Origin of the sequence: Brevibacillus sp. FSL L8-0520 (genome assembly GCF_037963895.1) — a bacterium.
GTDB classification, from domain to species: Bacteria; Bacillota; Bacilli; order Brevibacillales; family Brevibacillaceae; genus Brevibacillus; species Brevibacillus borstelensis.
This window is the reverse complement of the sequence record NZ_CP150171.1, coordinates 302,501-357,598: the sequence shown is the minus strand read 5'-3', so window position 1 is coordinate 357,598 and position 55,098 is coordinate 302,501. Positions and strand designations below refer to the sequence as shown.

At 50.8% G+C, this 55,098-nt stretch carries 68 protein-coding genes and 1 other annotated feature (2 of these 69 only partly in view); of the genes, 2 read left to right on the top strand and 66 right to left on the bottom strand.

What is annotated here, in order from left to right; translation table 11 throughout:
• The 29 genes from NSQ24_RS02075 to rpsJ all read right to left on the bottom strand — a co-directional run.
• Positions 1-865: the 5' portion of a DNA-directed RNA polymerase subunit alpha gene (locus tag NSQ24_RS02075; RefSeq protein WP_003391931.1), read on the bottom strand. The gene continues 80 nt to the left of window position 1, outside the view; only the first 865 of its 945 coding nucleotides appear in the window; it begins with the start codon at positions 863-865; its stop codon lies off the left edge, out of view.
• 155 nt (positions 866-1,020) lie between these two features.
• On the bottom strand, positions 1,021-1,422 hold the full coding sequence (gene rpsK, locus NSQ24_RS02070; protein ID WP_003391933.1) for a 30S ribosomal protein S11: 402 nt from the start codon (positions 1,420-1,422) through the stop codon (positions 1,021-1,023).
• Between the two features lie 16 nt (positions 1,423-1,438).
• Positions 1,439-1,807 (bottom strand): 30S ribosomal protein S13, encoded by a 369-nt coding sequence (gene rpsM / locus NSQ24_RS02065; RefSeq protein WP_003391935.1) that lies wholly within the window; start codon positions 1,805-1,807, stop codon positions 1,439-1,441.
• A 25-nt stretch (positions 1,808-1,832) separates the two neighbouring features.
• Entirely contained in the window at positions 1,833-1,946 is a 114-nt protein-coding gene (gene rpmJ / locus NSQ24_RS02060) for a 50S ribosomal protein L36 (RefSeq protein WP_003333770.1), read from the bottom strand.
• Positions 1,947-2,048: 102 nt separating this feature from the next.
• Entirely contained in the window at positions 2,049-2,267 is a 219-nt protein-coding gene (gene infA, locus NSQ24_RS02055; protein WP_003333772.1) for a translation initiation factor IF-1, read from the bottom strand.
• 120 nt (positions 2,268-2,387) lie between these two features.
• A complete protein-coding gene (gene map, locus NSQ24_RS02050) occupies positions 2,388-3,134 on the bottom strand; it encodes a type I methionyl aminopeptidase (RefSeq protein WP_003391937.1) in 747 nt (248 codons plus the stop codon).
• A 4-nt stretch (positions 3,135-3,138) separates the two neighbouring features.
• Positions 3,139-3,783 (bottom strand): adenylate kinase, encoded by a 645-nt coding sequence (locus NSQ24_RS02045; RefSeq protein ID WP_003391939.1) that lies wholly within the window; start codon positions 3,781-3,783, stop codon positions 3,139-3,141.
• 88 nt (positions 3,784-3,871) lie between these two features.
• A complete protein-coding gene (gene secY / locus NSQ24_RS02040; RefSeq protein ID WP_003391941.1) occupies positions 3,872-5,167 on the bottom strand; it encodes a preprotein translocase subunit SecY in 1,296 nt (431 codons plus the stop codon).
• Positions 5,167-5,607 (bottom strand): 50S ribosomal protein L15, encoded by a 441-nt coding sequence (gene rplO, locus NSQ24_RS02035; RefSeq protein ID WP_003391943.1) that lies wholly within the window; start codon positions 5,605-5,607, stop codon positions 5,167-5,169. The genes secY and rplO overlap by 1 nt, the downstream gene beginning before the upstream one ends.
• 33 nt (positions 5,608-5,640) lie before the next feature.
• Positions 5,641-5,826: a 50S ribosomal protein L30 gene (rpmD, locus tag NSQ24_RS02030; RefSeq protein ID WP_003391945.1), complete on the bottom strand. Its 186-nt coding sequence runs from the start codon at positions 5,824-5,826 to the stop codon at positions 5,641-5,643.
• A 16-nt stretch (positions 5,827-5,842) separates the two neighbouring features.
• Entirely contained in the window at positions 5,843-6,340 is a 498-nt protein-coding gene (gene rpsE, locus NSQ24_RS02025) for a 30S ribosomal protein S5 (protein ID WP_003391947.1), read from the bottom strand.
• Positions 6,341-6,358: 18 nt separating this feature from the next.
• Entirely contained in the window at positions 6,359-6,721 is a 363-nt protein-coding gene (gene rplR, locus NSQ24_RS02020; protein WP_003391949.1) for a 50S ribosomal protein L18, read from the bottom strand.
• Positions 6,722-6,754: 33 nt separating this feature from the next.
• On the bottom strand, positions 6,755-7,291 hold the full coding sequence (gene rplF, locus NSQ24_RS02015; protein WP_003391950.1) for a 50S ribosomal protein L6: 537 nt from the start codon (positions 7,289-7,291) through the stop codon (positions 6,755-6,757).
• Positions 7,292-7,324: 33 nt separating this feature from the next.
• Positions 7,325-7,723 carry a 30S ribosomal protein S8 gene (gene rpsH / locus NSQ24_RS02010; protein ID WP_003391953.1) on the bottom strand — a complete coding sequence of 133 codons (399 nt, stop codon included), beginning with the start codon at positions 7,721-7,723 and terminating at the stop codon, positions 7,325-7,327.
• A 27-nt stretch (positions 7,724-7,750) separates the two neighbouring features.
• The gene (locus NSQ24_RS02005) at positions 7,751-7,936 is read right to left on the bottom strand and encodes a type Z 30S ribosomal protein S14 (RefSeq protein WP_003391955.1); all 186 of its coding nucleotides are present in this window, start codon (positions 7,934-7,936) and stop codon (positions 7,751-7,753) included.
• A gap of 30 nt (positions 7,937-7,966) precedes the next feature.
• On the bottom strand, positions 7,967-8,509 hold the full coding sequence (gene rplE / locus NSQ24_RS02000; RefSeq protein ID WP_003391957.1) for a 50S ribosomal protein L5: 543 nt from the start codon (positions 8,507-8,509) through the stop codon (positions 7,967-7,969).
• Between the two features lie 26 nt (positions 8,510-8,535).
• Positions 8,536-8,850 (bottom strand): 50S ribosomal protein L24, encoded by a 315-nt coding sequence (gene rplX / locus NSQ24_RS01995; protein ID WP_003391959.1) that lies wholly within the window; start codon positions 8,848-8,850, stop codon positions 8,536-8,538.
• A 49-nt stretch (positions 8,851-8,899) separates the two neighbouring features.
• Positions 8,900-9,268, bottom strand: a complete 369-nt coding sequence (rplN, locus tag NSQ24_RS01990) for a 50S ribosomal protein L14 (protein WP_003391962.1) — start codon at positions 9,266-9,268, stop codon at positions 8,900-8,902.
• 42 nt (positions 9,269-9,310) lie between these two features.
• A complete protein-coding gene (rpsQ, locus tag NSQ24_RS01985) occupies positions 9,311-9,577 on the bottom strand; it encodes a 30S ribosomal protein S17 (RefSeq protein ID WP_003391964.1) in 267 nt (88 codons plus the stop codon).
• A 21-nt stretch (positions 9,578-9,598) separates the two neighbouring features.
• The gene (gene rpmC, locus NSQ24_RS01980) at positions 9,599-9,796 is read right to left on the bottom strand and encodes a 50S ribosomal protein L29 (RefSeq protein ID WP_003391966.1); all 198 of its coding nucleotides are present in this window, start codon (positions 9,794-9,796) and stop codon (positions 9,599-9,601) included.
• Positions 9,786-10,220: a 50S ribosomal protein L16 gene (gene rplP, locus NSQ24_RS01975; protein ID WP_003391969.1), complete on the bottom strand. Its 435-nt coding sequence runs from the start codon at positions 10,218-10,220 to the stop codon at positions 9,786-9,788. Before rplP ends, rpmC begins: the two co-directional genes overlap by 11 nt.
• A 2-nt stretch (positions 10,221-10,222) precedes the next feature.
• Positions 10,223-10,885 (bottom strand): 30S ribosomal protein S3, encoded by a 663-nt coding sequence (rpsC, locus tag NSQ24_RS01970; protein ID WP_003391972.1) that lies wholly within the window; start codon positions 10,883-10,885, stop codon positions 10,223-10,225.
• Between the two features lie 13 nt (positions 10,886-10,898).
• On the bottom strand, positions 10,899-11,231 hold the full coding sequence (gene rplV / locus NSQ24_RS01965; RefSeq protein WP_003391974.1) for a 50S ribosomal protein L22: 333 nt from the start codon (positions 11,229-11,231) through the stop codon (positions 10,899-10,901).
• A 29-nt stretch (positions 11,232-11,260) separates the two neighbouring features.
• Positions 11,261-11,542, bottom strand: coding sequence for a 30S ribosomal protein S19 (gene rpsS, locus NSQ24_RS01960; protein WP_003391977.1), 282 nt, complete (start codon positions 11,540-11,542; stop codon positions 11,261-11,263).
• A gap of 49 nt (positions 11,543-11,591) precedes the next feature.
• Positions 11,592-12,422, bottom strand: coding sequence for a 50S ribosomal protein L2 (gene rplB, locus NSQ24_RS01955; RefSeq protein WP_003391979.1), 831 nt, complete (start codon positions 12,420-12,422; stop codon positions 11,592-11,594).
• A gap of 33 nt (positions 12,423-12,455) precedes the next feature.
• Positions 12,456-12,746: a 50S ribosomal protein L23 gene (rplW, locus tag NSQ24_RS01950; RefSeq protein WP_003391980.1), complete on the bottom strand. Its 291-nt coding sequence runs from the start codon at positions 12,744-12,746 to the stop codon at positions 12,456-12,458.
• Positions 12,746-13,369: a 50S ribosomal protein L4 gene (gene rplD, locus NSQ24_RS01945; protein WP_003391982.1), complete on the bottom strand. Its 624-nt coding sequence runs from the start codon at positions 13,367-13,369 to the stop codon at positions 12,746-12,748. The genes rplW and rplD overlap by 1 nt, the downstream gene beginning before the upstream one ends.
• A 21-nt stretch (positions 13,370-13,390) precedes the next feature.
• Positions 13,391-14,020 carry a 50S ribosomal protein L3 gene (gene rplC / locus NSQ24_RS01940; RefSeq protein WP_003391984.1) on the bottom strand — a complete coding sequence of 210 codons (630 nt, stop codon included), beginning with the start codon at positions 14,018-14,020 and terminating at the stop codon, positions 13,391-13,393.
• A gap of 146 nt (positions 14,021-14,166) precedes the next feature.
• A complete protein-coding gene (gene rpsJ / locus NSQ24_RS01935; RefSeq protein ID WP_003333796.1) occupies positions 14,167-14,475 on the bottom strand; it encodes a 30S ribosomal protein S10 in 309 nt (102 codons plus the stop codon).
• 414 nt (positions 14,476-14,889) lie between these two features.
• Between rpsJ and NSQ24_RS01930 the strand changes: the two genes are divergently transcribed.
• Positions 14,890-15,285 (top strand): hemoglobin-like protein, encoded by a 396-nt coding sequence (locus NSQ24_RS01930; RefSeq protein WP_003391986.1) that lies wholly within the window; start codon positions 14,890-14,892, stop codon positions 15,283-15,285.
• Between the two features lie 9 nt (positions 15,286-15,294).
• Here NSQ24_RS01930 and NSQ24_RS01925 read toward each other — a convergent pair whose 3' ends face one another.
• The 28 genes from NSQ24_RS01925 to NSQ24_RS01790 form a co-directional block, all read right to left on the bottom strand.
• Complete coding sequence (locus tag NSQ24_RS01925) at positions 15,295-16,221, bottom strand: DMT family transporter (protein WP_024984055.1); 927 nt, start codon at positions 16,219-16,221, stop codon at positions 15,295-15,297.
• Between the two features lie 141 nt (positions 16,222-16,362).
• A complete protein-coding gene (locus NSQ24_RS01920) occupies positions 16,363-17,226 on the bottom strand; it encodes an RNA polymerase sigma-70 factor (protein ID WP_122958192.1) in 864 nt (287 codons plus the stop codon).
• Between the two features lie 9 nt (positions 17,227-17,235).
• Positions 17,236-18,522 (bottom strand): FAD-dependent oxidoreductase, encoded by a 1,287-nt coding sequence (locus NSQ24_RS01915; protein ID WP_003391990.1) that lies wholly within the window; start codon positions 18,520-18,522, stop codon positions 17,236-17,238.
• A gap of 138 nt (positions 18,523-18,660) precedes the next feature.
• Positions 18,661-19,851 (bottom strand): elongation factor Tu, encoded by a 1,191-nt coding sequence (gene tuf / locus NSQ24_RS01910; protein WP_003391992.1) that lies wholly within the window; start codon positions 19,849-19,851, stop codon positions 18,661-18,663.
• A 119-nt stretch (positions 19,852-19,970) separates the two neighbouring features.
• Positions 19,971-22,049, bottom strand: a complete 2,079-nt coding sequence (gene fusA, locus NSQ24_RS01905) for an elongation factor G (protein WP_003391995.1) — start codon at positions 22,047-22,049, stop codon at positions 19,971-19,973.
• 69 nt (positions 22,050-22,118) lie between these two features.
• Positions 22,119-22,589, bottom strand: a complete 471-nt coding sequence (gene rpsG, locus NSQ24_RS01900) for a 30S ribosomal protein S7 (protein WP_003391996.1) — start codon at positions 22,587-22,589, stop codon at positions 22,119-22,121.
• Between the two features lie 52 nt (positions 22,590-22,641).
• Positions 22,642-23,076: a 30S ribosomal protein S12 gene (gene rpsL / locus NSQ24_RS01895; RefSeq protein ID WP_003391998.1), complete on the bottom strand. Its 435-nt coding sequence runs from the start codon at positions 23,074-23,076 to the stop codon at positions 22,642-22,644.
• Between the two features lie 122 nt (positions 23,077-23,198).
• On the bottom strand, positions 23,199-23,453 hold the full coding sequence (locus NSQ24_RS01890; protein ID WP_003391999.1) for a 50S ribosomal protein L7ae-like protein: 255 nt from the start codon (positions 23,451-23,453) through the stop codon (positions 23,199-23,201).
• 182 nt (positions 23,454-23,635) lie between these two features.
• Positions 23,636-27,262 (bottom strand): DNA-directed RNA polymerase subunit beta', encoded by a 3,627-nt coding sequence (gene rpoC / locus NSQ24_RS01885; protein ID WP_339167149.1) that lies wholly within the window; start codon positions 27,260-27,262, stop codon positions 23,636-23,638.
• A 29-nt stretch (positions 27,263-27,291) separates the two neighbouring features.
• Complete coding sequence (gene rpoB / locus NSQ24_RS01880) at positions 27,292-30,831, bottom strand: DNA-directed RNA polymerase subunit beta (RefSeq protein ID WP_003392002.1); 3,540 nt, start codon at positions 30,829-30,831, stop codon at positions 27,292-27,294.
• Between the two features lie 337 nt (positions 30,832-31,168).
• A complete protein-coding gene (locus NSQ24_RS01875; RefSeq protein ID WP_003392004.1) occupies positions 31,169-31,765 on the bottom strand; it encodes a class I SAM-dependent methyltransferase in 597 nt (198 codons plus the stop codon).
• A gap of 98 nt (positions 31,766-31,863) precedes the next feature.
• On the bottom strand, positions 31,864-32,226 hold the full coding sequence (gene rplL, locus NSQ24_RS01870) for a 50S ribosomal protein L7/L12 (protein ID WP_003392006.1): 363 nt from the start codon (positions 32,224-32,226) through the stop codon (positions 31,864-31,866).
• Positions 32,227-32,307: 81 nt separating this feature from the next.
• Positions 32,308-32,823, bottom strand: a complete 516-nt coding sequence (gene rplJ, locus NSQ24_RS01865) for a 50S ribosomal protein L10 (RefSeq protein ID WP_003392008.1) — start codon at positions 32,821-32,823, stop codon at positions 32,308-32,310.
• 22 nt (positions 32,824-32,845) lie between these two features.
• Positions 32,846-33,009: a sequence feature (ribosomal protein L10 leader region), on the bottom strand.
• A gap of 47 nt (positions 33,010-33,056) precedes the next feature.
• A complete protein-coding gene (rplA, locus tag NSQ24_RS01860) occupies positions 33,057-33,740 on the bottom strand; it encodes a 50S ribosomal protein L1 (protein WP_003392009.1) in 684 nt (227 codons plus the stop codon).
• Positions 33,741-33,833: 93 nt separating this feature from the next.
• Positions 33,834-34,259 carry a 50S ribosomal protein L11 gene (gene rplK, locus NSQ24_RS01855; RefSeq protein ID WP_003392012.1) on the bottom strand — a complete coding sequence of 142 codons (426 nt, stop codon included), beginning with the start codon at positions 34,257-34,259 and terminating at the stop codon, positions 33,834-33,836.
• A gap of 180 nt (positions 34,260-34,439) precedes the next feature.
• On the bottom strand, positions 34,440-34,976 hold the full coding sequence (nusG, locus tag NSQ24_RS01850) for a transcription termination/antitermination protein NusG (protein WP_003392014.1): 537 nt from the start codon (positions 34,974-34,976) through the stop codon (positions 34,440-34,442).
• A gap of 44 nt (positions 34,977-35,020) precedes the next feature.
• A complete protein-coding gene (secE, locus tag NSQ24_RS01845; protein WP_003392016.1) occupies positions 35,021-35,236 on the bottom strand; it encodes a preprotein translocase subunit SecE in 216 nt (71 codons plus the stop codon).
• Between the two features lie 33 nt (positions 35,237-35,269).
• Positions 35,270-35,419, bottom strand: a complete 150-nt coding sequence (rpmG, locus tag NSQ24_RS01840) for a 50S ribosomal protein L33 (RefSeq protein WP_003392018.1) — start codon at positions 35,417-35,419, stop codon at positions 35,270-35,272.
• Between the two features lie 232 nt (positions 35,420-35,651).
• Positions 35,652-36,302 (bottom strand): RNA polymerase sporulation sigma factor SigH, encoded by a 651-nt coding sequence (gene sigH, locus NSQ24_RS01835; protein ID WP_003392020.1) that lies wholly within the window; start codon positions 36,300-36,302, stop codon positions 35,652-35,654.
• An 80-nt stretch (positions 36,303-36,382) separates the two neighbouring features.
• Positions 36,383-36,907 (bottom strand): NYN domain-containing protein, encoded by a 525-nt coding sequence (locus tag NSQ24_RS01830; RefSeq protein WP_003392022.1) that lies wholly within the window; start codon positions 36,905-36,907, stop codon positions 36,383-36,385.
• Between the two features lies 1 nt (position 36,908).
• Positions 36,909-37,664: a 23S rRNA (guanosine(2251)-2'-O)-methyltransferase RlmB gene (rlmB, locus tag NSQ24_RS01825; RefSeq protein WP_003392024.1), complete on the bottom strand. Its 756-nt coding sequence runs from the start codon at positions 37,662-37,664 to the stop codon at positions 36,909-36,911.
• The gene (locus NSQ24_RS01820) at positions 37,657-38,070 is read right to left on the bottom strand and encodes a Mini-ribonuclease 3 (protein WP_339167144.1); all 414 of its coding nucleotides are present in this window, start codon (positions 38,068-38,070) and stop codon (positions 37,657-37,659) included. The genes rlmB and NSQ24_RS01820 overlap by 8 nt, the downstream gene beginning before the upstream one ends.
• 16 nt (positions 38,071-38,086) lie before the next feature.
• Positions 38,087-39,493, bottom strand: a complete 1,407-nt coding sequence (cysS, locus tag NSQ24_RS01815; protein WP_024984060.1) for a cysteine--tRNA ligase — start codon at positions 39,491-39,493, stop codon at positions 38,087-38,089.
• Positions 39,474-40,139, bottom strand: a complete 666-nt coding sequence (gene cysE / locus NSQ24_RS01810; protein ID WP_003392031.1) for a serine O-acetyltransferase — start codon at positions 40,137-40,139, stop codon at positions 39,474-39,476. The genes cysS and cysE overlap by 20 nt, the downstream gene beginning before the upstream one ends.
• Positions 40,140-40,550: 411 nt before the next feature.
• The gene (gene gltX / locus NSQ24_RS01805) at positions 40,551-42,017 is read right to left on the bottom strand and encodes a glutamate--tRNA ligase (RefSeq protein WP_003392032.1); all 1,467 of its coding nucleotides are present in this window, start codon (positions 42,015-42,017) and stop codon (positions 40,551-40,553) included.
• 82 nt (positions 42,018-42,099) lie between these two features.
• Entirely contained in the window at positions 42,100-42,573 is a 474-nt protein-coding gene (ispF, locus tag NSQ24_RS01800) for a 2-C-methyl-D-erythritol 2,4-cyclodiphosphate synthase (protein WP_003392034.1), read from the bottom strand.
• Positions 42,570-43,262: a 2-C-methyl-D-erythritol 4-phosphate cytidylyltransferase gene (ispD, locus tag NSQ24_RS01795; protein WP_339167141.1), complete on the bottom strand. Its 693-nt coding sequence runs from the start codon at positions 43,260-43,262 to the stop codon at positions 42,570-42,572. The genes ispF and ispD overlap by 4 nt, the downstream gene beginning before the upstream one ends.
• Positions 43,263-43,336: 74 nt before the next feature.
• A complete protein-coding gene (locus NSQ24_RS01790; protein WP_003392038.1) occupies positions 43,337-44,428 on the bottom strand; it encodes a PIN/TRAM domain-containing protein in 1,092 nt (363 codons plus the stop codon).
• Between the two features lie 291 nt (positions 44,429-44,719).
• On the opposite strand from NSQ24_RS01790, the gene NSQ24_RS01785 reads away from it, so the two are divergent.
• Complete coding sequence (locus NSQ24_RS01785; RefSeq protein ID WP_339167139.1) at positions 44,720-45,115, top strand: DUF1573 domain-containing protein; 396 nt, start codon at positions 44,720-44,722, stop codon at positions 45,113-45,115.
• Between the two features lie 91 nt (positions 45,116-45,206).
• Here the strand turns inward: NSQ24_RS01785 and pssA are convergent, their stop codons facing one another.
• From pssA to NSQ24_RS01740, 9 genes are all read right to left on the bottom strand, one after another.
• A complete protein-coding gene (pssA, locus tag NSQ24_RS01780; protein WP_003392042.1) occupies positions 45,207-45,935 on the bottom strand; it encodes a CDP-diacylglycerol--serine O-phosphatidyltransferase in 729 nt (242 codons plus the stop codon).
• Between the two features lie 114 nt (positions 45,936-46,049).
• Positions 46,050-47,126 (bottom strand): DNA integrity scanning diadenylate cyclase DisA, encoded by a 1,077-nt coding sequence (gene disA, locus NSQ24_RS01775; protein ID WP_003392045.1) that lies wholly within the window; start codon positions 47,124-47,126, stop codon positions 46,050-46,052.
• 10 nt (positions 47,127-47,136) lie between these two features.
• A complete protein-coding gene (gene radA / locus NSQ24_RS01770) occupies positions 47,137-48,507 on the bottom strand; it encodes a DNA repair protein RadA (RefSeq protein WP_003392047.1) in 1,371 nt (456 codons plus the stop codon).
• 120 nt (positions 48,508-48,627) lie between these two features.
• A complete protein-coding gene (locus NSQ24_RS01765; RefSeq protein WP_003392048.1) occupies positions 48,628-51,081 on the bottom strand; it encodes an ATP-dependent Clp protease ATP-binding subunit in 2,454 nt (817 codons plus the stop codon).
• Between the two features lie 95 nt (positions 51,082-51,176).
• On the bottom strand, positions 51,177-52,241 hold the full coding sequence (locus NSQ24_RS01760) for a protein arginine kinase (protein ID WP_003392050.1): 1,065 nt from the start codon (positions 52,239-52,241) through the stop codon (positions 51,177-51,179).
• An 18-nt stretch (positions 52,242-52,259) separates the two neighbouring features.
• On the bottom strand, positions 52,260-52,778 hold the full coding sequence (locus NSQ24_RS01755) for a UvrB/UvrC motif-containing protein (RefSeq protein WP_003392052.1): 519 nt from the start codon (positions 52,776-52,778) through the stop codon (positions 52,260-52,262).
• A 28-nt stretch (positions 52,779-52,806) separates the two neighbouring features.
• Positions 52,807-53,271 (bottom strand): CtsR family transcriptional regulator, encoded by a 465-nt coding sequence (locus NSQ24_RS01750; protein ID WP_003392054.1) that lies wholly within the window; start codon positions 53,269-53,271, stop codon positions 52,807-52,809.
• Between the two features lie 212 nt (positions 53,272-53,483).
• Positions 53,484-54,155 (bottom strand): HAD-IA family hydrolase, encoded by a 672-nt coding sequence (locus NSQ24_RS01745; protein WP_243014647.1) that lies wholly within the window; start codon positions 54,153-54,155, stop codon positions 53,484-53,486.
• 9 nt (positions 54,156-54,164) lie between these two features.
• On the bottom strand, positions 54,165-55,098 hold the 3' portion of the coding sequence (locus NSQ24_RS01740) for a glycosyltransferase (protein WP_003392058.1). 188 nt of this gene lie beyond the right edge of the window; 934 of the gene's 1,122 nt are visible here — the last part of the coding sequence; the start codon falls outside the window, past its right edge; the stop codon is at positions 54,165-54,167.

The following is a 55,098-nucleotide window of genomic DNA, read 5'->3' as shown; positions in this document are numbered from 1 at the left end:
GCACTTTCATCATGTCCTCTTCGGTCTTCTGCGTCAGCTCTTGCACGGTGTTGATACCGGCACGCTTCAAGCAGTTGTAGGAACGGACAGAGAGATCGAGCTCTTCGATTGTCATCTCGAGCACTTTCTCTTTCTTGTCCTCTTCCTTCTCTACCATGATCTCGGCATCCTTCGCCTCGTCAGTCAAGCCAACGAACAGGTTGAGGTGCTCGGTCATGATTTTTGCGCCTAGACTAACGGCTTCTTCCGGACTAATACTGCCGTTCGTCCACACTTCAAGAGTCAACTTGTCATAGTTGGTCATTTGACCAACGCGGGTATTCTCCACTTGATAGTTGACACGCTTGATGGGCGTATAGATCGAATCAATCGGAATCACGCCAATCGGCAGATCCTCCGACTTGTTTCCATCTGCTTGTACGTATCCACGTCCACGTCCAGCTGTCATACGAATGTGCAGACGACCGCCGTTTGCCAACGTTGCAATATGAAGATCAGGGTTCAAGATCTCCACATCACTGTCTGCGCGGATATCTCCCGCCTTGACTACGCCTTCGCCCTCAGCGTCAATCTCGATGACTTTTTCTTCATCGGAATGGATCTTAAGTGCCAGGCCTTTGATGTTGAGAATAATCTCTGTTACATCTTCCACGACGCCTTCAATCGTAGAGAACTCGTGAAGGACCCCGTCAATCTGAACGGTGCGTACCGCCGCGCCTGGCAAGGACGAGAGGAGAATCCGTCTCAATGAGTTGCCAAGAGTGGTGCCGTATCCGCGCTCAAGAGGTTCTACAACGAACTTCCCGTACGAGTTGTCGTCGCTTACTTCCACAACCTCGATTTTCGGTTTTTCTATTTCTATCATTAAACAAACCCTCCTTCAAAACGTCGAAATTCTTGGGTGGGCAAGCGTTCCGCCCACTCATGAATTTCCCCGGCGGTTTACCGTTTGCGTGCATGACAAGCTAAAATCAGAATTTACCATTCTAGTATGGACATGTTCTGAACGTTATAAACCCGTTACACGCGGCGACGTTTTGGTGGACGGCAACCGTTGTGCGGAATCGGCGTCACGTCTTTAATCATGTTAACTTCCAGACCTGCTGCTTGCAGGGAACGGATCGCTGCTTCACGACCTGCACCCGGACCTTTTACCAGCACTTCCAGAGAGCGCATGCCGTGTTCCATTGCTACGCGGGCAGCAGATTCTGCAGCCATTTGCGCAGCAAACGGTGTGCTCTTGCGGGAGCCTCTGAAGCCGAGGGCACCGGCACTGGACCAAGAGATCGCGTTGCCGTGCGGATCAGTGATAGTCACGATCGTGTTGTTAAACGTAGAACGGATATGTGCTACGCCGACTTCAACGTTTTTACGGTCACGACGACGGGTACGAGTAGCCGTCGCTTGTTTTCTTTTCGCCATGTCCCATTACCCTCCTTTACTTCTTCTTGTTTGCTACAGTACGGCGAGGACCTTTGCGCGTACGTGCATTTGTTTTCGAACGTTGGCCGCGAACAGGCAGGCCACGACGATGACGGATTCCGCGGAAGCAACCGATTTCCATCAGGCGCTTGATGTTCAGGGAGATCTCACGACGAAGATCGCCTTCCACCTTGATGTTCTTATCGATGAACTCACGCAGTTTTGCCACTTCTTCTTCTGTCAGATCACGAACGCGAGTATCCGCGTTAACACCGGTAGCGGACAGGATTTTTTGGGACGTGGGACGGCCGATACCGAAAATGTAGGTAAGAGCGATTTCCACGCGTTTTTCGCGAGGCAAGTCAACGCCTGCAATACGTGCCATGTGTCAAAAGCACCTCCTTGTTTACTTATCCTTGTTTTTGCTTATGCTTTGGGTTTTCACAAATAACCATTACGTTACCTTTGCGACGGATAACCTTGCATTTTTCGCAAATCGGTTTAACCGACGGTCTCACTTTCATGGTTCTTGCCTCCCTCTTTAGGGTAGTGAAAAACGTCGAGACGTTTTTCATAAAACTATAATCAGACCGCGCTGCGGTTACAAAACGCTGGGAAGCATTTTGTTATTTATAGCGGTACGTAATGCGTCCGCGAGTCAAATCGTAAGGCGACAGTTCAACGGTTACCTTGTCCCCTGGCAGAATGCGGATAAAATGCATGCGGATTTTTCCCGAAACGTGAGCGAGCACTTTGTGCCCATTCTCTAATTCTACCCGAAACATCGCGTTGGGCAAAGGTTCGATTACCGTACCCTCCACTTCAATTACATCGTCTTTCGCCATCGTACACTCTCCTTTCTTCTGCAGCTTCAGTCAGACCATGAGTTTTTGGTATATGAAATACGGAACGAACTTATCGTCGACACGTTGGACGACAATCCTGAAGCGACCGTTGTGCCTCAGCTACGCTCTTGTAAAAATCTCATAGCCATCTTCCGTAATCGCGATGGTGTGTTCAAAGTGAGCACATCTTTTTCGATCCACTGTTACAACCGTCCAATTGTCCTCCAAAGTGCGGACATAACGTTCGCCGGCATTGACCATTGGTTCGATTGCCAACACCATTCCCGGTTTCAACCGAGGACCTCGATCAGGCGGCCCGTAGTTGGGAACCTGAGGATCTTCGTGCAGGTTTTGCCCGATCCCATGCCCCACATACTCGCGAACGAGAGTGAAGCCAGCAGCTTCTGCGTGGATCTGAATCGCGTGGGAAATATCGGACAGCCGCGCACCAGGTAGTGCCTTTTCCAGGCCCTTGTACAACGACTCTTCCGTCACTCGCAGCAAACGTTGATCTTCTTCTGCAATATTGCCGACCGGGTACGTCCAAGCAGAGTCACCATGAAAGCCCTGATACTGAGCTCCAATATCGATGCTGATGATGTCCCCTTCTTGCAGCACCCGTTTTCCTGGGATCCCGTGTACGAGTTCTTCATTGACTGAAGCACAGATACTTCCTGGAAAGCCTCCGTAGCCTTTAAACGATGGAATCGCTCCCTTGCTGCGGATAAAGGTTTCGGCGAGTTCGTCCAGTTGCTTTGTCGTTACGCCAGGCTTGATCGCCTTAGCCAGTTCTTGATGGGTGAGTGCGACGATCCGACCAGCTTCGCGCATAACCTCAAGTTCTGCTTTCGACTTTAGGATGATCATTCACTTACCCTCGCAACAAAGACTTAATCTCCTCAAACACAACCTGGATATCCTGCTCTCCATCAATACTACGCAGAAGGCCTTGCTCCGTGTAGTAATCGATCAGCAGCTGTGTTTGGGCAATATTGACATCGAGGCGTTGAGAAACAACTTCCAGCTTATCGTCATCGCGTTGATAGAGCTTGCCGCCATCCTTGTCGCAAATTCCTGCCTCTTTCGGAGGATTGAACATGGTGTGGTAGCTCGCCCCGCACACTGGACAAATCCAGCGGCCGGTCAGACGATCAATCAGAAGCTCACGGCGAACATTGATGTTGATGACGTGATCAATCTCACGTCCCAGCTCCTTCACTGTCGCCGTCAATGCCTCAGCCTGAGGAACAGTACGCGGGAATCCATCGAGGAGGAAACCCTTCTCGCAATCTTCCATTGCCAGGCGTTCCCGCACAATTCCGATGACGACCTCATCAGGAACAAGCTGCCCCTGGTCCATATAGGACTTGGCTTTCAGTCCGAGCGGCGTTTCGTTTTTGACCGCTGCCCGGAACATGTCACCGGTTGAAATATGCGGGATGTCAAACTCTTTTACGATTCGTTCTGCCTGTGTGCCTTTACCGGCACCAGGCAGTCCCATCAAGATTATATTCACGTTCATTCCTCCGTCCCATCCGAAAAGCTTCTCACGCACCCTGAATCGGAGCCGTATCCCCGACCAGAAAGCTTTTCAACTACCTCGGTTACTTAATGAACCCTTGGTAATGGCGCTTGATCATCTGGCTTTCGATCTGCTTCATCGTGTCGAGAGCGACACCGATCACGATCAGCAGAGAAGTTCCGCCGATGTAGATCTGTTGAGGCAGGTTGGCCAGCTTACTGAAGAAGAATGGCAATATGGAAATTGTCATCAGGAACAAGGCGCCAGCCAATGTAAGACGGTTCAACGTACGGGTAATGTACACCTCGGTGTTTTTACCGGGTCGGATACCAGGAATGTAACCGCCATTTTTCCTCATATTCTCCGCCAGTTGTACAGGGTTTATCTGTACAAAAGTGTAGAAATACGTGAAACCGATAATCAAGATTGCGTATAGCGTCATCCCAAGCGCTGCGCTAGGTTGGAAATGTGTGTAGATCCAGTTGGCGATACCCGTTCCGGAACCATCTACCCAGAACTGCGCGATTGTTGAAGGGAAGATTACGAGCGAGATTGCAAAGATAACGGGAATTACACCAGCAGAGTTGATTTTGAGCGGAATGTGGGTGGATTGACCACCGTACATTTTGCGACCAACTACACGCTTTGCATATTGCACCGGAATCTTGCGCACACCTTGCTGCATAAAGATGACCCCAACAATAATAGCGATGATCACCAAAAGGACAATCAGCAATTTTACGATTGAAAAGAACAGATTCTGAGAAGCGTCGCCAAATTGCGTCGTGTAAATTGTCGTAATCCCACTAGGAATATTGGCAACGATACCAGCAACGATGATAATCGAAATCCCGTTTCCGATACCCTTCTCTGTAATTTGTTCACCCATCCACATCAGAAACGAGGTTCCTGCTGTCAGAGTGAGTGCGATCAATGCGTAACTGCCAATCGACGTATCGTTAAGCAGTCCTGGAGCCATGTTGTTAAACCCGATCGTCATCCCCACAGACTGGATCAAAGCAAGCACAATGGTGAAGTAGCGCGTGACGGTCGCGATTTTGCGGCGTCCCACTTCTCCTTCACGAGCCCATTGCGTAAACTTAGGCACAACATCCATGGACAGAAGCTGCATGATAATCGATGCCGTAATGTACGGCATGATTCCCATTGCAAAAATCGAGTAGTTTTGCAGTGCGCCACCGGAGAAGGTATTCAACAATCCCAGCAAGTGGTTCGTATTCTGCTGAAACAACTCGACATTCACGTTAGGGGCAGGGACGAAACTCCCGATTCGGAAGACGACCAGCATCATCAGCGTAAAGAATATCTTACGACGCAGGTCGCCTATCTTAAAAATGTTAGTTAATGAGCCTAACATTAGATCACCTCGGTTGTTCCACCGACTTGAGCGATCTTCTCAGCAGCTGCATTGGAGAACTTGTGAGCTTTCACAGTCAGCTTCACAGTCAGTTCACCGTTTGCAAGAACTTTTACACCGTCGCGCATAGCGCTGATTACACCAGTTTCTTTCAACAGTTCAGGTGTAACCACAGTGCCTTCTTCAAAACGATTCAGCGCATCCAAGCTAACAACCGCGTATTCCTTACGGTTAATGTTAGTGAAACCGCGCTTAGGCAGTCGACGGAACAGTGGGTTTTGACCACCCTCGAATCCAGGACGAACACCGCCGCCGGAACGAGCGTTTTGACCTTTATGACCTTTACCAGCTGTTTTACCAGTACCGCTACCGATACCGCGACCAAGGCGCTTGCGAGTATGGCGGGACCCTTCTGCAGGTTTCAGTTCATGCAATTTCATTCCTTGCACCTCCTAACCGTGTAAAATCAACGTTTACGCTTCTACTTCTTTCACTTCTACCAGATGCTTCACTTTGAAGATCATGCCGCGGATTGCAGCGTTATCTTCTTTCACCACAGTGTGGTTGATTTTGCGAAGACCCAGAGCTTTTACTGTATCTTTTTGATCGACTGTGCGGCCGATCACGCTGCGCTTGAGGGTAATTTGCAATTTTGCCATGTCCATTCCCTCCTTATTAACCCAACAACTCGTCAACAGTCTTACCGCGCAGTTTCGCGACGTCTTCCGCTGTTTTCAGACGGCCGAGGCCTTCCAGCGTAGCGTTGACCATGTTGATGGGGTTGTTGGAACCGAGAGACTTGCTCAAAACGTCACCTACACCAGCAAGCTCCAGAACCGCGCGGACAGGTCCGCCAGCAATAACACCGGTACCTTCGGAAGCAGGTTTAATCAGCACTTTACCGGAACCGAAGTGGCACAGTACTTCGTGCGGAATGGTCGTTCCTTTCATCGGTACACGGATCAATTTTTTCTTTGCATCGTCAATCGCTTTACGAATCGCGTCCGGCACTTCTTGGGCTTTACCCATACCAGCGCCTACGTGACCGTTGCGGTCGCCGACTACCACAAGAGCGCTGAAGCTCATGCGACGTCCACCTTTAACCGTTTTCGCAACACGGTTAACGGCGACTACTTTTTCTTCCAGCTCCAATTTGCTAGAGTCGATACGCATTCCTTTCCCTCCTTGTTGTTAGAATTGCAGGCCAGCTTCACGAGCTGCTTCTGCGAGTGCTTTAATGCGTCCATGATAAATATATCCACCACGGTCGAAAATTACGTCATTCAGACCTTTTTCTTGTGCACGCTTAGCAATCAGTGTACCCACAGCAGTCGCTGCTTCTACATTCGCACCGTTTTTCAGGCCAAGCTCTTTATCCAGAGAGGATGCTTGTGCCAAAGTAGTGCCTGTAGCATCATCGATCAGTTGAGCATAGATGTGCTTGGAAGAACGGAATACGTTCAGACGCGGACGTACAGCAGAGCCGACCAGACGCTTGCGAATGCGCAGATGGCGTTTTTTCCGAGCTTTGTTTTTATCAGCTTTCGTAAACATTACGCGGCCTCCCTTCTCATAAAACTACGAAGCTTATTTACCTTTTTTACCCTCTTTGCGGCGAACAACTTCGTCGCTGTACTTAATCCCTTTGCCTTTGTATGGCTCAGGCTTACGGAGGGAGCGAATTTCAGACGCGATTTGGCCTACGCGCTCTTTGTCGATACCTTTAACCACCAGAGTGGTTTGGTTTGGTACATCGATTTCAATACCCTCTTCAGGAGTTACCTCAACTGGGTGAGAGAAACCGAGAGAAAGAGTTACGCCTTTTCCTGCTTTCGCAGCGCGGTAACCTACACCTACAAGCTCCAGTGTACGAGTAAAGCCTTCGGATACGCCTTTTACCATGTTGGCAACCAGCGCACGAGTCGTACCATGGAGAGAGCGGTGAAGCTTGTTATCGCTAGGACGCTCAACGACTACTTCGTTATCGTTGATATTGATTTTGATATCCGGATGGAAGTTACGAACGAGTTGACCCTTAGGGCCCTTTACCGTCAGCTCAGTACCGTTCAGAGTGAGGGTAACGCCTGCAGGGACCACGATCGGTTTTCTACCGACACGAGACATGTGGTGCACCTCCTGTGCTTTTCAAATCTGTGATTACCAAACGTAAGCGAGAACTTCTCCACCTACATGAGCTTGGCGAGCTTGCTTGTCGGTCATTACGCCAGCAGACGTAGAGATCAGGGCTACACCCAGACCGCCAAGAACTTTAGGGATCTCTGTGTTTTTCGCATATACGCGCAGACCTGGCTTGGAGATACGCTTCAGTCCGGTGATTACGCGCTCGTTGTTCGCACCGTATTTCAGGAAAACACGGATGATCCCTTGCTTGTTATCTTCAACGAACTCAGCATCGCGAATGAAACCTTCTTCCTTCAGGATGCGAGCAATTTCTTTCTTGATAGTGGACGCCGGGATCTCCACTTTCTCGTGGCGAACCATGTTGGCGTTACGAATGCGCGTAAGCATGTCAGCGATTGGATCAGTCATAACCATGAGAGAGAACCTCCTTCCCGTTTCAAATTACCAGCTTGCTTTTTTCACGCCAGGGATTTGGCCTTTATAAGCAAGTTCACGGAAGCAAATACGGCAGAGTTTAAATTTGCGCAAAACGGAATGAGGACGTCCGCAGCGCTCACAACGGGTGTAAGCACGAACCGCAAACTTCGGTTTCCGTTGTTGCTTGATAACCATCGATTTCTTTGCCACATTCTTCCCTCCTTACTTTGTTTGTGGGGTTTATTTACGGAATGGCATACCCATTTGAGTCAGCAATTCACGAGCTTCTTCGTCTGTTTTCGCGGAAGTGACGATTACGATGTCCATACCGCGAACTTTGTCGATTTTATCGTACTCGATCTCAGGGAAGATCAGCTGTTCCTTCAGACCGAGCGTGTAGTTGCCGCGACCATCGAAAGCTTTCGAAGATACACCGCGGAAGTCACGTACACGTGGGAGAGATACGTTCATCAGTTTGTCGAGGAAGTGGTACATACGCTCACCGCGCAGTGTCACTTTCGCACCGATTGCCATACCTTCACGCAGTTTGAAACCAGCGATGGAGTTCTTTGCACGAGTTACAACCGGCTTTTGACCAGCGATAATTTGCAAATCTTCAACCGCGGAATCCAGAGCCTTGGCGTTGCCTACCGCTTCACCAACACCCATGTTGATCACGATTTTTTCTACTTTCGGAACCTGCATGATGGAAGAGTAACCAAACTTGCTCATCAGGCTAGGCACGATTTCGCTAGTATATTTTTCTTTCAATCTTGCTGCCATCTAGGACATCCTCCTTTCCGATCTGACTACTTGTCGAGAACTTCGCCAGATTTTTTCGCGTACCGAACTTTTTTACCGTTATCCAGTACCTTGTAACCGATACGTGTTGCTTTGCCGGACTTCGGATCGATCAAAGATACGTTGGATACATGAATCGGTGCTTCTTGAGTTACAATGCCGCCTTGCGGATTGGATTGGGACGGACGAGAGTGTTTTTTCACCAGGTTGATTCCTTCAACCAGGACGCGATCTTTCTTCGGGTAAGCAGCGAGAACGCGACCTTTTTTACCCTTGTCTTTACCCGTTATTACGATAACAGTGTCGCCTTTCTTAACGTGCATCGCTTGGTGCACCTCCTATCGAGCAAACTACCAGAGTATTTCCGTTCAATTAGATTACCTCAGGAGCCAGGGAGATGATCTTCATGAAGTCTTTTTCACGAAGTTCACGTGCTACCGGTCCAAAAATACGGGTACCACGAGGTGATTTATCCTCTTTAATGATTACTGCTGCGTTTTCATCAAAACGGATGTAAGAACCATCCTGACGGCGAACGCCGCGCACGCTGCGTACTACAACCGCTTTAACTACTTGACCTTTCTTGACAACGCCGCCGGGTGTAGCGGATTTAACGGAGCACACGATAACATCACCGATGTTCGCCGTTTTGCGACCGGAACCGCCCAGAACCTTGATGCACATGAGTTCTTTTGCACCGGAGTTGTCAGCAACAGCCAATCTCGTCTGAGTTTGGATCATTTACTGTTCCTCCTTTCGGATGTAATTACCCGAAAATCTGAGTTATACGATTACTGCCTCTTCGACGATACGAACCAAGCGGAAGCACTTGTCTTTAGACAGCGGGCGAGTTTCCATGATTTCCACGATATCGCCTGTTTTCGCAGAGTTGTTTTCGTCGTGAGCCTTGAACTTCTTGGAATACTTCACACGTTTACCGTACAGCGGATGCTTTTTGTAGGTCTCTACCAGAACAACGATGGTTTTATCCATTTTGTCGGATACAACGCGACCTACCATGGTTCTACGCATTTTGCGTTCTGCGGTCATGTTCGAACCTCCTTCCTGTAATTAGCCGATCCCTAATTCTCTTTGGCGCAGGACGGTTTTCGCACGAGCAATATCCTTACGCACTTGTTTAATGCGAGATGTGATTTCGAGCTGACCGGTAGCCAACTGGAAGCGAAGGTTGAACAGCTCTTCTTTCAAGGAGTTAACGTTTTGTTCGATCTCGGCAGTGGTCAAATTGCGAAAATCATTAGCCTTCATGTGCGTCACCACCCACTTCTTCCCGCTTCACGAACTTGCACTTAATAGGCAGTTTGTGCATTGCCAGGCGCATAGCCTCGCGAGCGACTTCTTCGGATACGCCAGCAAGTTCAAACATGATCTTGCCAGGTTTCACTACAGCTACCCAGTACTCAGGAGAACCTTTACCGGAACCCATCCGTACTTCAAGCGGCTTTTGTGTAATTGGTTTGTCAGGGAAAATCTTGATCCATACTTTACCGCCACGGCGGATGTAACGAGTCATCGCAATACGGGCAGCCTCGATTTGACGGTTGGTAATCCAAGCCGGTTCGAGAGCTTGCAGACCGAATTCACCGAAAGCAACAGTAGTACCGCCTTTTGCGTTACCAGCCATTTTTCCGCGGTGCTGTTTGCGGTGTTTCACGCGTTTTGGCGTCAACATGTTTATTTGCCTCCTTCCTCAGTCGCTACGTTCTTCTTCGTAGGAAGGACTTCTCCACGGTAGATCCACACTTTTACGCCGATGCGGCCATAAGTGGTGTGTGCTTCGGCTGTACCATAGTCGATGTCAGCACGGAGCGTATGAAGCGGAACAGTACCTTCGCTGTAACCTTCGGAACGTGCAATGTCAGCTCCGCCAAGACGACCGCTGACCAGAGTTTTGATTCCTTTTGCACCTGCGCGCAGCGAACGAGTAATCGATTGCTTTTGAGCACGGCGGAAAGAAATACGGTTTTCCAGTTGACGAGCGATATTTTCAGCTACCAAAGTAGCATCCAAATCAGGCTTCTTCACTTCGTTGATGTTGATGTGTACGCGCTTGCCAGTCAGTTCGGTCAAGGATTTGCGCAGAACTTCTACTTCCGAGCCACCTTTACCAATTACCATACCAGGCTTAGCGGTGTGAATCGTAACGTTTACGCGGTTCGCTGCACGTTCGATTTCAATGGTAGAAACAGCAGCATCTTTCAGACGCCCTTTTACAAATTTGCGGATTCTCAGGTCTTCGTGCAACAGAGCTGCGAAGTCCTTGTCAGCGTACCATTTGGACTCCCAGTCGCGGATAATGCCGATACGAAGACCAACCGGGCTTACCTTTTGACCCACACGTAATCCCTCCTTATTTCTCGTTTAGTACCACTGTGATGTGGCTGGTGCGCTTATGGATGCGGCTTGCGCGACCCATAGCACGCGGGCGGAAACGCTTCAGTGTTGGACCTTGGTCCACGAAGATTTTTCCAACAACGAGTCCGTTCGGATCCATTTCATAGTTGTGTTCAGCGTTAGCGATCGCCGATTTCAGAAGTTTCTCCACTACCGGAGAAGCCGCTTTCGGCGTGTGTTTCAGGATCGCCAGCGCCTCACCCACTTGCTTGCCTCGAATCAAGTCAACCACCAGGCGAACTTTGCGAGGGGCAATGCGAATATAGCGAGCAACTGCTTTAGCTTCCATCTTTGTACCTCCTCTCTGTCAAGAGAAAATTAGCGCTTCTTGGATTTCTTGTCGTTATCGACGTGACCCTTGAAGGTACGAGTTGGTGCAAATTCACCCAGTTTGTGACCTACCATATCTTCTGTAACGTATACCGGTACATGTTTGCGGCCGTCATATACAGCAAACGTGTGTCCTACGAAATCAGGGAAGATTGTGGAGCGACGAGACCAGGTTTTCACCACGCGTTTTTCGTTCTTTTCGTTCAGTTCAACTACTTTTTTCATCAGGTGATCATCTACGAAAGGACCCTTTTTCAAACTGCGACCCATGTGTGAACCTCCCTTCGCCAAAGGCGTTCGGTTATTGTCTCACCCTGCCTTACTTCTTGCGACGGCGGATGATATATTGATCGGATTTGTTTTTCTTCTTGCGGGTTTTGAGACCGAGAGTCGGTTTACCCCAAGGAGTAACTGGTGCTTTACGTCCGATCGGAGCGCGACCTTCACCACCACCGTGTGGGTGATCGTTCGGGTTCATTACGCTACCACGTACAGTTGGACGAATACCCAACCAACGGGAACGACCAGCTTTACCAATGTTCAACAGCTCGTGGTCGATGTTGCCTACTTGACCGATGGTAGCGCGGCAAACGTTATGGATGCGGCGAGTTTCACCGGAGGACAGGCGCACGATTACGAAATCGCCATCGCGACCGAGCAATTGAGCGGAAGTACCTGCTGCACGAACCAATTGTCCGCCTTTGCCAGGTTTCAGCTCGATGTTGTGAATGGTAGTACCAACTGGAATGTTAGCCAGTGGCAGTGCATTACCGGTTTTGATGTCAGCATCTGCGCCGGAAATGATTTCATCGCCAACTTTCAGGCCGTGTGGAGCGATAATGTAACGCTTTTCCCCGTCCATGTAGTTGATCAGAGCGATGTTTGCGGAACGGTTTGGATCGTACTCGATAGTAGCTACGCGACCTACGATGCCATCTTTGTTCCGTTTGAAGTCGATGATGCGATATTTGCGTTTATGACCGCCACCTTGATGACGAACGGTGATTTTCCCGTGGTTGTTGCGTCCAGCTTTCTTGCTCAGAGGCGCCAACAGGGATTTTTCGGGAGTCGAAGTTGTGATCTCCTCGAAAGTAGAAACCGTCATTTGGCGACGACCAGGAGAAGTCGGTTTAAACTTTTTGATACCCATTTAAAATTCCCTCCTTTTCGGTAGTCGTCGGGGTTATACGCCTTCGTAGAAAGCCAGCTCTTTGCTGTCTTCTGTCAGCTTAACGATCGCTTTTTTCCACTCAGAGGTGTAACCGGAGTATTTGCCGTAGCGTTTTGGCTTCGCAGGAACACGGGAAGTGTTTACTGCTTCTACTTTTACGCCGAATACTTTTTCAACGGCTTGCTTGATCTCGGTTTTGTTGGCTTTGAGCGGCACTTCAAAAACGTACTTCTTCTCAGCCATCATGTCAGTGGTGCGCTCCGTAATGATAGGGCGCTTGATGATGTCGTGAAGGCTCTTCATTAGGCGAGCACCTCCTCTACTTTCGCAACCGCATCTTTCGTTACGATTACTTTATCGTGCGCAACCAGGTCCAGAACGTTAATGCCAGCTGCATCTACGAATTTAGCGCCTGGGATATTGCGGGAAGAGAGCGCTACGTTTTGATCGAACTCGGAGGTTACGATCAGCACTTTGCGATCTACTTTCAGGTTGTTCAGTACAACAGCCATTTCTTTGGTTTTTGGAGCAGAGAAGTTCAGTGCATCCAATACCAACAGTTCGTTGTTTTGTACTTTTGTCGACAGCGCGGATTTCAGCGCCAGACGACGAACTTTACGGTTCAGTTTGTATCCGTATTTGCGTGGAGTCGGACCGAATACTACGCCGCCACCCTTCCATTGCGGAGCGCGAATGGAACCTTGACGAGCACGACCGGTACCTTTTTGACGCCACGGCTTGCGGCCGCCGCCACGAACCTCAGAACGGTTCTTTACATCATGCGTGCCTTGGCGTTGGGACGCTTGCTGCATAACGATAGCATCGAAAAGAACAGCGTTGTTAGGCTCGATACCGAAAACACTGTCTGCCAGTTCGATTTCGCCTACTTGTGAACCAGCTTGATTGTAAAGAGCTACTTTTGGCATGTCAGTTCCTCCTTTCCTTAACTAGTTCTTCTTGACTGCCGTAGATACTAGAACGTAGCTGTTTTTCGGGCCAGGCACGGAGCCTTTCACCAAAATCAGATTGCGATCAGCATCAACTTTGATTACTTCCAGGTTTTGAATGGTTACGTTGTCGCCACCCATTTGACCTGGCAGGGTTTGGCCTTTGAATACACGGCCTGGATCGATAGCCCCGAGAGAACCAGGACCACGATGGTAACGGGAACCGTGAGCCATCGGACCGCGGCTTTGGTTGTGACGTTTAATCGCACCTTGGAAACCTTTACCTTTGGTTACGCCGGCAACGTCTACAAACTCTCCTGCGGCAAAAATATCAGCTTTCAATTCTTGACCTACCTCGTAATCTGCGAGGTTTACTCCGCGAATTTCGCGAATGAAGCGCTTAGGTGCAGTGTTAGCTTTCGCTGCGTGTCCTTTTTCCGGCTTGTTAGCTCGATGTTCCTTTTTGTCTTCGAAACCGATCTGGATAGCTTCGTATCCATCGTTCTCTTGATCCTTCTTTTGCAGTACTACGTTAGGACCTGCTTCGATGACGGTAACAGCGATTGCCGATCCGTTCGGACCAAAAACTTGGGTCATGCCAAGCTTTCTGCCTAAGATTCCTTTGGTCATTTGTGCCACCTCCTGTGCTTATATCCACTTACCATACTGTTGTATCAAGGTCCCTGCCGATGCGCAGGGGCGCCGTTTACGGGGTTTGAAGACTTGATAGATCGCGCTTATTAAGACAACGCCTACGCGTGTATCGTACTCGAACCTTACAGTTTAATCTCGATGTCCACACCGGACGGCAGATCCAAACGCATCAGCGCGTCAACCGTTTGTGGGGTCGGATTCAAAATGTCGATCAAGCGTTTGTGAGTGCGCATCTCGAATTGTTCACGAGAATCTTTGTACTTGTGAACAGCACGCAAAATCGTGTAAACTGCTTTCTCCGTCGGAAGCGGAATTGGACCCGATACATTGGCACCGGAACGCTTGGCAGTCTCCACAATTTTCTCAGCAGACTGATCGAGGATTTTGTGATCGTACGCCTTTAAACGAATACGAATCTTTTGTTTTGCCATTTTAGTCCCTCCTTTTTCGCCCATTTTTTGAAACGGACATTTCTCCGTGGAAATATCCTGCACCCCGGTCATGGCAAAGGGGCCGGGTGTGTCAGCAACCTCCCACATCATCGCAAGTCCATGACCAACATTCAATATTGTACTAAAATGAAATGGGCAACGCAAGTTTTTTCTTGGTTTTCCACACATTTTTCGTACACAGCGGCCTTTTTTGGCTCACTTTGTCCATCTTACTGATTTATCCGGCCAAAGGCAAGCGGGATTCACTTCCAAACTCATTTTTTCTCTCTCAGTCTCGCTTGTTTTTTTGTTATCTGCCCGCGCAAAAACAGAACCTTCTCTTCCCGGCTATATATATAAGAAGAAACACGGTATACTGGTAACGTACTCTCGCAAAGAAGGAGGATACCGGCAGTGTCCGACAAGCTTGTCACACCTTATGAACAAATTGGCGGGGCCGAGACTCTCACCCGTTTGGTAGATACGTTTTACGATCTCGTAGCGAAGCATCCCGATCTCGCTCCGCTCTTTCCGGACGATTTTACCGAAGTGAAGGAGAGACAGTATCAGTTCCTCACTCAATTTCTAGGCGGGCCCACCCTCTACAGCGACAAGCATGGCCATCCCATGCTCCGCGCCCGCCACATGCGGTTTCCGATCGGCACTACGCAAGCAGCCGCATGGCTTTCTTGCATGAGCGAGGCTATGGATCGCATCGGTCTAAAAGGCGAGCTCAGAGATCAGTTCTTTGAGCGCTTGCGCCTGACCGCCTACCATATGGTCAACCAGTGGGAAACAGATAAAGCGTAGGGAGCTCCCCTACGCTTTTGTCATGACATCCGTTTTTGGCTTGATCCCTCTTGCCGAAATCTGCCGCGACCCCAAATAAACGCCAGCGACTATCATCACCAGAGCGAGCAAATGCAAAAGCTGCAATCGCTCCCCGAGAAACAAAGCGGCAAAAAACAGGCTGGCGAGCGGCATTCCATTTAAAAATACAGCCGTCCGGCTTGCCCCCAACTGGCGAATGCCGTAATTCCAGCCCATCGAACCTACAGCCGTCGAGAGTCCGCCTGACACAAAAATGACGAGCCATTGGAACGGTGTTACTTCCAGTGATACATAGTAGGATAATGGCTGTTCAACCAGAGCCGCCCCCCATAAAAAGAGGACCCCGAACATCTGCGAAGCGGCTGTAATCAACAAAACGGGAACGCCCCGGGTCGTCAGCTTCCGAATCAATAGTCCGCCCGTGACATACATCAGCATCGAGGAGAACATAATCAAGTCTCCCCAGCCGTTCATTTCGATCGAACCATGCTGGGACAAAACGACAATCAAAACACCGCTGAATCCAACCCCGATCCCGAGCCCCTTCCGCCAGGACATTCCTTCGCCCAGAAGAAGCATGGCAAGCAGAGCTGTTGCCAACGGATTGAGTCCCAAAATCAGAGATGCGTTTCCTGCAGTCGTAAATCGCACTCCCAAAGCGAGTGTCAACTGGTGCAGCGCTATCGAACTGGCGCCTACTCCCACGATGAGCAGCCAGTCAGTCCCTTTCAATCTCAACTGGTGCCGATACATCCATAAAATCGGGCTCAAACAAAGGCCTGCTACAGTCATCCTGATCGCTGCCACGTAGAGCGGCGGAAACATGGTAAGGTACTTTACCATTACGACATTCAGGCCCCACAGTGTGACCACACCGGCAAGCATCAGATACAACCATCGTTCATTGTTTTGCATGACTGGCCCTTCTTCCCTTTCTACATTACAAATCGCATTCGTAATTGTAGCACAGGAATGGCCGTCACATAATTTCCTTTTTTTGATCGCCGTCATTTGCAAATTTGATAAGGACCACCGGCGCGCACTAACCTTGAGTCATCAAACGTTTTTGAGTTTATCCGGATTCCGGATGATATACACGGCCGCGATTTTTCCGTCTACCAGCTTGATTGTATTTATACCGTAAACCTCATTTCCCTCATAGGCGATGATGCCAGCCTCGCCATTTACGTTTGCGATTTCCACACGATAATCTGTAGATTGCTTTCGGGTGACTCCCAGCAAGAACGCGACAACTCTCTCGCTCGACAAAATAGGCCTGAGAGCGGCCTTTACCTTTCCGCCGCCATCGGAGTAGAGGACCACATCCGGAGACAGCAGCTCCAGCAATGTGGCCGAATCCTCCGTATGAATCGCCTGTAAAAACGACTCCAGCAGCATCCTCTGCTGCTCGTAATCAATCCTTTTGTCTGGCAGCTCTTTGGAGAGCTTTTGTTTTACCCGACTGAAAATCTTGCGGCAGTTCACCGTCTCCTTGCCCGTTATCTCGGCAATCTCGTCATATTCAAAATCGAGGACCTCCCGCAAAATAAAGATGGCTCTTTCTACAGGCGAGAGACTTTCCATCAAGGCCAGCATCGCAATCGACAGTTGGTCTTGCCGGATCACCTGCTCCATTGGACCAAGCTGTTCATCCCGAAAAACAACGGGTTCGGGCAGCCAAGGTCCTACGTATACTTCCCTCTTTTTCCGAGCAGACCTCAAAAAGTCAATGCAGCGATTTGTCAAAGTCTTGCAAAGCCACGCTTTGATGTTTTCGACATTCTTTTTTTGAAATCTTTCAAGCGACAAAAACGTATCTTGAACAATATCCTCTGCATCCGCTACTGTTCCGAGCATGCGGTAGGCAATCGAAAAAAGCAGCGGCTTGTATGTTACGTAGAGCTGCTGTGTATCCATCATGGCTCATCCTCACTTGCCTTCCATCTTCAAAATGTCTTGCACAGCCTCATACGCGCTAGCCAATGCCGCATCCGCCAACAGCCCCTCGCGTGCAAACCAGTCGCCAACTGCGTAAAGACCGGGAATTTCCTTGATAGCCGGACTTTCTTTGGACAGCATGGCGGCTCGCTCCGGTGTCACCAGACTGTGGGAAACCGTCATCGCTGGCAAATAGCGCTTTTTCAAAACCTCGTTTTGCCAGCCTGGCTGCAGCCTGTCGAGAAAGGCTTCCAACAGCTCGCGATCCTGGTCGGAATCAGGGATTTCCGAAGCACGATGATATTTGAATGTGTGTATCACCTGGTAGTCCGGATGATTCGTAAAGACTGCTGCGGCTGAATGATTCGAAAAATACAGGGGCTGCTCCAGATCCAGGGCAAAGGAAATGTCCGGATTCGGCAGCCTCTTGACGATAACGTCCAGGGCGGCGCCTTTTACCGGTATGAGCGTGTATTTCCACCTGGCCAACACCGTCTTCTCTGCATGTTTCACCATACGATAGGTAGCCGCTGGGCCCGCCGAAGATATGACGTATTTCGCAGATAGAAATCTCGTTTCTGTCAGGCCGACTTTTATCGCTGGCGTTTCTCCTTCGATCGTTGCCACATGCTGCCTCAGCCGAATCGTAACACCCGCCTTCAATGCCTGTTCCCTCAAATCATTAATGAGGCTTTGCCAACCGTAGTGGAGATACGCTACACCACCTACTGCGGATAGTCGAAGCTGCCGAAGAAGTACTCCTGCGCTCGCTCGCTCGGGATCATCGCAGTAGCTGGACAAGCGAACCAGCGTATAAAGCAGTTGTCTCACACGTTCATCGGCTATGTTTAGATTAGCCCATTCGTAGAGTGTCATTTGACAAACTGATTCCAAATCCTGCCTCGTCAAGCGAAACAACAGACTGAGAAATTCCTTCTTTTGTTTCCAGGTAAAAACATTGGTTTTCAGCAGTGAGAGCGGTGTCATTGGCAGCTCATATTCATGTTCCCGCTCTGTTAGCGTGCCACCTAAAGCCAACGTGCCCCCTTTTGGAACGATTCCCAGTTGGCCCAGCACCTTCATTCCTATCCCTTTTTGGCATAAGGCATGAGGTCCCCGGTTTACAAAACACCCTTCATAAACATCAGAGGAAGCACGGCCGCCAAGCCGTTCTGATTGTTCCACCAGCATAACCGTTTTACCCGCCCCTGCCAAACAGACAGCCGACGCCAATCCGGATAGTCCGCCGCCGATTACACACACATCAACATGCTCCACTTGGCGTCTCCCCTTTTCGGGTTCTGTTCTACTCACAAGACGATCAGGGACTGGTTGTTGTGACAGGCAGCAGCAATTTGCCGCATGAAAAATAAAAAACCCGACAGCTTTATGCTGTCGGGTTTGCTTTTTTGGCAATTACTCAGTGATGGAGGAAACTACGCCTGCACCAACTGTACGGCCGCCTTCGCGGATAGCGAAGCGAGTACCTTGTTCCATCGCTACTGGAGCGATCAGTTCAACGGTGAACTCAGTGTTGTCGCCAGGCATGATCATTTCAACGCCTTCTGGCAGTTGGATGATACCTGTAACGTCAGTTGTACGGAAGTAGAATTGTGGGCGGTAGTTGGAGAAGAAAGGAGTGTGACGGCCGCCCTCTTCTTTGGACAGAACGTAAACTTCTGCTTTGAACTTGGTGTAAGGTTTAACGGATGCTGGCTTCGCCAGTACTTGACCGCGCTCGATGTCTTTGCGCTCAACACCACGGAGCAGAGCACCGATGTTGTCACCAGCTTCTGCTTGATCCAGCAGTTTGCGGAACATCTCAACACCAGTTACAGTAGTAGTTTTTGTTTCTTCAGCCAGACCAACGATTTCTACTTGGTCACCAACTTTAATTACACCGCGCTCTACACGACCGGTAGCAACAGTACCACGGCCAGTAATGGTGAATACGTCCTCAACTGGCATCAGGAATGGTTTATCAGTTGCACGCTCAGGAGTTGGGATGTAAGTGTCAACAGCTTCCATGAGCTCGAGAATTTTCTTAGCCCAATCGCCGGATGGGTTGTCAAGAGCTTCTTTTGCAGAACCTTTGATTACTGGGATATCGTCGCCTGGGAACTCATATTGAGACAGCAGGTCGCGGATTTCCATTTCAACCAATTCCAAGAGCTCTTCATCGTCTACCATGTCGCATTTGTTCATGAATACTACGATGTAAGGTACGCCTACTTGGCGGGACAGCAGGATGTGCTCACGAGTTTGTGGCATTGGGCCATCTGCAGCAGATACTACCAGGATAGCGCCGTCCATTTGAGCAGCACCGGTAATCATGTTTTTCACGTAGTCCGCGTGTCCAGGGCAGTCAACGTGTGCATAGTGACGGTTTGCAGTTTCGTACTCAACGTGAGCAGTGTTGATTGTGATACCGCGCTCTTTTTCTTCTGGAGCAGCGTCGATGCTGTCATAAGCCATTGCTTTCGCTTGACCTGCTTGAGCCAAAACAGTGGTGATAGCAGCAGTCAGAGTAGTTTTACCGTGGTCAACGTGACCGATGGTACCAATGTTTACGTGCGGTTTCGTCCGCTCAAATTTTTCTTTAGCCATGAGAGTGAGCCTCCTCATTAATAAGGGTTTTATTAGAGTAAAGAAAGGTTTACCCTATCAACGGTTACCCTATCATATTGTAAACCTTTCTCGTTTCAAGATAAAGTCAAGCGCGCCAATTATTCGCCTTTGGACTTCTTGACGATTTCATCAGCGATGAACTTCGGTACTTCTTCGTAATGGTCGAGTACCATTGCGTACGTACCGCGTCCTTGCGTACGGGAGCGCAGTACGGTGGAGTAACCAAACATCTCGGACAGTGGTACCATTGCACGGATCACTTGTGCGTTTGCACGAGCTTCCATACCTTCGATACGACCGCGGCGGGAGTTCAGGTCACCCATAACGTCGCCCATGTACTCTTCCGGAATTGTGACTTCTACCTTCATGATTGGCTCGAGAAGAGTAGCGCCACATTTCTTCGCAGCTTCTTTCAGTGCGAGGGAACCAGCCACTTTAAATGCCATCTCGGAGGAGTCGACATCGTGGTAGCTACCGTCAACCAGCGCTGCTTTGATATCTACCAGTGGGAAGCCGGCAAGAACACCATTTTTCATAGCTTCTTCGATACCAGCTTGTACCGCAGGGATGTATTCACGCGGTACTACACCACCGACGATTTTGTTTTCGAATTCGAAGCCTTTGCCCGGCTCCAGTGGAGAGAACTCCACCCAAACGTGACCGTATTGACCACGACCACCGGACTGACGAACGAATTTACCTTCCACTTTGGCTGCATTGCGGAATGTCTCGCGGTAAGCAACCTGCGGAGCACCTACGTTCGCTTCAACTTTGAATTCACGCTTCATGCGGTCAACGATGATCTCCAAGTGAAGCTCACCCATACCGGAGATGATGGTTTGACCAGTCTCTTCGTCTGTGTGAGTTCTGAACGTTGGATCCTCTTCGGACAGCTTGGAAAGCGCAACACCCATTTTGTCTTGGTCGGCCTTGGATTTAGGCTCGATCGCAATGTGGATAACCGGCTCTGGGAAGGTCATGGACTCCAGAATTACTGGAGCTTTCTCATCACAGAGGGTATCACCAGTCGTAGTGTCTTTCAAACCTACAGCTGCTGCAATGTCACCGGAGTAAACCTGTTGGATTTCTTCGCGGTGGTTTGCGTGCATTTGCAGGATACGACCGACACGCTCGCGCTTGCCTTTGGTGGAGTTCAGTACGTAAGAACCGGAGCTCAGAACACCAGAGTATACGCGGAAGAATGTCAGACGACCTACGTACGGGTCAGCCATGATTTTGAACGCCAGAGCGGAGAACGGACCGTTGTCGTCAGCCGGACGTTCTACTTCATCCTCGGAGTCAGGGAGCGTACCTTTGATTGCTGGAATATCGATCGGAGATGGCAGGTATGCCACTACGTTGTCCAGCATTGGTTGAACACCCTTGTTACGGTAGGAAGATCCGCACATGACTGGCGTGATTTTGCACTCGATGGTACCTTTACGCAGAGCTGCGCGAATTTCATCGTTGGTCAGCTCTTCGCCTTCCAGGTACTTCATCATCAATTCTTCATCTTGTTCCGCAGCTGCTTCAACCAGTGCAAGACGGAGCTCTTCGCACTTGTCTTTGAGTTCAGCCGGGATTTCAACAGCATCGGAGGTTTTACCGAGGTCATCGGTATAGATGATTGCCTTCATTTCGATCAGGTCAACCATACCTTTGAACTGGTCTTCCGCACCGATTGGATATTGAACAGCTACCGGGTTTGCGCCCAGGCGGGTACGAATTTGCTCCAAGCACATATCGTAGTTTGCGCCGATAATATCCATTTTGTTGATGTAGCACATACGAGGTACGCCATACCGGTCAGCTTGGCGCCAAACGGTTTCGGTCTGAGGCTCAACGCCGCCTTTCGCGTCGAAAACGGTTACGGCACCGTCCAAAACGCGCAGGGAGCGCTCTACTTCAACAGTGAAGTCTACGTGTCCAGGCGTATCGATAATGTTGATTCGATGGCCTTTCCATTGAGCCGTGGTAGCAGCCGAGGTAATGGTAATACCGCGTTCTTGCTCTTGTTCCATCCAGTCCATGGTGGCCGCACCTTCGTGCGTTTCACCAATTTTGTGCACGCGACCGGTGTAGAACAGAATACGCTCAGTGGTGGTTGTCTTACCGGCATCAATGTGTGCCATGATACCGATGTTCCGCGTATTCGCTAAAGAGAACTCGCGAGCCATTGGGTATGCTCCTTCCATACTCGAATGTAAGAATATGCGGGTATCGAAACCGAACACCCGCTCTTATTACTACCAGCGATAGTGTGCAAACGCTTTGTTTGCTTCAGCCATCTTGTGCGTGTCTTCACGCTTTTTCACTGCTGCACCTGTGTTGTTCGCAGCGTCCATGATCTCGTTTGCCAGACGTTGTTCCATGGTTTTCTCACCGCGAGTGCGGGAGTAGTTAACCAACCAACGCAGGCCGAGAGTGGTACGGCGCTCAGGTTTTACCTCGATCGGTACTTGGTAGTTGGCACCACCAACACGACGAGCTTTTACCTCCAGTACAGGCATTACGTTTTTCAGTGCTTCTTCAAACACTTCCATAGGGTTGCGACCAGTACGCTCCTGAATAATGTTGAATGCATTGTACAGGATGTTCTGCGCAACACCGCGTTTGCCATCCAGCATCAAGCGGTTGATCAGACGAGTGACCAACTTGCTGTTGTAAATCGGATCAGGCAGTACGTCACGACGGGTTACAGGACCTTTCCGTGGCATCGTATTCCCTCCTTCTGTATAGATTTAAGATTACGCCATCATAGCTAGGCGATTATTTTTTTGCTGCTGCTTGGCCCGGCTTCGGACGCTTCGTACCATATTTGGAACGACCTTGTTTGCGGTTGTTCACACCAGCAGTGTCAAGCGCACCGCGAACGATGTGATAACGAACCCCTGGCAAGTCTTTTACACGGCCGCCGCGAACCAGCACGACGCTGTGCTCTTGCAGGTTGTGGCCGATACCACCGATGTAAGCAGTAACCTCAATACCGTTAGTCAAACGCACACGAGCGTATTTACGCAACGCGGAGTTTGGTTTTTTCGGAGTCATGGTACCCACACGAGTGCAGACACCGCGTTTTTGAGGAGAGCTTTGGTTGGTTTGAGCCTTTTTGAAGCTGTTGTACCCCTTTTGCAGAGCTGGGGACTTCGACTTCACAACCTTGTCCTTGCGACCTTTGCGCACCAATTGGTTCATTGTAGGCATGGATGTTACCTCCCTTCTTATTACCCAATCTCAAGACCACAGATCCAGGTGAGTCATCTTTGGTCAAATAGAAAGTCTTTGCCACACAACCAACGCGAAGTTGGCCGGAAACAAAAACATCGTTAACCACTTTTCTTTATCGCGGCAGTTGCCGCTCCCACTTCTATCCCACACGCTTTGCCTAATCGGCGCATGGAATCGACGCGGATGACTGGTACACCCTTCTCTTTGCAAAGAAGCTCGACTTTTTGGGTCAATCGTCTATCAGCATCAACTGCAATGTAAACCGCTTCAACCTGATTGTGCTCCACGGCTTTCATCGTCTGTTTGACGCCAATGGTGAGCTCCTTGGCCCGCTCTACTTTTTCATAAGACATGTAGAATCATATCCTCCAAAGTACAGATGTCAGGCACACTTGAATATAATATCAGTTGGGCCCGTCAATGTCAACGCCCGATGCTATTATTTTTCTATTATTTATTTAGTAAAGGGAAGTGCCCATCACGAGGACGGGCACTTCCTGCTTTGTTGCGTCTATTGCGCCGACCTGCTTTGGCGCTACTCTACCGACACAGCTTCGAGCTGCTCGTTGTTCTCGCTAGCTTGCGCTTCGTAGTCTGCACGGCTTGCTACCTTGATATTGCGATAGCGGGACATACCGGTACCGGCTGGAACCAGTTTTCCGATGATGACGTTCTCCTTCAGGCCAAGGAGGCGGTCCACCTTGCCTTTGATCGCCGCATCGGTCAGGACACGTGTTGTTTCCTGGAAGGATGCTGCCGACAGGAAGGAGTCTGTTTCCAGAGAAGCCTTGGTGATCCCCAAGAGGACTGGACGACCGACAGCAGGGCTCTTTCCTTCCATAAAGGCTTTGGCGTTTGCCTGCTCAAACTCATGCACTTCGACATAGGAGCCTGGCAAGAGATCGGTTTCGCCGCTGTCGATGACTCTCAGCTTGCGAAGCATCTGACGGATCATGACCTCGACGTGCTTGTCGTTAATTTCTACCCCTTGCATCCGGTACACTTTTTGTACCTCTTGCAGGATGTAGTTGGATACGCCGCGTTGGCCGCGTACCTTGAGCATTTCTTTCGGGTCAACGGAACCCTCTGTCAGCTCGTCACCGGCACTGAGCTTGGTGCCTACGGCTACCTTGATGCGGGAACCGTACGGTACGGCGTACACTTTGTTTTCCGCCTCGCCGCGAACCTCGATCTCACGACGGTCTTTGCCTTCGCGGATATCGATGACTTCACCGTCGATCTCGGAAATAACTGCTTGCCCTTTCGGATTGCGCGCCTCAAACAGCTCTTGAATACGCGGCAAACCTTGGGTAATATCGTCTCCCGCAACCCCCCCGGTATGGAAGGTACGCATCGTCAGCTGGGTTCCCGGCTCACCGATGGATTGAGCGGCGATGATTCCGACTGCTTCGCCGATTTCCACCTCGTCGCCGGTAGCCAGGTTGCGACCGTAGCAGCGCTTGCAGACGCCATGGCTTGTGCGGCAAGCAAGCACGTTGCGGATATAAACCTCGGTAATGCCAGCTTTTTCGATGACCTCGGCAATTTCCTCTGTAATTTCCTCGTTGCGGCCGATGATGACTTCGCCGGTCTCCGGATGGCGCACAGTCTCAAAGCATGTGCGGCCAATCAGGCGATCGGAAAGCTTCTCGATTTCTTCCTTGCCGTCCTTGATCGCTGTGACGCGAATGCCCTTGTCGGTTCCGCAATCGATCTCGCGGACGATCACGTCTTGCGCAACGTCAACCAGACGGCGGGTCAGGTAACCCGAGTCAGCGGTACGCAGAGCGGTATCGGCAAGACCTTTACGCGCACCGTGCGTGGAGATAAAGTACTCCAATACGGTCAGGCCTTCCCGGAAGTTCGATTTGATCGGCAGCTCGATGATTCGACCGGACGGGTTTGCCATCAGACCGCGCATACCAGCCAGCTGTGTGATCTGCGACACGTTACCGCGGGCACCGGAGTTCGCCATCATGAAGATCGCATTGAACTTATCCATGGACTTCATCAGCACTTCGGTTACCTCGTCCTTCGCCTTCGACCAGATGGAGATAACCCTGTCGTATCGCTCATCCTCGGTAATCAGACCGCGGCGGTATTGCGCCATAACGGTTTGTACCTTTTGATCAGCTTCTTCGAGGATTTCCTTTTTCTTTTCAGGCACGACGATGTCGGCAACAGCGATCGTAATACCGGCTTTCGTAGAGTACGTGAAGCCGAGTTCCTTGATTTTGTCCAGAATCTTCGAGGTTTCCATTGTGCCAAAACGGCGGAAGCACTCGGAGATGATGGTTCCCAAGAAACCTTTTTTCACAGCTCCCTGGTCAGGCAGCTTGGCGATAAACTCTTTTACGTTTACGCCTTTATCAAAAATGAAGAAGTCGTTTGGTACGCCCTTTTGCAGGTTCGCTTTCGTCGGAACGTTGATAAACGGCAGCTCCGGCGGGAAGATTTCGTTGAAGATCAGTTTCCCTACCGTCGTCACGAACAGAGCGTTGCGCTGTTCTTCCGTAAAGCTGGTTTTGTTCAATTCCTTCGCCGGCAGAGCAATGCGCGTATGGAGGCTGATAAAGCCGTTTTGGTATGCGGCAATCGCATCGTGAGAGTCACGGTATACCGTACCCTCGCCAATGTCCCCTTCACGCTCCAGCGTCAGATAGTAGGAACCGAGAACCATGTCCTGAGAAGGCGTTACAACCGGTTTTCCATCTTTCGGGTTCAAGATGTTCTGTGCTGCCAGCATGAGGATACGGGCTTCTGCCTGTGCCTCAGCGGACAGGGGAACGTGAACCGCCATCTGGTCACCGTCAAAGTCGGCGTTGTATGCCGTACAAACGAGCGGATGCAAACGAATCGCACGGCCTTCAACCAGTACAGGTTCGAATGCCTGAATACCAAGTCTGTGCAGCGTGGGGGCGCGGTTCAAAAGCACCGGGTGCTCGCGGATGACATCTTCCAGTACATCCCACACCTCAGGCTGAACGCGCTCTACCTTGCGCTTTGCGCTCTTGATATTGTGAGCGAGGCCTTTTGCCACCAGCTCTTTCATTACAAATGGCTTGAACAGCTCCAGCGCCATTTCTTTCGGCAGACCGCACTGATACATCTTCAGGTTTGGTCCAACCACGATAACGGAACGGCCGGAGTAGTCAACACGCTTACCGAGCAGGTTTTGACGGAAGCGTCCTTGTTTCCCTTTCAGCATATGGCTGAGGGATTTCAGCGGACGGTTACCCGGACCTGTCACCGGACGGCCGCGGCGACCGTTGTCGATCAGCGCGTCTACTGCTTCCTGCAGCATGCGTTTCTCGTTTTGCACGATAATGTCCGGTGCGCCGAGTTCCAACAGGCGTTTCAGACGGTTGTTGCGGTTGATTACGCGGCGGTACAGATCGTTCAGGTCGGAGGTGGCAAAGCGTCCCCCATCCAACTGAACCATCGGACGCAGCTCTGGCGGAATGACCGGCAGTACATCCAGAACCATCCAGTCAGGACGGTTGCCGGAATTGCGGAATGCCTCCAGTACTTCCAGACGCTTGATCGCACGGTTGCGGCGTTGGCCTTGTGCCGTTTTCAGATCTTCCTTCAGCGTCTCTACTTCTTTTTCCAGATCGATTTCCTGGAGAAGGCGTTTGATCGCCTCTGCTCCCATCATCGCCTGGAAGGAATGTCCGTATTTTTCACGGTAATTGCGGTATTCCTTTTCGGACAACAGCTGCTTTTTATCGAGCGGCGTATCGCCCGCATCGGTTACCACGTAAGATGCAAAGTAGATGACTTCCTCGAGCGAACGCGGGGACATGTCAAGAACAAGGCCCATGCGGCTCGGGATTCCTTTGAAGTACCAGATGTGAGAGACTGGGGCAGCCAGCTCGATGTGCCCCATCCGCTCACGGCGTACTTTGGCGCGGGTCACTTCCACGCCGCATCGATCGCACACGACACCTTTGTAGCGAACGCGCTTGTATTTTCCGCAATGGCACTCCCAGTCCTTGGTCGGACCGAAAATACGCTCGCAGAACAAACCGTCCTTTTCCGGTTTCAACGTACGATAGTTGATCGTTTCCGGCTTTTTCACTTCCCCGAAAGACCAGGAGCGGATTTTGTCCGGGGAAGCCAGGCCGATCTTCATATATTCGAAGTTGTTCACGTCTATCACAGGGCGTTACCTCCCTTTGTACCGGAATCTTACTCTTCGTCCAAGCTTCCGCCTTCAAGTACGAGATTCAGCTTTTCACCGCTGCCCTCGTCCTCTTCTTCCATTTCACGCATTTCAATTTCCTGCTCGTCTTCGGACAGGATTTTCACGTCCATACCCAAGCTTTGCAGTTCCTTGATGAGAACCTTGAAGGACTCAGGAACACCTGGCTCCGGTACGTTTTCCCCTTTGACGATCGCTTCGTAGGTCTTCACCCGACCAACGACGTCGTCCGACTTGACAGTAAGAATTTCTTGCAGCGTATAGGCGGCACCATAAGCCTCGAGTGCCCAAACCTCCATCTCCCCGAAGCGCTGTCCGCCAAACTGAGCTTTACCGCCCAGAGGCTGCTGCGTAACGAGCGAGTATGGACCAGTGGAACGAGCGTGGATCTTGTCGTCCACCAAGTGAGCCAGCTTCAGCATGTACACGCAACCTACCGTTACACGGCGGTCAAACGGTTCACCTGTGCGGCCATCGTACAAAATCGTTTTTCCGTCGCGGTCGAGGCCGGCTTCTTCCAGCGTCTCGAACACATCTTCCTGACGAGCTCCGTCAAATACCGGTGTCGCTACGTGGATGCCGAGCATTTTCGCCGCCATGCCAAGGTGCGTTTCCAGTACCTGACCGATGTTCATCCGGGACGGAACCCCGAGTGGGTTCAGAACGATTTCCACAGGAGAGCCATCCGGCAAGAACGGCATATCCTCCTCTGGCATGATCCGGGCAATAACCCCTTTGTTACCATGTCGACCGGCCATTTTGTCACCCACGGAAATTTTCCTTTTTTGGGCGATGTAGACGCGGACGAGTTGGTTGACACCCGGCGGCAGCTCGTCGCCGTTCTCGCGGGTAAACACTTTCACGTCGACAACGATACCGGAACCGCCATGCGGTACGCGCAAGGATGTGTCGCGAACCTCGCGTGCCTTTTCACCAAAGATGGCATGGAGCAAACGCTCTTCCGCCGTCAGCTCGGTAACCCCTTTCGGCGTTACTTTACCGACGAGGATGTCGCCGTCCTGAATTTCCGCACCGACGCGAACGATACCGCGCTCGTCAAGATTTTTCAGAGCGTCTTCGCCGACGTTCGGAATATCACGGGTGATTTCTTCCGGACCGAGCTTGGTGTCACGGGCTTCGGACTCGTACTCTTCAATATGGATAGACGTATACACGTCATCTTTTACAAGCTTTTCGCTGAGGAGAATGGCGTCCTCGTAGTTGTACCCTTCCCAGGTCATGAACGCAACGATAACGTTGCGGCCCAGTGCCAATTCGCCCTTTTCTGTGGACGGACCGTCACCGATGATGTCGCCTTTTTCAATCCAGTCGCCTTTTCTGACGATCGGGCGCTGGTTGATGCAGGTACCCTGGTTGGAACGGATAAACTTGTGCAATTTATATTTGTCGATATCGCCGGCTACTTTCTTGCCGTCGATCTCTTTATAGCGGCGTACCCAAATTTCGCGGGCTGTCACGCGCTCTACCTGACCCGGATGCTTGGCAACGATCGCCACGCCGGAGTCTTGCGCTGCTTTATGCTCCATACCGGTACCGACAAACGGCGCTTGCGGAATGAGCAATGGAACAGCCTGCCGCTGCATGTTGGAACCCATCAGCGCGCGGTTGGCGTCGTCGTTTTCCAGGAACGGAATCAAAGCGGTCGCAACCGAAACGACTTGCTTCGGAGATACGTCCATATAGTCAACCTTGTCGCGCGGGACACTCAAGATGTCGCCCTTGCGTCGGCAAATAACCATGTCGTTGATGAAGCGGCCCATTTCGTCCAAAGGCTGGTTGGCCTGAGCGACGTTGAACACGTCTTCTTCATCCGCCGTCAGATAGGCGATTTCATCCAGAACGTAACCGGTCTCCGGGTCTACCTTGCGACGCGGCGTTTCAATGAATCCATAGTCATTGATCCGGGCAAAGGAAGACAGCGAGTTGATCAAACCGATGTTCGGACCCTCCGGCGTCTCAATCGGACACATACGGCCGTAGTGAGAGTGGTGAACGTCACGCACTTCAAAGCCCGCGCGCTCACGAGTCAAACCACCGGGACCGAGTGCAGACAGACGGCGTTTGTGCGTCAGCTCTGCAAGCGGGTTGGTCTGATCCATAAACTGCGACAACTGGGAGCTTCCGAAGAACTCCTTGATCGCTGCGATGACCGGACGGATGTTGATCAGCGCTTGCGGCGTGATCTGGTTTTGATCCTGAATGGACATCCGCTCGCGAACTACGCGCTCCATACGGGAAAGACCGATGCGGAACTGGTTCTGCAACAGCTCACCAACGGAACGCAGACGACGGTTGCCCAAATGGTCGATGTCATCGGTAGAACCGACTCCATGAAGCAGGTTCATGAAATAGTTGATCGCCGCAACGATATCAGCAGGCGTGATGTGCTTAACGGTCTTATCGACGTTTCCATTGCCGATGACCTTGATCACTTTGCCGTCGTCAAGCGGAGAGAAGATGTTGATGGATTGCAGACGGATCATATCCTCTTCGAGAACACCGCCGTGCGTCCGTACATCTACGAACCCTACGCTCTCTTCCAGCATCGGCAAAATCCGGTCAAGAATCCGGCGGTCAATCATTTGACCTGCTTCTGCGATAATTTCACCTGTGCTCGTATCTACCAACGTCTCAGCCAGACGCTGATTGTAGAGACGGTTTTTCAGGTGAAGCTTCTTGTTCATTTTATAGCGACCAACGGATGCCAGGTCGTAGCGCTTCGGATCGAAGAAACGGGAAATGAGCAAGCTCTTCGCGTTCTCGACTGTCGGCGGCTCACCCGGACGCAGACGCTCATAGATTTCAATCAGCGCCTTTTCCGTAGAGTCGGTATTGTCTTTCTCCAGCGTATTTTTGATATACTCGTCCTCACCCAGCAGGTTGAGAATCTCGATGTCGGAACCAAAGCCGAGAGCGCGCAAAAGCACCGTTACCGGGATCTTCCGGGTACGGTCGATACGGACGTAAATGACATCCTTCGCGTCCGTCTCCAACTCCAACCACGCGCCACGGTTTGGAATAACGGTAGCGGTAAATGTTTGCTTGCCGTTTTTGTCCACTTTGGTGTTGTAATATACACTGGGGGAACGAACAAGCTGGCTGACAATGACACGCTCAGCCCCGTTGATAATGAAGGTTCCCGTTTCGGTCATGAGCGGGAAGTCCCCCATGAAGACTTCTTGTTCCTTCACTTCGCCCGTCTCTTTGTTAAGCAAGCGGACCTTCACGCGCAGAGGCGCTGCATAGGTGACGTCACGTTCTTTCGACTCGTCCACGTCATACTTGGGCTCACCCAGGCTGTAATCGATAAATTCCAGCACAAGGTTACCCGTAAAGTCCTGGATCGGAGAAATGTCCTGAAACATTTCACGCAAGCCTTCATCCAGGAACCACTGGTAAGACTTTTGCTGAATCTCGATCAGATTTGGAAGGCCCAGCACTTCGTTAATACGCGAATACGTACGACGCTGGCGGTGTCGGCCACTTTGAATCACTTTACCTGCCAACTTATTCACCCCTCAGGTTGTGTTTTCACACATAGAAAACTGGGCATCCGGCAAGCTTTTCAGCAGACGAATGCCTTGGTGCGAGCAAAAATAAAAATGGGTTAAAGCAGCGTTACCATTTTTAACCCAAAGGAAATCTATTTTATAAGAATTCCCATCTTTTTACACCGTCATTCCTCCTTTGATAAAAAAGCAGGAAAGCCGTTTTGATAATGAGAACTGCTAAAAAAATAGACATTAATCCCATATTGACATTTTATAATGCTAACATAATGAAATATGCACGTCAAGGGACTATTTTTTATTTCTTGCCTGCCGTGCGCAGATGTGCGTTCTGCTACTTCCTCGCTCTAAAAATGGAATACCCTTTTTTCTTGTCTACCTCTTCGACTTCGCGGTAGACTTCCTGCAGCTTTCGCAAAGCGGAAGGCGCCCCTTGTTTCTTCTGAATCACTACCCACATCTCGCCGCCTTCGGCAAGCAGCTCGTACCCTTCCGTAAAAATGCGATGGACGATCTCCTTGCCGGCCCGAATCGGCGGATTGGTTACAATGACGTCAAACACCCGCCCCTGAACAGCGCTGTACACATCACTGACAAGGATCTCCACATTCGTGATCCCGTTCAATTGAGCATTTCGACGGGCCAGTTCAACTGCACGCTCGTTGACATCGAGCATCGTAACCTGCCCCTTGTTGGCCAGCTTGGCTGCAGTTAGCCCCATCGGCCCGTACCCGCAGCCAACATCCAGCACGCGGGCATGCTCATCGAACTCCATCGTCTCGATTAGCAGCTGACTGCCAAAATCAACCCGATCCCGGGAGAATACACCCGCATCCGTAATAAAACGAAGCTCATGCCCCCGCAGTGTGAACGTAAACTGCTGCTCGTCATGCTTGGCTCCCGGGCGGCTCGTGTAGTAGTGATCTGCCACGTATGGTCCACCTTTCCTCTTCGATAGGCTTGGTTCCTTCTTACAGAAAATCCCCCTGCCGCAGGCAAGGGGATATATTCCACTTTCAGGAAGCTAACTTACTTCACTTCTACAGTTGCGCCAGCTTCTTCGAGTTTTGCTTTGAGGGATTCTGCTTCTTCTTTGGAAACGCCCTCTTTGAGTGTTTTTGGAGCGTTGTCTACCAGGTCTTTTGCTTCTTTCAGACCCAGGCCAGTCAGCTCGCGAACAACTTTGATAACGTTGATTTTGGAAGCGCCGCCGCTTACCAGGTTTACAGTGAATTCAGTTTGCTCAGCAGCAGCTTCAGCTCCGCCACCAGCAACTACAGCTACAGGAGCAGCAGCAGTTACGCCGAATTCTTCTTCAATTGCTTTTACCAGATCGTTCAGTTCGAGAACGGACATACCTTTGATCGCTTCCAAGATTTGCTCTTTGCTCATCTTATTGTCCTCCCATTCATGGATAAGTGTATTGGTTCGGTTGCTCACACAACCAGTTGGGTTTGTAACCCGTTCAGGCGATTACGCGCCTTGGCCTTCTTTTTGCTCGGAAACGGCTTTGACTGCCAGTGCGAAGTTGCGCACAGGAGCTTGCAGCACGCTGAGAAGCATGGACAGGAGACCTTCGCGGGAAGGCAGTGCTGCCAGCGCTTTGATTTCATCAGCGCCCACTACTTTTCCTTCGATTACGCCACCCTTGATTTCCAGCTTTTCGTTTTTCTTCGCAAATTCAGCGATGATTTTCGCAGGAGCGATTACATCTTCAGTGGAGAACGCGATTGCGTTTGGACCGGTGAGGTACTGATCCAGTTCAGTCAGGTTCTCTTTCGCTGTAGCGAGTCGAGTCAGTGTGTTTTTCAGAACTACGAATTCGATACCTGCTTCACGCAGTTGTCTACGCAGCTCAGTTACTTGCGCTACAGTCAGACCGCGGTAATCAGCGACTACTGTTGTTTGGCTATTGCGCAGTTTTGTAGCGATTTCATTTACCGCTTGTACTTTCTCTTCACGAATAACGGTTGGACGAATTTCTGCCAATGGTTACACCTCCCGTGCTCTATCCTGGAAAAAAGAATGCCCTCGTAGCATCTACGAGGGCATAATGTATATCGTCAAAGGAAATCTAGCATTTCCTCTATCCGCTTCATTACACGCCTCGGAGGGATATTAAGCAGGGCTTTTGGGCTCTGCACCTTCTGTCTACGGCATGGCATATTCTTTTCATCAACAGGAACTATCTTATCAACTTCCACCAGGGAAGTCAACTATCATTATTTTACAGCTACACGAACGCCAGGACCCATCGTGGAGCTGATGGATACGTTTTTCATGTAAACGCCTTTTGCTGCCGCTGGTTTCGCACGGTTCAGCGCTTCAGTCAGCGCAGCGAGGTTTTCAGCCAGCTTCTCGGCATCAAAGGAAACTTTACCGATTGGAGCGTGGATGTTACCTGCTTTGTCAACGCGGTACTCAATTTTACCAGCTTTGATTTCGTTAACGGCTTTGGTTACATCAAATGTAACGGTACCGGTTTTCGGGTTTGGCATAAGGCCTTTTGGACCGAGCACGCGACCCAGTTTCCCTACTTCACCCATCATGTCAGGGGTAGCTACGACTACGTCAAAGTCGAACCAACCGCCTTGAATTTTTGCGATCATGTCTGCATCGCCGACATAATCTGCACCAGCTGCTTCTGCTTCTTTCGCTTTTTCGCCTTTCGCGAAAACGAGAACGCGCTGTACTTTACCAGTACCGTGCGGCAGAACAACTGCACCGCGGATTTGTTGGTCAGCACGCTTCGGGTCTACACCCAGACGGAATGCTGCTTCCACGGATTCGTCAAACTTAGCAGAAGCTGCTTTTTTAACCAGCTCGATACCTTCTGCTACTTCGTATACTTTGTTCTTGTCAATCAGCTTCGCAGCCTCTTGGTACTTCTTGCCACGTTTTGCCATGTTTTAAAATCTCCCTTCAATGTGGTCGTAGCGGTTTGATCCTCCCACAAACAAGGGGCACAGCTCGTGTACCCCTCATTGCAACAAAGACAATTAGTCTTCGATCACGATACCCATGGAACGAGCGGTACCTTCCACCATGCGCATAGCCGCTTCCACGGTTGCTGCGTTCAGGTCAGGGCGCTTCAGTTCAGCGATTTCACGAACTTTATCGCGTTTCAGGGTAGCAACTTTCGTCTTGTTCGGCACGCCGGAACCAGACTCGATACCAGCAGCTTTCTTCAGCAGAACAGCAGCCGGCGGAGTTTTCGTAATGAAAGTAAAGGAACGGTCTTCAAAAACAGTAATTTCTACTGGAATGATCATTCCTACTTCGCTCTCAGTACGAGCGTTGAATTCTTTACAGAATCCCATGATGTTTACACCAGCTTGACCGAGAGCCGGACCTACTGGAGGTGCAGGATTCGCTTTACCTGCCGGGATTTGCAATTTAATTACGCGGATAACCTTCTTAGCCACGTAAGACACCTCCTTACTTCACATGTGGTTATTACGGGGGAATGCCCCCTCCCACTGTTTTGCCGAAAGTCCTATGTAGACTTTCCATCTATAGTGAGAGTGCAAGAAACCCCTTATGGTTGGGGAAATAAGAAACAACATGAAATGTACCACATAGCGTGGTCATTTTCAAGATGAATCCTAATCCAATTTTTGAATCTGTGTAAAGTCTAGCTCGACCGGCGTTTCGCGACCGAAGATATCGACCAGTACGCGAACCTTTTGTCTGTCAGGGTGAATCTCGATGATTTCTCCGGTACGGTTGGAGAACGGACCGTCAGTCACGCGCACCATGTCACGAAGATCAAAATCGACTTTGATTTTGGGAATCTCGATCCCCATCTGACGCAGGATCATATCGGCCTCTTCAGGACGAAGCGCTGTCGGTTTGGAACCAGCGCCCGTGGATCCGACAAAGCCGGTAACCCCAGGGGTGTTGCGCACGACATACCAAGAGTCGTCGGTCATCACCATTTCAACAAGGACATATCCTGGAAACACCTTTTTCGTGACGGTGCGCTTTTTGCCGTCCTTCGTCTCCACTTCTTCTTCCGTGGGTACGAGAACGCGGAAGATCTTGTCTTCCATGCCCATCGACTCGACGCGCTTCTCCAGATTTGTCTTTACCTTGTTTTCATAACCCGAGTACGTATGAACCACATACCATGCTTTTTCCATATCCACAAGGACGTTATCCGTCCGTCCCTCCTAGGCGTGCAAAATTACGTTCCTAAAATCAAATCAATAAGGCGCGAGATACCCAGATCAACGACAAAGAAGAAAGCAGCGAGAAGCGTAACCGTAATGAGAACGACGACCGTGTAGGTGGTCAATTCCTTTCGGTTTGGCCAGCGGACCTTCTTCAGTTCTGATTTCACATCGCCGAAAAATTCACCGGTCCGGCGAAAACTAGATCCTATTCTTGCTAGGAAACCCACACTGCCACCCCCTGACTTCGTCGCTTCCGTTCATTACTTCGTTTCGCGATGAAGGGTCTGCTTCTTGTCACGGGAGCAATACTTTTTCAGCTCGACACGCTCAGTAGTAGTGCGCTTGTTTTTCGTGGAGATATAGTTACGCTCGCCACACTCAGTGCACGCCAACGTGATGTTTACTCGCATTTATTGCCACCTCCATCTCATTTCAAACCTACGTATTCAAAAGAACAAGGATAAAATAGTACGGGAAAACCGCTACTTTTTCCTGACCATTTTAACAAAGCAACCATAGGCAAGAGAGAAATGTGGCCATGGTTACCTAAACAAATTTATCATACCAGTCAACCCATGTCAACAAAACGTCTTGACAAAGCGGAAGCATTTTGTTCCAAAAGAAAAGAGAGATTCTGCGATGCTACAGATGAATCTCTCTGCCTTCCAAATACTTTTCCAATTTGCGTTTTACCCGCTGCAGGGCATTGTCTATCGATTTGACATGCCGCTTGAGTTCTACAGCAATTTGCTGATAGGATCGGCCGTCCAAATACAGCATCAATACCTGACGCTCCAGATCGCTCAGAATTTCGCTCATCTTCCCTTCGATGTCGTCGAATTCTTCGCGATTGATGAACAATTCTTCAGGGTCAGTCACCTTCGTCCCGCAAATCACATCGAGCAGGGTGCGGTCAGAATCTTCATCGTATATAGGCTTGTCCAGCGATACATACGAGTTGAGCGGAATATGCTTTTGCCGGGTTGCTGTCTTAATCGCAGTAATAATCTGACGGGTTATGCACAATTCGGCAAACGCCTTGAACGACGTGAGCTTGTCCCCTCGGAAGTCGCGAATAGACTTGTACAATCCAATCATGCCTTCTTGGACGATGTCTTCGCGGTCTGCCCCAATGAGAAAATAGGACCTCGCTTTTGCCCTTACGAAATTCTTGTACTTGTTGATCAAGTACTCTAAGGCTTCGGCATCATTGTCACGAACCAGATCAACTACCTCTTCGTCGGACATTAACTCATATTGGGCATGCTTCAGCTCCTTGAGGTCAACGCTCACAATGATCCCCCCGCCATCCGGTTATTCCACAGATAGGGCTATTATACATGCGCCGTAAAAAAGCGTCAACCGAATCCAGGTTATTCCCTTCGCCATTTTTCGAATATTTTCGCTATTTCCCCATCCAAGGAAATACGCGTGGAGAAGCGTTCTTCACGAGTCTTCTCCACCTGCTCTTTGATCTCCTTGCCGATACTTTCCATGTCATGAAGCAACTCCCTCGCTGACTTGCGCAAGGCTCCCTGGCCAAAAATGACACGCTGGGATGTATAGTCCGAGGTCGCTACATAAATTTGTCGATTTTTCGCGTAATGTTCTGCCACAAGCTGCTCAATTTTTTCATCGGCCGTCTCTTTTTTCTTGGTGAAATAGATGTCTATCTGATAATCGCTCATCTGTCTTCCGATACCCGGCACATTGTAGGCATCAAATACGATAATGACCTTTATGCCCGTAAAGCTCTGGTAATCTGCCAGCTTGGAGATCAACAGATCACGGGCTTCGTCCATGCGCTCCTCCTCTTTGAGCACGCGCAGGTCGGGCCAGGCTCCGATGATGTTATAGCCGTCAACAATCAAAAGTTGCTTGGCTTTCCTTTTTGCCATGTCACTTCACCTGTGCCGACAAAGGACTCCTCGCGCGGTAAACTTCGTACATGAGAAGGGCAGCAGCTACTGAGGCATTCAGCGAGGTGACATTTCCCGCCATGGGCAGGCTGTACAGGAAATCACAGTTGTCCTTTACCAATCTGCTCATGCCCTTGCCTTCGCTGCCGATCACGATCGCCAGCGGCATCGAGTAATCGCCTTGGCGGAAGTCTTGTTTGGCACTGGCGTCCGTCCCGGCGATCCAGACGCCTTTTTCCTTCAGTTCCTCCATCGTACGAACCAGGTTGGTCACCCGCGCTACGGGGACGTAGTTGATTGCGCCGGCGGAGGCCTTTGCTACAGTCGCCGTCAAACTGACCGAACGCCGTTTCGGAATGACAATTCCGTGCGCTCCCACCGCATCTGCCGTCCGCATGATGGACCCCAGGTTGTGGGGGTCCTCGAGCTCATCGAGCAGTATGAGGAACGGCAGTTCATTGCGTTCCTCGGCTCTCTTCAGAATGTCCTCCACTTCGACGTAGTCATAGGCGGCGACTGAGGCAATCACACCCTGGTGATTGTCGGTGCCGCAAAGCTGGTCGAGCTTTTTGCGGTTTGCCGTGGTGACAATCACCCCTTGCTCCTTGGCAAGGGAAAAAATGGGTCCCATCAAATTTTTATTGGTCCCTTCCGCTATCCATATCTTGTTCATGGTACGGCCAGACCGCAACGCCTCGATAATCGGATTCTTTCCGACAATCCACTCTTCACTCATGTCCGTATACTCCTTCCACAATGGCAAATGCCTGCTCCATAATCTCCGCCAGCCGCTCTTCTTTCCCGCACAGATACAAGTAGCCGACGAGCGCCTCAAAAGAGGTAGCGTGCCGGTAATCGATAATATCGGCATTCTTTGCGCTGGAGCCGGATTTGGCGTTGCGCCCGCGCCTCACCACCGCTGCCTCCTCTTCCGTGAACAGAGGCATCAGGGTCAGCAGGATGTTAGCCTGCGCTTTTGCAGAGACGTACTGATTGGCCGTCTTGTGAAGCACATTTGGCTTGACCAGACCTTTTGCGATTAAATGGTAGCGAACGCAATGCGAATACGTAGCGTCGCCCAAAAAAGCGAGCACCAGCGGATTTAACAAATGCGGGTCTTTTGATAGCTCTTCCTTTTGCATGTTTTGTTATGCCCCTTTATTTTCTGCGCCAGCGAACACCTTGAGGGGTATCCTCCAGTACAATTCCCTTTTCGCTGAGGAGATCGCGAATCTCGTCGGCACGAGCAAAGTTGCGTAAGCGGCGCGCTTCCGTACGCTCTCCGATGAGCGCCTCCACCTCGCTGTCCAGCAGCTCCTCCGCCTGTTCAAGCTGCACGCCGAGTACGCTCGTCAGCTCCGTCAGCAGCGAGAGATACTGCTCGACTTGCTCCCGACCGACATTTTGATTGCGCAAGTACAGATTGGCTTCCTTGACGACCTCGTAAACGACCGTAATCGCATTGGCCGTATTCAGATCGTCGTCCATCTCGGCAATGAACTGTTCCCGCAGCTGACTGATCGTGCGGGCCTGTTCTTCGGCCAGCCCGTTCGGCTCCTGCGGCCGGGCAGTCTCCAGGCGATGGCGGAGATTGGCGTAAGCCGTCTTAATGCGCTCCAATCCATTGGCAGCCTGTTCGAGAAGATCATCGCTGAAGTTGATCGGATTGCGGTAGTGACCCTGCAGCATGAAAAATCGGATCAGCTCTCCGCCGTAATGCTGGATCAGGTCGCGTGCAAGGATGAAGTTTCCGAGCGACTTGGACATTTTTTCATTGTTGATGTTGAGCATACCGTTGTGAAGCCAGTAGCGGGCAAATACTTTTCCCGTGTAGCACTCAGATTGGGCAATTTCATTTTCATGGTGAGGGAAAACAAGATCGGCTCCCCCCGCGTGAATATCGATCTGGTCTCCGAGAAACTTCAATGCCATTGCCGAGCACTCGATATGCCAGCCGGGACGGCCTTCTCCCCACGGACTGCTCCAGCTTACCTCACCCGGCTTGGCTGCCTTCCACAGGGCGAAATCAAGCGGATTTTCCTTCTTTTCATTGATCTCTACGCGTGCCCCCGCCTGCAGCTCATCGAGAGGCTGATGGGACAGCTTGCCGTACTCGGTGAAACGGCCAGTGCGGAAATAAACGTCACCCTCACTATCATAGGCATATCCTTTTTCAATCAGTCCTTCGATAAACTGAATGATCTCCGGAATGGTCTGCATGACCCTGGGCTGGATGTCCGGCGGCAGGATATTGAGGGAACGCAGATCTTCGTTAAAGGCGTCTGTATACCGATCTGCCACCTCTTTTACCGTGATGCCCTCCTCGTTGGCTTTCCGGATCAGCTTATCGTCGACATCTGTAATATTTTGCACAAAAGTAACCTCGTAGCCCCGGTATTTCAGGTAGCGGCGGAGCGTATCAAACACAATGGCCGGACGGGCATTGCCGATGTGGATGTAGTTGTACACAGTCGGTCCGCACACGTACATCTTCACTTTGCCGGGTTCCAGTGGAACAAACGCTTCCTTTTGTTTGGTCAGCGTATTAGTGAACTGAATGCTCATTATCCTTCTTATCCTCCCTCAAAGCGCTCACTTCTTTGCGCAACTGCTCGATTTCCTGCTGCATGGTCCGAATCATGTCCGCCACCGGGTCGGGCAAATTGACGTGGTCCAGATCATTCGTGACCTTTTTTCCGTCCTGTATGCGGATGCGGCCCGGAATACCTACGACCGTAGAATTGGGCGGCACCTCCTGCAGCACGACCGAGCCTGCCCCGATCTTGGAATTATCTCCGATTTTAAAGGAACCCAGCACTTTAGCCCCTGAAGCGATAATTACATTATTGCCTACAGTCGGATGCCGCTTCCCTTTTTCCTTGCCTGTCCCGCCCAATGTTACCCCTTGATAAATGGTGACATTGTCACCGATCTCACAGGTCTCCCCGATCACGACACCCATCCCGTGGTCAATAAACAGCCGGTTGCCGATCTTGGCCCCTGGATGAATCTCGATTCCGGTGATGAAGCGGAAAAACTGCGAAATAGCCCGCGCAAGCGTAAACCAACCGGCTTTCCAGCACTTATGGGCAATGCGATGTCCCCATATCGCATGAAGTCCGGAATACGTCAACACCACTTCGAATGTGCTGCGTGCTGCCGGATCACGCTCAAATACTGCCTGAATGTCATCCCTCATCTGTGAAAGCACAGGGTTTCACCTCCTGCTTCGTTTACCTCTCCAAAAATGATTGCTGAAAAAAATGATTGTAGAAAAACAAAAACGCCTCTGCCGCCTTCGAATCAGAAGGAGGCAGAGACGGGTTGAACCGCGGTTCCACTCTGCTTAGATCGCCAATTGTCCGTCAAAATGAACGAACACGGCAAATCTCGCTCTTTCCCGATAACGGCGGGCCACCGATTGCCCTACTGCCGGTCTTGTCAATACAGATAGACGCCGGGTTCGGGGTCACAGCTCACAGGTGCATTTCCTGACAGGTCTCGCCGGACGGCTCTCACCTTTCCATCCTCTCTTTGGACGAGACTTGCTGCAGTACTCTCCTGGTCATAGCTATATTGCATCAGGCGATCAAAAACGTCCGCCCTTGCAGTATTCATTTCCTTACTCGCCGTTTGCCAATACGCGCTTTACACGCTCAAGCACGGTCTGTTGTCCCAGCAGATAGAGCGTTTCCGCCAGATCGCGGCCATGCGCCTGACCGGTGGCCGCAACGCGGACCGGCATGAACAGAGCCTTTCCTTTATGGCCTGTTTCTTTCTGCACGTCTTTCAAAATGGCCTTGATCGTATCTGCATTATATTCAGCAGCCGCCTCAAGGTGTTTGGCAAAGGAAGTCAATACCTCCGGCAATTGCGGTTCCTTGAGTACAGCTCTTGCCTCTTCATCGTACACCACTTCTTCGAGGAAGAAAAGAGCGGCCAGCGGCACAATCTGCGCACAGTACGACATCTGCTCCTGATAGAGGGCGACGATGCTGCGTACCCACGCCTTTTTCTCCTCGCTCAGTTCCTCATCGATAAAGCCGGCTTTTTGCAAATGAGGAATGCACATCTCCGTAATCAGATCAACCGATTGACGTTTGATGTAGAAGTTGTTCATCCAGTTCATTTTCGTGGAGTCGAACACTGCCGGCGATTTGCTCACGCGCTCTTCCGAGAACAGCTTGATCAGCTCGTCCAGCGAGAAGATCTCTTCTTCTCCGCCTGGAGACCAGCCGAGCAGCACCAGGAAGTTGACGATCGCGTCCGGCAGGAAACCGAGCTCGCGATACTGTTCAATAAACTGGATGATGCTCTCGTCGCGCTTGGACATCTTTTTGCCTTCCTGATTGAGGATCAGCGCCAGATGGCCAAACTGAGGCGGCTCCCAGCCAAACGCTTCGTAAATCATCAGCTGGCGAGGCGTATTGGACAGATGCTCCTCCCCGCGGAAGACGTGACTGATCTTCATCAGGTAGTCGTCAATGACAACAGCAAAATTGTAAGTCGGGATCCCGTCCGGTCGACAGATGACAAAGTCGCCCATCTCTTTGGAATCAAACGTAACCTGCCCGCGAATCAAATCGTTGACCACGTACTGTTTGTCATCCGGCACCATAAAGTGGATGGATGGGGTGCGGCCCTCCCTTTCGTACTGTTCACGCTGTTCCGGTGTAACATGGCGATGCTTCTCCAGGATGCGCGGCGTTTCTCCACGGGCGATCTGTTCCTCACGCTCCGCATCGAGCTCTTCCTTGGTCGCGTAACAGTAGTACGCTTTCCCTTCAGCCAGCAGCTGATCGATGTACTTGCGGTAAATGTCGAGACGATCCATCTGGCGGTAAGGTCCGTACGGGCCGCCGATGTCCGTCCCCTCTTCCCAGGTGATGCCCAGCCACTTCAGATTTTTCATCTGTTCTTCGTCGGCGTTTTCTACGTTCCGGGTCTGATCCGTATCCTCGATCCGAACGATGAAAGAGCCTCCGTGATGCTTGGCGAACAAATAGTTGAAAAGTGCAGTGCGCGCACCGCCAATATGTAAATGTCCAGTCGGACTTGGAGCATACCGTGTGCGGATTTCTTTAGCCATGATTGCGCCATCCTTTCGTGAAGCAATAATCGCTTCCTTCTGTCACTTCGTATCTACGGGTTAATCTTACACCCAGTCCGCATTACTTGACAAGCAAGCAGGCGGCTTGGGCAGCAATTCCCTCTCCTCGTCCGGTAAAGCCCAATTTTTCCGAGGTGGTGGCCTTTACGTTAACCTGCGACAAATCCTCTGCTTCAAGCACTCTGGCAATCAGCTCGCGCATCTGCGGAATATAAGGGGCCATTTTGGGAGCCTGCGCAATGATCGTAGCGTCGAGGTTGCCCAGACGGTATCCCTTTTGTTTAACCAGCTCCCACACATGCTCCATCAGCTTGACGCTGTCGGCATCTTTAAAGGCAGGGTCCGTATCGGGAAAGTGACGGCCGATATCGCCCTCGCCAATCGCCCCGAGCAATGCGTCGCTGATCGCGTGCAGCAGGACATCAGCGTCCGAGTGGCCGAGCAGCCCTTTTTCATACGGGATCGTTACTCCGCCAATAATGCAGGGACGTCCCTCCACTAATTGATGTACATCAAAGCCTTGTCCGATTCTCATAATCCCTCTCCCTTTCTTCTCCGCAAGATTTCTTCTCCAAACCACAGATCATCCGGCGTGGTGATCTTGATGTTTTCGTAACTTCCCCGGACAACACTGACGGTATGCCCCAGCCATTCGACCAGCATCGCGTCGTCGGTACCTGTCTTGCCTGCCTGCAATGCCGCTTCATGCGCCTCTCGCAACAAGGAAACGAGAAAAGCTTGTGGGGTTTGGACCGCCCACAAGCTCTCGCGTGCCGGGGTCGACTGGACTACTCCGTCAGCCCCTACCACTTTGATGGTATCCTTGACGGGAACGGCCATGATCGAAGCCCGATCACGCCGCACCTGCCGAATCATCTCGCTGATTTGTTCACGAGTTACGAAAGGACGGGCAGCATCGTGTACCAGCACGTACGAGCAGTCTGAGGAAAGAGCAGCCAAGCCGTTTCTGACGCTGTCCTGCCTTTCGGCTCCGCCAAGCACAACGGTCAGCTTCAGCTTCTCCTGGCGCTTCCACTTCAGTACCTCTTCATGATCCTGTGCGCTTACCACCAGTACAATTTCCCCGATTTCGGGATGGCTGGTGAACAGGCGTACCGTACGAGTCAAGATCGGCTCACCGCCAAGCGGCAGCCAAAGCTTGTTACGTTCTGCTCCCATGCGCTTCCCGGAACCAGCCGCAACGATTACGACTCCCGTTTCCACGTTACTTCCTCTCCAGTCTCTCTGCTCTGGATGTTCGAAAAGGGAGGCTGCATCCCTCCCCTTCGCTTCATCCCTTACAACGCTTTTTCCAAAAGCTTCGGCTTGGCGAAGATCATCCTTCCAGCCGATGTTTGCAATACGCTGGTTACGAGCACTTCCAGATCGTGCCCGATGTAGTCGCGGCCGCCCTCAACGACGATCATCGTGCCATCGTCGAGATAAGCCACTCCCTGGCCATGCTCCTTGCCGTCCTTGATGACTTGCACAGTCAGCTCTTCGCCCGGGAGCACCACCGGTTTTACTGCATTGGCCAGATCGTTGATATTCAGGACAGCCACTCCCTGCAGCTCGCACACCTTGTTCAGGTTGAAATCATTGGTGACGACTTTGCCGTTCATCACCTTCGCCAGCTTGATCAGCTTGCTGTCCACTTCCGAAACTTCTTCAAAGTCTCCCTCGTAGATCTGAACCTTTACCTTCATTTCCTTTTGAATCTTGTTTAGAATGTCCAGACCGCGACGTCCGCGGTTTCTTTTCAGTACATCGGAAGAATCTGCGATATGCTGCAGCTCCTCCAGCACAAAACCGGGGATAACGAGTACGCCCTCGAGAAAGCCGGTCCGGCAAATGTCGGCGATTCGTCCGTCAATAATCACGCTTGTATCCAGGATCTTGTACTCCACGTTGGACGGAGACCCGCCACTTTCCTTCTTGGACTTGTCCTTGCGCCCGATGGAAAAGACGGACATGATCTCGTCGCGCTTGCGGAATCCCACCTGAAAGCCGAGATAGCCGAGTAATGCGGAAACCATCAGCGGCAGCAAATCGCTGACTACCGGTATCGGGATGTTGCTGAGCTGGAGAAATAATAAAAAGGCAACGATAAGACCAATAATCAACCCCAAAGCTCCAAACATGACATCCACGATCGGCAATTTTAACAGCGTCTCTTCACCCCAGCGGACGATTCTCAATGTGTAATCGACAAACCAGTTGGCGAAGAAGAAGAACAGCACGGCTCCCAAAACAGCTCCGATGTAGCTTGTGTACTTAAAGTCACCAAAATTTAAAAGCGTGTTCAAGAGGTTAAAAAGATCAGGACCAAACTTGAAGCCCAAACCTCCTCCGACAAGTATAAAACAAATTTTCCCTAATCGGCGAACCATGCTTTCACCTCCTTGATATTAATATAGACAGAAGCTTTGCTGAAAAACCCTGCTTATCAAAAACATAATGCTAACGAATATGCTGCGAGACTTTCCCTCACTATAACAAAAGTTAAATTCTAGTGTCAAATAGCCAAAAATTTTAACATACATGGCAATTTAACGTCAATGGAGAACTTCCGTTTCCCTCGGTTTCAAATTGACAGCAGCCGGATTCCCTTCTTATAATGACAGTAATGCATTGAATAAAAATTCTGAAGATGGTAGCAGCCTAAAGCAGAGGTGAATCATATGGAAAAGCGAAACGTGGACGACTTTCAATCCCAAGTTTCGGAGCTGCTGATCAGACATCGCAGCGTTCTGGACGTTATGTCCAAAGTTCAAGAAAGCACAGCCCGCATCAACCGTTCACTCACCAAAGCCATCACCGAATGCGGCTGTGTCGAAGTAGTGGCCAGAAAGCAAACCTACGATCCCCAAAAAAGCCTGCAGGATAACCAGACACTGCTGGACACACATTTTTCCGGCCCTTTGTGCGAGCATTGCCGTGACGTAGTTACCGCTGAACTGGGCAAAAATCTCTTTTATCTCACTGCGCTATGCAATATTACTGATATCCGGCTCGAAGATGTCATCCAAAAGGAATCGGAGCGGTTACATACCCTTGGTGTATTTAACCTTTCATAAAGCTCCCATTTGGTATTACGAATGAAACAACAAAAAAGTTGCGTGCTCACAGAAAAAACCCGCTTCCATAGAGCGGGTTTTTTGCGCGCGGTTATTCAAATGGCAGCGATTCGTTTTCTTCCTTCTTTTCTTTTCGCAATTTTTTCAGAAGTAGGTCAACGTTTTTTTTTATCCCGTAAAGTGCGTAAAATGCCAATGGCAAGAAGACAATTTTCGGGAACTGCTGCGGGTATTTGACCGCGAAAACGACTACGATCGCAACGATAATGGGTGTGATCCAATACGCTGCTTTGGGAATCCCCACTTTTTTGAAGTTGGGGTACTTGATGTTGGATACCATCAGAAAAGCGAGCAGCAGCATGCTGACCGCGAGCAACGCTACATTAAACACATGATGGTACAGCGCAAGCGTAGCCAACACCCCGCCTGCAGCCGTAATCGGCAACCCGATAAAATAGCCTGGCACACCTGCTTGTACGTTAAAACGGGCCAGTCGCAAAGCACCGCAGATCGGGAAAACGGCTGTCACGAAAATGCCGATCAAATTGAGATCTTGCAGGGCCACCACGTACATGATAAAAGCCGGGGCCACTCCAAATGTAATCACGTCGGAAAGAGAATCCAATTCTTTGCCAAATTCGCTCTGTGCATTCAGCATGCGAGCCACGCGTCCATCCAGACCATCCATCAACATACCAATAATTACCGTAATCGCAGCATACTCCACATATTGGTTGCCCTGAAAGGCGAGAATGATGGCTACGATACCCAAGAACAAATTGCTCACGGTTAGCATGTTCGGTAACGATTTAACGAACATAGACTACCTCCTGGTTTCCTGCGCAAAGGAGAAACGGGTATGGCAATTCTGCCAGCCCTTGCTTTGTAATCCTTTGGCAATATCAAAACAATAATGTCTCTATCCTATTCTAACTCAAATGTGTCTGTCAATGAACACCTGTTCTTGAATTCTCTTCAGTCCGTCTTTGATCGCCCGTGCGCGAACCTCTCCAATGCCGTCAACCTCGTCCAGTTCTTCGATCGTTGCCATCATGATTCGGGGCAAATTGTGAAAATGCTCAACGAGATTTGAGATGATTGAAATGGGAAGGCGAGGAATTTTGTGCAGGATCCGATACCCGCGGGGCGAGAGAGACTCTTCCAGCATGTTCGGGTTGGCCGAATAACCGAGAATCCGTAAAAAAGCCCCCATTTCGAGCACCTCTTCTGCTGAGAGCTTTTTCATCTCCTTCAAGACTTGCTCTGGCTGCACGGCAGGATTTTTGGCGTAATCGCGGATCAGCATGTGCGCTTCTTCTTCGATATTGCCGACCAATTCCTCCAGCTGCATGGTGACAAGCCGGCCTTCCGTCCCTAATTCGTATATATATTTGGTGATCTCTGCTTTAATGCGCAGCACCATTTCGATTCTCTGCAGCACAGAGGTTACCTCATGGAGCGTCACCAGCTCTTCGAACTCCAGCGCTCCGAGGTTGGTTAGGGTCTGATCGAGTACAGCCTTGTACTTTTCCAGCGTGGAAATCGCTTGGTTGGCCTTGGCCAGAATCACGCTGATCTCGTTCAGGACATAGCGGAATGGACCTTGGTACAAGGTAATGACGTTGCGGCGCTGGGAAATGGCGATGACCAGATAGTTTGTGTGCAGTGCTGTTCTTTGCGCCGTTCGATGGCGGGTCCCTGTTTCACTCGAAGGGATCGCAGCGGGAGGAAACAACTGGGTATTGGCATACAAGATTTTTTTTGCATCCTCACTAACTATGATCGCCCCGTCCATCTTGGCCAATTCATATAAATGTGCCGGAGTGAAGTCGCAATTAATGGAAAACCCCCCGTCGACAATGTTCTTCATATCCGGACCGAATCCGACAACGATCAAACCGCCGGTTTTGGCCCGCAGCACGTTTTCCAATCCCTCTCGGAGCGGGGTTCCGGGAGCAACAAGACGAAGCACATCGCTGTAGACAGGTTCTCTTTTGTTTGTATCAAGCATACAGGTGCCCCTACCCCCTTAGCACTTCGCTTAATGCTTCCGAAATATTGCTTACACCGACTACCTCGATGTCCGATGGAACGTCAAGACCGCGGATATTTTTGGACGGGATGATCACCCGTTTGAATCCTAGCTTGTGCGCTTCGCGAATCCGCTGTTCAATCCGGGACACGCCGCGGACTTCACCCGTTAATCCCACTTCCCCGATCACGACATCATGGGGATTGGTCGCGTGATCGCGAAAGCTGCTGGCAATGCTGACAGCTATCGCCAAATCGACAGCGGGCTCATCCAAACGGACACCGCCAGCCACGTTGACATAGGCATCCTGATTTTGCAGCATGAGACCCATGCGCTTCTCAAGCACTGCCATGATCATGCCGACTCGCTGGTGATCCACGCCGGTAGCCATCCGACGCGGGGTCACAAAGCTGGTCGGTGCAACCAGCGCCTGAAGCTCTACCAGAACCGGCCTGGTTCCCTCCATGCTGGCCACTACAGTCGAGCCAGCGACGCCGACCGGACGTTCTGCCAAAAATATTTCCGAAGGGTTTCCAACTTCCTCCAGCCCCTTTTCTTTCATCTCAAAGATGCCGATTTCATTCGTCGAGCCAAAGCGGTTTTTTACTGCTCGCAAAATGCGGAACGTATTATGCCGTTCCCCTTCAAAGTACAAGACCGCATCCACCATATGCTCCAGCATGCGGGGCCCGGCAATCGCGCCTTCCTTCGTCACGTGACCGACGATAAATGTCGCGATTCCTTTTCCTTTGGCGATTCGCATCAGTTGAGAGGTTGTTTCCCTTACCTGTGCGACACTCCCCGCCGCTGATTGGACAGCGGGATGGAAGACAGTCTGAATCGAGTCGATGATCAGGACCTGGGGATCGACCTGGGCAATGTGCTGCTCAATGAGCTCCAAATCGTTTTCTGCAAGCACATACATCGGCGGCGTGCTCATTCCGAGCCGATCGGCACGCAATTTGATTTGCTTGGCGGACTCCTCGCCGGATACGTACAAGACCTTTATTCCCCCGTGTGCAAGCGCGAACGACGTTTGCAACAGCAAGGTAGACTTCCCGATCCCCGGGTCTCCGCCGACCAGAACCATTGAGCCGGGAACGAGCCCTCCGCCCAGAACCCGGTTTAATTCACCTATCGTTGTATCCATCCGCGGCTCTTCTTCGCCGGCCACCTCTGTCAGCGGAAGGGCTGCTGTTTGCCGCTGTCCGCCACGCAAACTCTCATGACGGGAGGCGGTCTTTACCGCAACCTCTTCCACCATCGTATTCCAATTGTTGCATCCAGGACATTTCCCCATCCATTTGGGCGATTCATAGCCACATTCTTGACACGCGTATTTCGTTTTATACTTGGACATAGTTTGTACCTCGTTTTGGGATTCTCCTCTATACGATTATCATACATGATGAAAACAAAAAAAGAATACCTCCTGTATATTGAGGAGGTACCCTTTCTAAACGTTTGCCTAAACCTCTGGTTATGAGGTTGTTTTCTCCAGACGTTTTACTACAAGCTTTTCATCTTCAGCATCTATCGAAACAGTGTCGCCTTTGCTGATGCTGCCTTTCAAAAGTTCTTCGGACAATCTGTCTTCGATGTTGCGCTGGATAGCGCGGCGCAGCGGCCTTGCCCCGTAAGCGGGATCGAAGCCCTCCTTGGCCAGCACTTTCTTGGCAGCATCGGTAAGTTGGAAATCGATCTCCTGCTCTCTCAGACGCTTGCGAAGATCTTCGGTCATCAAGGAAACAATCTGCTCGATATGCTCCTGCTCCAGCGAGTGGAAGACGATGACTTCGTCAATCCGGTTCAGGAACTCGGGGCGGAAGCTTTTCTTCAGTTCTTCCATGACCTTGTCTTTCATGTCCTGGTATTTCTTCTCTGTTTCATTGCCGGCGGTGAAGCCGAGCGTTGTGTTTTTCTTGATCAGGTTGGCTCCGACGTTGGATGTCATAATCACAACCGTGTTGCGGAAATCAACGGTTCTGCCTTTGGAGTCGGTCAGGCGTCCATCGTCCAGCACCTGCAGGAGAATGTTGAAGACATCCGGATGCGCCTTTTCAATTTCGTCCAAAAGGATGACGGAATACGGTTTGCGGCGGACCTTCTCTGTCAGTTGACCGCCTTCATCGTAACCGACATATCCCGGAGGAGCTCCGACCAGACGCGCCGTGGAATGTTTCTCCATGTACTCCGACATGTCGACCCGAATCATCGCGTCCTCGTCGCCAAACAGCGTCTCGGCAACCGCCCGGGCCAATTCCGTTTTCCCTACCCCTGTAGGGCCAAGGAAGATGAAGGAGCCGATCGGACGTTTCGGGTCTTTCAAGCCGGCACGAGCACGGCGGACGGCGCGAGCAACCGATTTGACTGCCTCATCCTGCCCGATCACTCGATCATGCAGAATTTCTTCCATTTTCAAGAGGCGCTCTGTCTCTTCTTCTTTCAGCTTGACGACCGGGATTCCGGTCCAGTTGGCCACTACGTGGGCGATATCTTCAGGAGTGACCTCCATGTTCAGTTGGCCCTGACGCTCTTTCCAGTCCTTCTTCGTTTTTTCCAGTTCTTCGCGCAGCTTCTGCTCCTTGTCGCGCAGAGACGCTGCTTCTTCGAACTCCTGAGACTGGACAGCCGCGTCCTTTTCCTTGCGCACTTCTTCCAGACGCCCTTCCAGTTCCTTCAGATTAGGCGGAACAGTAAAGGATTGGAGACGTACTTTGGACGCCGCTTCGTCGATCAAGTCAATTGCTTTGTCCGGCAGGAAGCGGTCTGTAATGTAACGGTCAGACAGTTTTACCGCCTGTTCAATCGCTTCATCGGTAATTTTCACACGGTGATGCGCCTCATAGCGATCACGCAAGCCATGCAGGATTTTGATCGCGTCCTCTGTGTTCGGCTGATCGACCTGAATCGGCTGGAAACGGCGCTCGAGGGCTGCGTCCTTTTCAATATACTTTCGGTATTCATCCAGCGTGGTTGCGCCGACACACTGAAGCTCACCGCGTGCCAGAGCTGGCTTCAAAATGTTGGATGCATCAATCGCACCCTCTGCTCCGCCTGCACCGATCAAGGTGTGCAGCTCGTCGATAAAGAGAATGATATTTCCGGCCTGACGAATCTCATCCATGATTTTTTTCAGGCGGTCTTCAAATTCCCCGCGATACTTGGTGCCGGCGACGACTGTCCCCATGTCCAGCGTCATCACGCGCTTGTCGCGAAGCGTTTCAGGGATTTCGTTGTTGATGATCTTTTGCGCAAGTCCTTCGGCAATTGCCGTCTTCCCGACACCAGGCTCCCCGATCAACACGGGGTTGTTCTTGGTGCGGCGGCTCAACACCTGGATCACTCGCTCAATCTCTTTTTGGCGTCCGATCACCGGATCAAGTCCGCCATCACGGGCGATTGCGGTCAAGTCTCTTGCCAGACTGTCCAGGGTCGGCGTATTGGCCGCAGGATTGCTGCCTGACGGCTGGTGGGAATTCATCATTTCCGAGCTTCCCAAAAGCTGCAGGACTTGTTGGCGGGCTTTGTTCAGGCTTACACCCAGATTGTTCATGATTCGTGCGGCAATGCCTTCTCCTTCACGAATCAACCCAAGCAGGATATGCTCGGTGCCCACATACGTGTGCCCCAGCTTTCGGGCTTCGTCCATGGAAAGCTCAATCACTTTTTTGGCACGGGGTGTGTAGTTTGGGGTATAGTTTCCGCCCGCTTGCTCAGTCCCGCGGCCAATCAAGGATTCTACTTCACTTTGAATTTTATCGAGACCAAGTCCGAGCGACTGCAACGCCTTGGCTGCAATCCCCTCTCCTTCACGAATGAGACCGAGCAGCACATGCTCTGTTCCGATATCCTTATGACCCAATCTAACGGCCTCTTCCAAGGCGAGTGCCAACACTTTTTGCGCGCGTTCGGTAAAACGTCCAAACATCATATCTTCTGCACCTCCAGTAACCATCTTTATATTCTATGCGTTGTTTCCTTATATTTTTGCGTATAACAGCGATGATGGACAGCGAAAATTCTTGTTTACTGTCGAGCAGACAGTTTCTCCCGAATCAGCCTTGCTCTGCGTTCGTCCCGCTGGTCGGGCGACAGCTTTTGACCTGCGTGATGCTGCAGGAAGCCCGGCTGAGTCGTCACGAGCAATTCATTTAAGACGAGATGGGAAATGTTTTTCACAATCCCCAGATCAATCCCCAATCTGACATCGGAAAGCCTTTGGGCTGCTTCCTTGGATTCAACCGTCCGGGCGTACTGAAGAATGCCGTACGACCGGAGAATCCGGTCCTCCAAAGTGATTCTGGAGTGTTCAACCAGGTACCGGCGAGCCACTCGCTCCTGCTCAATGATCTGCCTTGCCACACCGTACAGGTTGGAGAGGATATCCGACTCGGACATCCCGAGCGTCACCTGGTTGGAGAGCTGGAACAAGTTGCCCAGCGCTTCGCTGCCCTCTCCGTAGATGCCCCTCACGACCAATCCGACTTGATTGATCGCCTGCAATATCCGGTTGATCTGCTGTGTCATCACGAGCGCCGGCAAGTGAAGCATCACCGATGCCCGTATCCCTGTTCCCACATTGGTCGGGCAGCTCGTCAAAAAGCCTCTGTTTTCATCGAATGCGTAGTTTACATGTTTTTCAAAAATGTCGTCGATTTTTGTTCCCATATCCCACGCCTGCTGGAGTTGGAAGCCTGGCATCAGCACCTGGATGCGAATGTGGTCTTCTTCGTTTACCATGATGCTGATCGATTCGTCATTGCTTAACAGCACGGCTCCCTTTCGAGATTCTTCTGCCAAATGAGGGCTGATCAGGTGTTTCTCGACGAGGACGCGCTTTTCCAGCGGATTTACCTGTTCCATCTGGATGAGCTCGAGTGGTCCGAGCTTTTTCATCGCCTCGGTCTCGCTCACTTCTGTCACCTTGCGAACCACTTCCTCTGCCTGCGAGTCAGTAGCCAAAAGCGGGAAGGGATGCTGGCGAAGGTTCCGTGCGATCCGAAGCCTTGTACTGATGACGATGTCGGAATCAGGGCCCTCGCCCTTCATCCAGTTGCTCCAAGGGTTTTGCATAAACTGTTGTTGGGACATGTTCCTCACCTCCCCTGTTTACGATTGACCCAGCTTTTGTTCAAGTGCCTTGATGCGGTCGCGAATTTCCGCAGCTTTTTCAAACTCTTCGCTGGCGATATGCCGTTGAAGCGCTTGTTTCAGTTGCTCCAGCTCCTTGCGCCGCTTCAGTTGGCCGCCGGTACGTTCCGGAACCTTGCCGATGTGCTGCGTATTCCCGTGAATCCGTCGGAAGAGCGGATCCAGGCGGTCACCCAAAAACGTGTAGCAGTCGCTGCAGCCAAAGCGGCCGCTCTTGCTGAATTGGGCGTATGTCAGTCCGCAGGTCTCGCAGCGCAGCGCTTTGTTTGCCGGAGTGTCCTGTGTTTTTTTCTGTGCCGGATCGAAATGGAGCAGGCCGGAAAGGAGATTATGGATGCTGAAGTTATGAAAACCGGGAAAGACGTCTCCTTTTTCCTGGGCACATTGCTCGCAAATATGGTATTCGGTTTTTTCACCGTTGACGATCTTGGTCAGATGAAGCGTAGCCTGTCGTTTGCCGCATTCTTCACAGTTCATCCTATCGTCCCTCCTGCCAATGCATTGGTTACCGCAATAAAATCGTGGCGATCATCTGCTTTAACATGGTAGCCCGTAAACGGTCTCTCAATTCAGCATCCACTAAAAGCACACTGCGCGAAGTAGCGATCTTCATGAGAGCCGCCTCCCGTTGACTGACCAACTTTTCCTCCAAAAGGCGGTCGATGATCGCATAACCGACACCTTGCGTGATGCTTTCGCCAATCAGCTCTTCAGTGAGCAGCTCCTGCAGTTTGGCTTTGCTGACAATCTGTACCTTTCGAATCCGGATGTAGCCTCCGCCGCCACGCTTGCTTTCGACGACGTATCCCTTTTCTACAGTAAATCGGGTATTGATGACGTAATTGATTTGAGAAGGCACACACTGAAAGATGTCGGCAAGCTCGCTACGCTGGATCTCGATAGAGCCGTCTGGACTTTCCGTTAAAATTCGCTTTAAATGCTGCTCTATGATGTCCGAGATGTTACGCATTAGTCGCCTCCTGTTCACAGTGTTTGCTCTTTGATTATTGACTTTGACTATCTTTGACTTTAATTATAATGCGTTTTTTTGGGGTTTGCAAGAGGGTGAGACACTTTCTAGTGTTGGCAAAATGGACGGAGTTGAAACCAAAACGAAAAAGCCATCCCTCTGGAATGGCTATAAGGATTGCGCTTTTTCATTGACCGGCAAATCGTCTATTTTTATGTGTGCTGCTGATAAGGTATATGCGCCAAAAGATCGGTAAATCGGGTAATGATCACATCAGCACCATCGAGCTCGCCTGGCTTGGCGAATCCGAAGTCACACCCGATCGTTTTTAACCCGTTAGCCAGCCCCGCCTCCACATCGGAGTGCCGATCCCCGACCATGACCGCTTGTTTTACCTGATAATCCTGAAGCAGCTTGGCCACGAGGTCCTTTTTGGATCGGGTGCCAAAACGTCCAGCCGAGTAAAGATCAGTAAACAATGGTTTGATCCCGAAGTGCTCGCAAATCTCGTCGATATAGCGCTCCAACCCGTTGCTGGCGACAAAAAGTGCTGTTCCGTTGGCATGCAGCTCCTGCAAGACCTCGCGAACTCCCGGGTACAAGTCCGCAATCCCTTGTTTCAACAAGATCAGTTCATTCTTCAGCATCAGCTTGTCTGCTACTTTCTTGATCTCTTCGCTTGCTCCTGGAAGCAGTTTCTCCCACAGTTGTTCGATCGTCATCCCCAATACATTGGTCAGTTCCTGCTCATCGGGGGTGGCTCCGTTCCAGAGCCCTTTCTCTCGCAGCTCCTCAAATGTCTTCTGGAATGCGGGTGTGGAGAGCCGCTCTGTTTGCAGCAGCGTACCGTCCATGTCAAAAAGAACTGCACAGGGAATGCTCATGATGTCCTCCTATCCTTCTTCTCCCGCCGAGCTTTGCATGTCGTTGCGGATAAACTCAGCGATATTTTGTGCCGCTTTCGGTTTTGCTATTTTTTGAGCCATCCTCTTCATGTATTCCACCTTCGTGGGATCATGGAGCATCTCGTGAATAAAGTAGATCAGCTGCTCGGATACATGGGCGTGAACGGCACATCCATTGTTTAACAAGAAATGGCTGTTTCGCTCCTCCTGTCCTGGGAGCGGGTTGTAAATAATCATGGGAACCTGCTTGCTCATAACCTCAGCCGAGGTCAAGCCGCCTGATTTGGTTACAATCAGGTCGGCAATCTCCAGATACTCATGGAAGTTGTTGACAAAGCGCAGCGGTATCACATTGTGCCGATACGTATTCTCGGTTACCTTGCGATACAGCTTGTCATTCGTCCCTGTCAGGATAAACGCGGTTATTGGCATATCAATATGCTCCAGACCGGCAAGAACTTGTTCCATTGATCCAAGGCCCAATCCCCCGCCTGACAATATGATGCTCAAGTGATCGGAGGGTACCTGGAGTTTTTCCCGAACCTTATCCTTCTCCAGAGGCTGGCTATATTTGCGCATGATGGGTATGCCCATCGGAATGAACTGGGCATGGTTGTGCCGATAAATGTCCACCAGATAGTACAGCTGTTCATGAGCGATAAAGTAATAGTTAATGTGATGATTAATCCATGATGGATGAATCGTATAATCCGTGATAATGGTATAGATCGGTTCTCTCCAATCGTTTCGGCCTTTTAGTACGGAGAGCATGCAACTGGCAAATGGATGCGTCGCAATAAAAGCATCTGGTTGCACACTGTTGATCAGTTTTTTTAGTTTATTGGCCAACAATTTGTTCATTAACACGTTCATGTCAAAAAATCTGGTTTTCTCGGTGTTGTGGTAAATGCGTCCCCACATT

Excerpts from the sequence above, each read along its gene's own strand:
- rpsK (WP_003391933.1), bottom strand. The coding sequence starts at position 1,422 with ATGGCGAAAAGAAAACAAGCGACGGCTACTCGTACCCGTCGTCGTGAC.
- rpsM (WP_003391935.1), bottom strand. The coding sequence starts at position 1,807 with ATGGCACGTATTGCAGGCGTTGACTTGCCTCGCGAAAAACGCGTGGAA.
- rpmJ (WP_003333770.1), bottom strand. The coding sequence starts at position 1,946 with ATGAAAGTGAGACCGTCGGTTAAACCGATTTGCGAAAAATGCAAGGTT.
- infA (WP_003333772.1), bottom strand. The coding sequence starts at position 2,267 with ATGGCGAAAGACGATGTAATTGAAGTGGAGGGTACGGTAATCGAACCT.
- map (WP_003391937.1), bottom strand. The coding sequence starts at position 3,134 with ATGATCATCCTAAAGTCGAAAGCAGAACTTGAGGTTATGCGCGAAGCT.
- secY (WP_003391941.1), bottom strand. The coding sequence starts at position 5,167 with ATGTTAGGCTCATTAACTAACATTTTTAAGATAGGCGACCTGCGTCGT.
- rplO (WP_003391943.1), bottom strand. The coding sequence starts at position 5,607 with ATGAAATTGCATGAACTGAAACCTGCAGAAGGGTCCCGCCATACTCGC.
- rpmD (WP_003391945.1), bottom strand. The coding sequence starts at position 5,826 with ATGGCAAAATTGCAAATTACCCTCAAGCGCAGCGTGATCGGCCGCACA.
- rpsE (WP_003391947.1), bottom strand. The coding sequence starts at position 6,340 with ATGCGTATCGACTCTAGCAAATTGGAGCTGGAAGAAAAAGTAGTCGCC.
- rplR (WP_003391949.1), bottom strand. The coding sequence starts at position 6,721 with ATGTTTACGAAAGCTGATAAAAACAAAGCTCGGAAAAAACGCCATCTG.
- rplF (WP_003391950.1), bottom strand. The coding sequence starts at position 7,291 with ATGTCTCGTGTCGGTAGAAAACCGATCGTGGTCCCTGCAGGCGTTACC.
- rpsH (WP_003391953.1), bottom strand. The coding sequence starts at position 7,723 with ATGGTTATGACTGATCCAATCGCTGACATGCTTACGCGCATTCGTAAC.
- rplE (WP_003391957.1), bottom strand. The coding sequence starts at position 8,509 with ATGGCAGCAAGATTGAAAGAAAAATATACTAGCGAAATCGTGCCTAGC.
- rplX (WP_003391959.1), bottom strand. The coding sequence starts at position 8,850 with ATGCACGTTAAGAAAGGCGACACTGTTATCGTAATAACGGGTAAAGAC.
- rplN (WP_003391962.1), bottom strand. The coding sequence starts at position 9,268 with ATGATCCAAACTCAGACGAGATTGGCTGTTGCTGACAACTCCGGTGCA.
- rpsQ (WP_003391964.1), bottom strand. The coding sequence starts at position 9,577 with ATGACCGCAGAACGCAAAATGCGTAGAACCATGGTAGGTCGCGTTGTA.
- rpmC (WP_003391966.1), bottom strand. The coding sequence starts at position 9,796 with ATGAAGGCTAATGATTTTCGCAATTTGACCACTGCCGAGATCGAACAA.
- rplP (WP_003391969.1), bottom strand. The coding sequence starts at position 10,220 with ATGTTGACGCCAAAACGCGTGAAACACCGCAAACAGCACCGCGGAAAA.
- rplV (WP_003391974.1), bottom strand. The coding sequence starts at position 11,231 with ATGGAAGCTAAAGCAGTTGCTCGCTATATTCGCATTGCCCCTCGCAAA.
- rpsS (WP_003391977.1), bottom strand. The coding sequence starts at position 11,542 with ATGGGTCGCAGTTTGAAAAAGGGTCCTTTCGTAGATGATCACCTGATG.
- rplB (WP_003391979.1), bottom strand. The coding sequence starts at position 12,422 with ATGGGTATCAAAAAGTTTAAACCGACTTCTCCTGGTCGTCGCCAAATG.
- rplW (WP_003391980.1), bottom strand. The coding sequence starts at position 12,746 with ATGAAGAGCCTTCACGACATCATCAAGCGCCCTATCATTACGGAGCGC.
- rplD (WP_003391982.1), bottom strand. The coding sequence starts at position 13,369 with ATGCCAAAAGTAGCTCTTTACAATCAAGCTGGTTCACAAGTAGGCGAA.
- rplC (WP_003391984.1), bottom strand. The coding sequence starts at position 14,020 with ATGACCAAAGGAATCTTAGGCAGAAAGCTTGGCATGACCCAAGTTTTT.
- rpsJ (WP_003333796.1), bottom strand. The coding sequence starts at position 14,475 with ATGGCAAAACAAAAGATTCGTATTCGTTTAAAGGCGTACGATCACAAA.
- NSQ24_RS01925 (WP_024984055.1), bottom strand. The coding sequence starts at position 16,221 with ATGCAAAACAATGAACGATGGTTGTATCTGATGCTTGCCGGTGTGGTC.
- NSQ24_RS01920 (WP_122958192.1), bottom strand. The coding sequence starts at position 17,226 with ATGATGGATACACAGCAGCTCTACGTAACATACAAGCCGCTGCTTTTT.
- tuf (WP_003391992.1), bottom strand. The coding sequence starts at position 19,851 with ATGGCTAAAGAAAAATTTGAGCGGACGAAACCGCACGTAAACATTGGT.
- fusA (WP_003391995.1), bottom strand. The coding sequence starts at position 22,049 with ATGGCTCGCGAGTTCTCTTTAGCGAATACGCGGAACATCGGTATCATG.
- rpsG (WP_003391996.1), bottom strand. The coding sequence starts at position 22,589 with ATGCCACGGAAAGGTCCTGTAACCCGTCGTGACGTACTGCCTGATCCG.
- rpsL (WP_003391998.1), bottom strand. The coding sequence starts at position 23,076 with ATGCCTACAATGAACCAATTGGTGCGCAAAGGTCGCAAGGACAAGGTT.
- NSQ24_RS01890 (WP_003391999.1), bottom strand. The coding sequence starts at position 23,453 with ATGTCTTATGAAAAAGTAGAGCGGGCCAAGGAGCTCACCATTGGCGTC.
- rplL (WP_003392006.1), bottom strand. The coding sequence starts at position 32,226 with ATGAGCAAAGAGCAAATCTTGGAAGCGATCAAAGGTATGTCCGTTCTC.
- rplA (WP_003392009.1), bottom strand. The coding sequence starts at position 33,740 with ATGGCAAAACGTGGCAAGAAGTACCAAGAGGCTGCGAAGCTGATTGAC.
- nusG (WP_003392014.1), bottom strand. The coding sequence starts at position 34,976 with ATGGAAAAAGCATGGTATGTGGTTCATACGTACTCGGGTTATGAAAAC.
- rpmG (WP_003392018.1), bottom strand. The coding sequence starts at position 35,419 with ATGCGAGTAAACATCACGTTGGCGTGCACTGAGTGTGGCGAGCGTAAC.
- NSQ24_RS01830 (WP_003392022.1), bottom strand. The coding sequence starts at position 36,907 with ATGGCAAAAAGGAAAGCCAAGCAACTTTTGATTGTTGACGGCTATAAC.
- rlmB (WP_003392024.1), bottom strand. The coding sequence starts at position 37,664 with ATGAGTGAAGAGTGGATTGTCGGAAAGAATCCGATTATCGAGGCGTTG.
- NSQ24_RS01820 (WP_339167144.1), bottom strand. The coding sequence starts at position 38,070 with ATGCAAAAGGAAGAGCTATCAAAAGACCCGCATTTGTTAAATCCGCTG.
- cysS (WP_024984060.1), bottom strand. The coding sequence starts at position 39,493 with ATGAGCATTCAGTTCACTAATACGCTGACCAAACAAAAGGAAGCGTTT.
- gltX (WP_003392032.1), bottom strand. The coding sequence starts at position 42,017 with ATGGCTAAAGAAATCCGCACACGGTATGCTCCAAGTCCGACTGGACAT.
- ispF (WP_003392034.1), bottom strand. The coding sequence starts at position 42,573 with ATGAGAATCGGACAAGGCTTTGATGTACATCAATTAGTGGAGGGACGT.
- NSQ24_RS01790 (WP_003392038.1), bottom strand. The coding sequence starts at position 44,428 with ATGGTTCGCCGATTAGGGAAAATTTGTTTTATACTTGTCGGAGGAGGT.
- NSQ24_RS01785 (WP_339167139.1), top strand. The coding sequence starts at position 44,720 with ATGGAAAAGCGAAACGTGGACGACTTTCAATCCCAAGTTTCGGAGCTG.
- pssA (WP_003392042.1), bottom strand. The coding sequence starts at position 45,935 with ATGTTCGTTAAATCGTTACCGAACATGCTAACCGTGAGCAATTTGTTC.
- disA (WP_003392045.1), bottom strand. The coding sequence starts at position 47,126 with ATGCTTGATACAAACAAAAGAGAACCTGTCTACAGCGATGTGCTTCGT.
- radA (WP_003392047.1), bottom strand. The coding sequence starts at position 48,507 with ATGTCCAAGTATAAAACGAAATACGCGTGTCAAGAATGTGGCTATGAA.
- NSQ24_RS01765 (WP_003392048.1), bottom strand. The coding sequence starts at position 51,081 with ATGATGTTTGGACGTTTTACCGAACGCGCGCAAAAAGTGTTGGCACTC.
- NSQ24_RS01760 (WP_003392050.1), bottom strand. The coding sequence starts at position 52,241 with ATGTCCCAACAACAGTTTATGCAAAACCCTTGGAGCAACTGGATGAAG.
- NSQ24_RS01755 (WP_003392052.1), bottom strand. The coding sequence starts at position 52,778 with ATGAACTGTGAAGAATGCGGCAAACGACAGGCTACGCTTCATCTGACC.
- NSQ24_RS01750 (WP_003392054.1), bottom strand. The coding sequence starts at position 53,271 with ATGCGTAACATCTCGGACATCATAGAGCAGCATTTAAAGCGAATTTTA.
- NSQ24_RS01745 (WP_243014647.1), bottom strand. The coding sequence starts at position 54,155 with ATGAGCATTCCCTGTGCAGTTCTTTTTGACATGGACGGTACGCTGCTG.